Raw genomic sequence first — 43,137 nt, 5'->3', positions numbered from 1 at the left:
TTCGTATATTAATCGGTATTTTGCCTACAATTCTTCATCTATGATTATTTGCCGAAATCTTTGAGTTTCTACACGATTATATGGTCCCACATGTCCATGAATGTAGGTTTCGTATGGGAATTGATCAACTGTTTTCACATAGTGATAGAAGCGGTCTGAATCATAACCGCCATCTAATTTATAATACTCACCACTGTCTGCATCACCAGCAAATAGTACTTTTTCTTCCTCTATAAACACGATGACACCATCATCTGAATGGGGATTATCTATAGGTGCAACGTGCACAGTCAGGTTTCCTAAGTCTAGAGATAGCGTGTTGTCATAAACGATATCAGCAGTTACAACTTTAATTTTTGAGATATCATCATATTCGATGAGGATATGGTCATGACAAAACTGACATTCTTCACCCGTTCTAAGTCGTTCCATCATAGCGTCATTTGTCCACTCCCAAGTGCTTATCTGAGACAAGATATCATTTGTCTTTTTATGAGCGACTGTTTTACCTTTAAAAGCATGCATAGCAAAAGTATGATCCCAGTGCCAATGGGTGATGAGGGCAAGTGTTGGTTTTGGTAAATTATTTTCTTTAATTTCGTTTAGTACTTCACTGAGATGTTCAGGTGAATTACCAACATCAACTAAAACACTAAATTGTTCACCTTGAATATACCCAATGTGTGGCCGGTCCCGCTCGCTATCGAATGGCATAACATAGACGTGATTTGAAATTTGTTTAATCATAGGCCTCCTCTCTACAGTAAAATCCACTTAACGATTGTTAGGTGGATTTTAAAAGTTGAACTTTATTTTCTTTTACTTTTCTTATTTGAATCAGTGCCTGAATTTGAGTCAGTATCTTTACTGCCTTTATTCATGAATTTTTCAACGATTTTATTAATGATGATTGGTGCAGCAAAGATTGCTACACGTTTTAACAAGCGCTTCATAAGGTTTCCTCCTAAAATCTAGATAATTATATATAACCCATTTTAAAGAGGATAAAACAGAGGGCTACTTAAAATATCTATTACTTAAAGTACGCTTCTAATCCATCACGTTCAATAATACTGCCGACATAGAAGTCACCAAAGACACCATAACGAGCACTCGCTTCATCAAAGCGCATTTCATAGATGATTTTCTTAAACTCAAGCATGTCATCTGATAATAGCGTGACGCCCCATTCGTATTTGTCTAGACCTTGAGATCCAGAAATGAACTGTTTGATTTTACCTGCATATTGGCGACCAATCATACCATGATCACGCATCAACTGCTTGCGTTCATCCATCGGTAACATATACCAGTTATCGTCTAGGTCACGTTTTTTATCCATTGGATAGAAACAAATATATTTAGACTTATCTAGGCTAGGGAAGAGTCTATTTTGAATGTGAGGAATGGCAAGCATTTCCTCAGCAGTCTTATTACCACCTAGATAGCTACTCATTTCAATAATTGAAACATAAGAGTATGTTGGAACTAAGAAATCTCCAATACCAAGTTTATTGATTTGAAGCTCAAGTTTAGTTAATTCTTCTGGTGTGTTTCTTAGGAACCAGAAAATTAAATCTGCCTTGTGCCCCATAACATTGTAGAAAGCATAGTCACCTTCTTTATTGTTATGAACAGCTTCTTGTTCATCCAAGAATGTCCGGAGTTCTTCTAACAAGGCATCTTTCTCTTCATCATCCAAAACTTTAAATGCAGCCCAATCCACGCTATAAAGTAAATGTAAGCTATAATAACCTTCTATTGTACTGACCGGTTCGCTCATTCTATTCTCTCCTTTTGATATATATAACTCTATTTTAGTTAGTAGAAAACGTTTTAACAACAGATTATGTTTAAAAGATATGACAGAACCAGTATAATAATATATAAAGTAATTCACCGAGGAGGCCATAATGAGTAACTTTATTACGAATCTTAAAAACAACTTACATGGTGAAAAAATTAAGATAGTGTTCCCAGAAGGTATTGATAAGCGTATATTAACTGCCGCTTCACAACATTCAAAGGATAGCTATGTCCATCCAATTGTTCTTGGGGATACTGACGAAATAATAAGAATAGCAAAAGAAGAAAATATAGACATAGATAACTTAGAAATTATAAACCCAGCAACTTCTGAATTAGGCCAGAAACTTGCAGATGAATTTCAAACAGTAAGAAATGGCAAGGTAACTGCAGATCAGGCAGTCGAAATTATCGGTACAAACGTAAACTATTTTGGCACAATGCTGGTACATACAAACTATGCACAAGGTCTTGTATCAGGCGCCATGCACTCTACACCAGACACTGTTCGTCCGGCGCTTCAAATCATTAAAACTAAAGAAGGTGTCTCTAAGACAAGCGGTATCTTCTTCATGCGACGTGATAATGAATTATATGTCATGGGTGACTGTGCCATTAACCCGACATTGACTGCTGATGAATTGGCTGAGGTTGCAGTGGAAACAGCGAAGACAACAGCAAGTTTTGGTGTTGAACCAAGGCTTGCCTTATTGAGCTTCTCTTCTAAAGGCTCTGCGAAAACTGAAGAAGCAGAACGTGTGCGTCTCGCAACAGAATATGCACAAAACAAATTACCTGATGCGATTATTGATGGCGAGTTACAGTTCGATGCGGCCTTTGTACCAAGTGTAGCGGAGAAAAAATCACCAAACTCACCTTTAAAAGGAAACGCTAACGTATTCATCTTCCCATCACTAGAAGCGGGAAATATCGGTTACAAAATTGCACAAAGACTCGGTGGCTTTGAGGCATATGGGCCAATTCTTCAAGGTTTAAGAAAGCCTGTTAATGATCTGTCTCGTGGGACGACAACAGAAGAGGTTTATAACCTAGCTCTATTTACTGCAACACAAGTTGTTGCTAATCGTGATGGCGATAGTAATGAGTGAGACTTACTTCACAGGTAAAACTGTTGAAGTGATTCACAAGTATCATACAACACACCCTTTTGAATCCTTTGCTTTCGATGACTTTTTACAACATCAAGTATCAGAAGATAACACGCCAAAGATTCGTTTTTGGCAGCACAGTCCATTTATCATCTTAGGACTACAAGATGCACGTCTGCCTATGTTGAATTATGGCTTAGATTTTTTAAATGATGCAGGTTTTGAATTTATCGTTCGAAATAGTGGGGGTCTTGGTGTCGTACTTGATGACGGTGTGTTGAACATTTCACTTGTCTTACCCAAGGCTGACTTCCAGTATATAGAAGATGGATATGATATGATGGTAGAGTTGGTTCAAACTATGTTTAAGGCCCAAGGTATTGAAGCATATGAAATTCATGATAGTTATTGCCCGGGTACATATGATTTAAGCATTGATGGTAAAAAATTTGCTGGTATTTCACAACGCCGAATCAAGGACGGCGTGGCAGTACAAATTTATTTATCTGTTACGGGCAGTGGTAGTGAACGTGCTAAATTAATGAAGGATTTTTATAAGTATGCACGTGCAGTAGAAAGTGAGAAATTTACTTATCCCTTGATTAATCCAGAACATATGGCTTCTCTAAATGAGCTCTTAAAAACAAACTTTAGCGTTCAAGAAGTTGAGGCGCTCACCTTAAAAGCACTTGAGAAAATGGGTGCGAATATTGTGGATTTCAGAGAGTTATCAGAAACGGATAAGACAGTCTATGAACGTTTTAAAGATAATATCAAAAACCGCAATAGTAAATATATGAACGCTAACTAACCAGTATTTTTAATACTGGTTTTAATTTGTCAGAAAGAAGGAATTTAATGTCAAACAGTGTCTACGCACCAAAAATATGGACCAAGGAATTTATAGCGATCTTTGCCTTTCACTTTATTCTGATGGGTGCGATGTATTCAACTTTAGTAACGGTGGGAAACTACACCATTGAAAAATATGATATCAATCCAAGTATTGCTGGCTTTACGGCGAGTATTTTTATTGTCGGTGTTCTAATTGGTCGCGCAATGACAGGGTATCAAATTAACCATCTTGGTGCGCGAAAAATTATGATTATCGGGACCATCCTGTATTTTTTAACTTACATTTTATATTTCTTTGATTTTGGCCTAACATTCCTCTTGGCGACACGACTTTTAAATGGTCTCGCAACAGGCATTATCTCGACGGCACTCAATACACTCGCAACAATTTCTGTCCCTGAAGAACGAAGAGGTGAAGGAATCAGTTACTTTAGTTTAAGTATGGTGGTTGCGAGTGCAGTTGGTCCCTTTATTGCTTTCTTATTACTTGAAGTAATTACTTTTGAAATGATGTTAGTGTACGTTGGCATACTCATGGTTTTAGTTGTGTTGATGATCCCAATTATAAAAATTAATAACATAACAAAAGAGACAGCGGTTAAGCCGACTAAATTTATTCTGATAGAGAAAAACTCTTTACGAATGTTGATGCCTATATTCCTAATGGGACTTGCATATTCCAGTGTATTATCATTTTTAAATACTTATGCAATTGAAATTGATGTTGTGACTGCTGCGAGTTTCTTCTTTATTGTTTATGCAGTAGCGGTCTTATCGACCCGACCATTTACGGGGCGCTTAATTGACCAAAAGGGACCTAATATGGTCATTTACCCGACATTTATTCTAATGGCGATAGGTTTTTTAATTCTTGGAAATACGACTTCCGGACTGCTTGTACTAGTCGCAGGTTTCATTATTGGTCTAGGTTTTGGTAACTTCCAATCTGCTGCCCAGATTATCTGTGTGAAAGTGGCACCGAAAGAAAATGTAGGTCTCGCCACATCAACTTACTTTATTATTTTAGAAATCGGCTTAGGTTTTGGTCCAGTTATACTCGGTCTTTTGATACCATTTGTCGGATATGACGGTATGTATCTATGGCTAATTCTCCCAATTCTCATAGCTGGTTTATGTTACATGCTTTTTGTTGGAAAAAGAGCCAACCGATCTCAAAGTTAATGTGAGCGATTGGTTGTTAATCGTTAATTTATGATATTATTGGATTGAAAAAAGGAGGCGTCACCCATTGGTAATGAGTGAATACAGTCACAAGCAACTGCAAGAAGAAAAAGTATTTAAAGATCCAGTTCACCGATATATTCATGTCAGAGACCAGGTGATTTGGGACCTTATTAAAACTAAAGAGTTTCAACGCCTGCGTAGAATAAAACAACTCGGGACTCTGTATCTTGCTTTTCATTCAGCAGAACATTCTCGCTTCAACCATTCGCTTGGCGTCTATGAAATTGTGCGACGTATGATTGATAACTTTGAAGAATATCCTGAGTGGAACAAGGATGATAAGTTGCTCGCACTTACTGCAGCACTCCTACATGATTTAGGTCATGGACCGTTCTCTCATAGCTTTGAAGATATTTTTTATACTGACCATGAGGAATTTACAAAGAAAATTATCTTAGGTTCGACAGAAGTCAATGAAGTACTATCAAGAGTCTCTAAGGACTTTCCAGAACAAGTGGCAGCAGTTATAAATAAGACACATCCAAATAAATTAGTTATTAGCATGATTTCAAGCCAAATTGATGCTGACCGTATGGACTACCTGCAGAGAGATTCTTATTATACGGGAGTCAGTTATGGTAATTTTGATATGGAACGTATATTAAGAGTGATGCGACCTTCAAAAAATGAAGTGTTGATCAAAGAAAGTGGGATGCACGCTGTTGAAGACTACCTGATGAGTCGTTATCAGATGTATTGGCAGGTGTATTTCCACCCTGTGTCACGTGGTGGGGAAGTACTTTTAAATCTTATTTTAAGACGTGCGAAGCATCTCTATCAGTCCAGCTATAATTTTAAACAAGCACCAACATATTTCATTCCTTTCTTTAATGAGAATGTAACTGTTGAAGATTATTTACGACTTGATGAAATGGTTGTGAACTTTTACTTACAAGAGTGGATTCGTGAAGACGATGAAATTCTCAGCGATTTAGCGAGCCGATTTGTAAACAGGGATTTATTTAAATACTTGCCGTTTGATGGCTCTATAATTACAATTTCTGAACTCAATGATTTGTATAGACGAGCTGGCCTAGACCCTAACTATTATGTATTTAGTGATAGTTATTCTGATTTACCATATGATTACGACCGCCCTGGTCAAAAAACAAATCGTCAGCCGATTCATCTATTGAGATCGAATGGTGATATTAGAGAGATTAGTTCACAGTCTGCCATCATTAATTCAATTACAGGCTTGCATCGTTTAGGGTCTCGTCTGTATTATCCGAAAGAGAAAATTTTAGCCATCGAAGATTTGAGTGTAAAGGCGGAAATTATTAATTTACTAAACGAACTTGATTAGGAGGGTTCAATTTGGCAGATGAAAAACCAAAGAAAAAGCCAGGATTTCAATTTAACATTATAAAAAATGACCCACTTGATGGTCATAGAGGACAAAACTTTGGCTCAATTAGTCTAGAAAACATTGCGCCAATATATATTAATATTGAAACGAAAGAAGCTGTGTTAGATATAGGCGGCTTACATGGTAAAGCTGAAGTTGAAAAACGAGTGAAGTGGATTACGGATAAGACTGAAGCCGAAGGTGAAGATGCTAAAGAGTATTATCTTGTTTGGATAGCAGTCGAACGTAAGGAAGTTGGTCCTGTCTATAACGGCGCAGGCGCTTGTTATTTAATGGTTAACAAGGAAAAACGTCGCGGCTATAAAATGATGCATGAGCACGTAAATAGCTTAGATGACGCAATGAAAGGTCGCATTAAGCTAGAGCTTCTGGATCAGGGCTCAAAAGATGCATTAATCGACTTTTTACAACACCATAACGAAGAAATGTGGGACAACTCAGACCGCATGCAGGAAGCACTCGGTGTTCAGTCCTAGCAAATATGTCTTTTTTATGACTTTCTAAAATTACGTTGCACATTCCTAAATCTATGGATAAAATATATTATAGTTATAGTGATATAACTAGGACACTTAGGTGGGGCGAAAGCCCTGCCTTTTTTATGTTTTAGGCGTCAATTTACATGCATTATGCTATAATTTGTAATATTGAAGGTGATAAAATGAACGCTCCAAATCAAGGTATATATAAGCTATCTCAAGTCGTTGATATGCATGGTGAAAAAAATGAATATGAACAAGATTTAAACGTCTCGGTCATAGATAAAGGCGATCGTTATTTACGTTATACAGAATCGTTGGATGAACATGAGCTAAAAGTCACTGTTAGGTTAAGCGATAGTAATATAAAATTACAGAGACGTGGAATTATCAATATGAATTTTCACTTTGAAAAAGGTATTAGAACATCAACATTTTATGATTCCCCAGCTGGCCGACATCAGTTTGAAATATTGACGCTCGAACTGGATGTTAAAGACACAGGCTTGTATATTGAATATGATTTATTTGAATCGGGGTCACTACTTGGTCACTACAAATATAAGTTAGAGAGGGCTTAAATATGGATTTAAAACAACAACTTAAAGAAGCGATTGAAAATGCAATCAAAAATGCAAACTTAGTCGAAGAATCAGATATGCCTAGTGTAAAAGTCGAAGTTCCAAAAGATAAGAATAACGGAGACTTTTCTACTAATGCAGCAATGGTATTGACTAAACTTGCGCGTAGAAACCCTCGAGAAATTGCTGAATTAATTATTGAAAACCTGGACAAAGAAAAAGCAAGTGTAAGTGAAGTCAGCATTGCTGGACCTGGTTTTATCAATTTTAAAATGGAAAGTAAAGAACTTTTAAACGTTATATTTAAGGTTCTAAACCAGAAAGAAAACTATGGTCGTTCAGAACGTGAAACGAAAGAAAAAGTGTTAATTGAGTATGTTTCTGCAAATCCTACAGGGGATCTTCACATTGGTCATGCGAGAAATGGTGCAGTTGGTGCAACACTTTCTAATATCATGGATTTTGCTGGCTATGATGTCACACGTGAATACTATATCAATGATGCCGGTAATCAAATTAACAACTTAGCTCGTTCCATAGAAGCACGTTATTTTGAGGCTTTAGGTCAAGGATTGAACATGCCGGAAGACGGTTATAACGGTAAAGATATTAAGGTGATTGGTGAAGAGTTAGCCGAGGCTCACCCTGAGTATAAAGATTTAGATGAAACTGCACGTATTAGTAAATTTAGAGACCTTGGTGTCGAATATGAAATGCGTAAACTAAAAGAAGATTTAAGCGATTTTCGTATTCACTTTGACAACTGGTTTAGTGAAACTTCACTATACGAAACTGGCGAAATAGATGAAGCGATGACCAAGATGAAAGACAATGGTTTCATCTATGAAAGTGATGATGCGACATGGCTACGCACGACGGACTTTAAGGATGACAAAGACCGCGTTATCGTGAAAAAAGACGGAACCTTCACATATCTGATGCCAGATATTGCTTATCACTATGACAAAGTGGAGCGTGGATATGATAAGTTAATTAACCTCTTTGGTGCAGACCACCATGGTTATATCAACCGTCTGAAAGCATCACTCGGTGCTTTAGGTGAGAACCCGGATAAATTAGAAATTGAAATTATGCAAATTGTTCGCTTAATTGAAAATGGTCAAGAAGTGAAGATGAGTAAACGTACTGGTAAGGCAGTAACGATGAGAGATTTAATCGATATGATTGGTGTTGATGCGGCACGTTACTTCATGGTGATGCGCTCAACTGATACTCATTTTGACTTTGATTTAGACTTAGCACGTAGTGAATCCTCTGATAATCCGGTTTACTATGCACAATACGCCCACGCTAGAATATGCAGTATTTTACGTCAAGCGAAGGAAAATGGTTTTGATTTAGACCAAACAGTGCCAGTGGACGTAATCACCAACGAGCAAGCGCTTGAATTACTGAAGAAAATATTAGAATTCCCTAATATTGTACGCGGCGCAGCAGAAGCTCGTGCGACGCAAAGAATTCCAAATTACATCCATGACTTGGCTGCGAGCTTCCATAAATTCTATAATGCTGAAAAAGTACTAGGAGAAAATGACGATAAGACACGTGCTTATATTTTAATGATTGAAGCGGTTCGTCAAACTTTAGAGAATGCCCTAAGATTAATAGATGTGAATGCACCTGAAAGAATGTAAGTGACTAAAAAGGGGCTGGGAATATTTTTGCCCAGCCCCTTTTTTGTAAGTCTTTTTATAAATAAATCACCCTATATTAGATAAAGTAACTCTATTATAATGATGCTAGAGGAGATGGTAATCATCAAAAAATTACCTACGCACACAAAATTATTTTTCTTAACCTTAATTACGATAGTTATGGCAGCCTGTTCTAATGAATCCGCTGTTGATCAGAGCTCTAATGACGATATGAATATTATTTCTTTGATACCAAGTAATACGGAAATCATCGCAGCGCTCGGTTCAACAGAAGACTTGGTGGGCATTACAACAGTAGATACATATCCTGAGGATCTGTCTGAAGATTTAACAAGGCTGGATACTTTTGATTTAGATGAAGAGGCTATGATAGCACTAGAACCAACACATATTATTTCTCATGTTTCAAACCATGACGCGAACAAGGATATTATTGACCGTGTGGCTGATAATACAGGTGCTGAGGTCTTAGTAGTAGACGATGCGCAATCAATTGATGCAATTTACAATACAATTACACAAGTTGGTGATTTTATTGATAAGTCTAGTGAAGCTGAAAATTTAAATACTGAACTTCAAAAAGAACTTACAGATCTTAAAGCCACTTATGAAGATCAACAAACAGATGATAGTGTGCTTCTTCTAGTATCAGTGTCACCAGATATTTATGTTGCAGGTGATGATACTTTTATTGATGACTTTTTGGAAACTTTAGAAGTAGAGAACGCTTTTAATGATGTCGAAGGTTATCCATCTGTTACATCTGAAGAGTTAATTGCACGTGAACCATCGAAGGTTATTTCAACATCTGGACAAGATAATGATACATTAGCCGAAGAAATTTCTAGTATATCTGGGTTAAGCACTACTGAGATTGCTGATGAACGTAATCAATGCATACCAAATCCAGATACGATTTCAAGACCAGGTCCTAGGTTCGTTGAAGGCTTAGAAGAAGTGGCACAGTGTATATATGAATAAGACGAATGTTGTTTTATCAATCATCTTAATGCTCTGTCTGGTTGTTAGTGTGTTTGTTGGATCTGTTAGTTTCTCTGATGTGTCTACAATGCAGTCATATACAATCATGCTAGATGTGAGATTGCCGAGAGTATTGATGGCAATTTTCCTTGGAGCAAGCTTAAGTATGAGTGGGGCAGTATTTCAAATTATCTTGAAAAATCCGATGGCGGATAGCTTTACTTTAGGTATGGCTAATGGGGCGGTTCTCGGCTCAGCTTTGACAGTGATTACAGTCATCCCTGTTATCTTCGCACCGATTATGAGCATCATTTGTGGTCTTTTGACCATGGTACTCGTGCTAATAATTGCACGGCGTTTAGATTTGTCTTACCGTCCAGAAACATTAATTATAACCGGCGTTCTACTGGGTTCTTTACTCTCGGGTATTTTGTACTTGATTATCTTAGTTAATCCAGAAGATACACAGAACATCTCAAGGTACATGTTTGGCTCCTTGAGTGGTATAAATTACTACCAAGTTGCCGTCGTTATGGTGTTGTCATTTATTGCATTTATCTTGTTAATAAGACATGGCAGACAGTTAGATTTGTTAAAGCTTGGAGATATTCGGGCACATGCCTTAGGCGTCAATGTGAGCAAAATACGCCCACTGCTATTAATGATAGCTGCTGTTCCGCCACTTGTTGCCTTAGGTTACACGGGTATTATTGCACTTGTAGGCATTATCGTTCCCCAGGTGATTATGTACCTTAAGCCGATGGCATTTATTCCGTTGTTAAAACGTTCGATTCTTGTCGGTGCAATCTATGTTCTAAACGTAGATACTTTAGGGCGTACTCTTTTTGCACCAGTTAGCATTCCTACGGGTGTTATGGTCATGCTATCGGCTGTTCCTATATTTATATATCTCTTATATCAACGATCATTAAGTACTAAAAAATGAAGCGATTTCATTCATTCGTTAGTAGGGTGAACTAAAGAGTGTTATATTAATTAAAAAGGGGGATTTTTAATGACAAAAGTTTCAATCGAAGATATTTTTGATATACAATCCGTTTCTGCACCAAAAGTCGTCCCAAATAGCTCGAGCGTGACGTATTTAACGAGTCGTACTGATAAGGACGAGGATACGTACTATGCCTACCTTCATTCTCACAATGACCAAGGCAACATTCAACTTACATATAAAGATGAAGTAATCGGTATTGTGTGTCATGCCAATAATGGAAATATGACAACCTTCACAGCACCTGATAAAGACAAAAAACCACAGGTCTTCATACTCCGTCACACAGGTGGGGAACGCGAACAAATTACCTTTGAAAAAGATGGTGCATCTAACCCAGTCTTTAGTTCAGATGATGAGACAATCTATTATTCTGTCAGAGTAGGAAAGGACACAAAAGAGACTGAAGAAGAAAAAGATAGTAAAACACCGAAACCTACGATTATAAATAAAATGAAGTATAAGTCTGATGGTGGGCCGTCACCTTATGGTGTATTTCCCGAGAAATATTCACAGATTAAAAAAGTGAACATTCATACCAAAGAAACAGAAGTGGTCTTAAAAGGTGAAGCGAACTACCAACTTCATGACTTAACAGATACTGGTTTTATTTACTCAACTGACCAAAGTGATAATCCAGATTTCAATTTTTCTTCTAAACTGTATTTACGTAAAAATGGTACGGATCAATTGTTACGCTCTGACATGAATGTCTTTAAAGCGGAATTATCACCAGATGGGGAACATCTTTTAATGACAGTGATGACACGTCAATATAAGAATGCCACACACCCACACATCGAAGTTTTGAATCTTACTACAGGCGATATTATCGATGTCACTACAGCACTCGATAAACCAATCGGTGGTCTAGTCGCACAAGATACCCAGCAAAATATTGACGGTAATCCGACAAAGTGGATTTCAAATAGTGAGTATGTTTTTATCGTGTCGGAATTTGGTAGTGTGAACTTATACCAAGGAGACATTAATGGGCATATTAAGCCACTTTACCGAGGCGACCATAATATTTTTGGTATGGATGCGGATGAGTCTGGTGCCTACTTAACAATTTCAACACATGTGTCACCGAGTGAACTATATAAATTTGATTTTGAGACAGAAGAACTAATTCAATTAACCGAAGTCAATAAGGATTACGTATCGAAAACAACGTTGGTTGATCCTGAAAAAATTGAGTTTTCTAGTTTTGATGAGACGACGGTTCACGGTTGGTTTATGAAACCAGCTGGTTATCAGGCTGGTCAAAGTTATCCGATGGTAACTAATATACACGGTGGACCACATGCCTTATATGCCAATACGTTCTTCCATGAGATGCAAGTGTTAGCAGCGAAAGGCTATGCCGTATTATTTATTAATCCTAGAGGGTCACATAGTTATTCTCAGGAGTTCGTTGATGCTGTAAGAGGGGATTACGGCAATGGTGACTATAAAGATATTATGGCTGCAGTGGACTATATTACTAATAAGTATGATTGGATTGATCAAGATAATTTAGGTGTAACAGGCGGATCCTATGGTGGCTTTATGACCAACTGGATTGTTGGGCATACGAACCGTTTTAAAGCAGCTGTGACCCAGCGCTCAATTTCGAATTGGATTAGCTTTAGAGGGGTCTCAGATATCGGTTATTACTTTACAGACTGGCAAATTTTAGCTGGCCTTGATGATCTTGAGAAATTGTGGCATCACTCACCCCTGAAATATGCGAAACAAGTTGAAACACCTTTACTTATTTTACATGGTGAAGAAGATATTAGATGTCCAATCGAACAAGCAGAGCAGTTCTTTATAGAGTTGAAATATCACGGTAAGGAAACTGAGTTTGTCCGTTTCCCATCTTCTTCTCATGAGCTTTCACGTTCAGGAAAACCGAGTTTACGTCTCGCAAGATTAGAACAAATCACAGGCTGGTTTGATAAGTACATTTCATCTTCTGAGGAGGAAAAATAAATGGCGAGTAAAATCGATGAATTAGCAGCAAGTGTCGAAGCGGATTATTCAATAATATCTAATCCTTTAAACATTTTTTACTTTACGGGTGTACGCTTAGACCCACATGAACGATTGTTACTCTTGTTAATCGATAATCAGTCAAAAGAAACAACGATGATTTACCCAGCACTAGATGGTGAAACAGTGAAAAACAATACGGATCTAGATCATTACTCCCCCCACGACGATAAGGAAGATGCATTTTCATATGTCTTTAAGACAATCCCAAGTGATAAGACGATCGCGGTCGAAGGTAGTCATCTGATCTATGATCGTTACCTTAGGTTGACTGAACAATATCGAGCTGACAATATTCAAACTCTTGATAATCACGTCAATTACTTACGTGGAATCAAAGATGACCATGACAAAAGTGAATTACAACGAGCGGTCGATATGACAGAAAGGGCACTACAGGATCTTAAATCATTTACTGTTGAAGGTAAGACAGAAATGGAAGTGTCAGACTTCCTAGTCAAACAATTTAAATCTTATGGTGCAGTAGGACCAAGCTTTGGGCCGAGTGTATTAACAGGAAAAAAATCTGCCTTACCACATGGTGACACGGGTAATGACGTCATTCAAAAAGGAGATTTCTTGTTAATTGATTTCGGAGTTGTATCGGATACAGGTTATGTTTCAGATATGACACGAACTTTTATTGTTGGAGAAGCGACTGAAAAGCAAGAAGAAATCTATAAAACAGTGTTAAATGCAAACCTTGCAGGTATTAAAGCGAGTCAAGAAGGAACAGAACTCTCAAATATCGATAAAAGTGCGAGACAGGTTATCGAAGATGCAGGTTACGGTGAGTATTTCATGCACCGTATTGGCCACGGTCTTGGCTTAGATATCCACGAGGCACCTTCTGTTCATGGTGAAAATAAAGATAAGTTAGAAGCGGGAAATGTGATCACCATAGAACCAGGAATATACATCCCTGATTTTGGCGGTGTCAGAATCGAAGATATGTTGTATATTGAAGATGATAATACAATTAATCTCAACGCATTTCCAAAAGATTTTGAATCGATGATTATACAATAAACCCTAGGAGCTGTATGAAGACATGACGAAAGATACAAGAATTGAAGCAGACTTTCTTGGAGAAAAAGAAATTAATAATGATGCCTATTATGGTGTTCAAAGCCTAAGAGCTTTAGAGAATTTCCCAATTACAGGATATCGTTTAAACACGGACTTAATCAGAGCCCTTGGTATGGTCAAAAAGGCAGCCGCTATTGGAAACCATGCGAATGGCGTTTTAGATGAGGAAAGAAAAAATGCCATTGTCCAAGCGAGTGAAGAAATTATAGACGGTCAGTGGCACAGTCATTTTATCGTGGATCCAATTCAAGGTGGTGCTGGGACTTCGACAAACATGAACGCAAATGAAGTCATTGCAAACCGTGCACTTGATATCTTAGGAAGAGAAAAAGGTGACTATGAGTTTGTGAGTCCGAACAACCATGTCAATATGTCACAATCAACAAATGACGCCTTCCCAACTTCACTCCATATTGCATTTTTAATACGTGCAGAAAGCTTGTTAGAAACTATGAACACGATGAAACAAGCATTTGAAGCGAAGGCAACGGAGTTTGATCACGTCATTAAAATGGGACGTACGCATCTTCAAGATGCCGTGCCAATTCGCCTAGGTCAAGAATTTAGTGCCTACGCTAAGGTCTTATCAAGAGACATTCGCCGTGTATCAAACGCTTTAGAAAATCTTTATGAAATCAACATCGGTGCAACTGCAGTTGGTACTGGTTTAAATGCTGACCAAAAATACATTGATACGGTTGTTGAAGAACTTAGAAATCTTACAGGCTATCCATTTAAATCTGCAGAAAATCTTGTTGATGGAACTCAGAATACAGATGCCTATACTGAAATTTCTGCAGCACTTAAAGTATGTATGATGAACATGTCTAAGGTTGCAAATGACTTAAGAATGATGGCTTCAGGACCAAAAGCGGGTCTGAATGAAATCAATCTTCCTGCACGTCAGCCAGGTTCTTCCATTATGCCTGGTAAGGTTAATCCGGTTATGGCTGAAGTGATTAATCAAATTGCCTTCCAAGTCATCGGTAACGACAATACCATTTGTCTCGCATCAGAAGCTGGACAGTTTGAATTAAATGTTATGGAACCCGTGCTTGCATATAACCTACTACAATCCATAGACATTATGAACAATGGCTTTAGAGTCTTTACAGAAAAATGTATTGCAGGTATTACAGCTAATGAAAGACAGATGTCGGAATACGTGGATAAGAGTATCGGTGTAATCACAGCGCTTGTGCCTCATATTGGCTATAAGAAAGCATCATCAATTGCACGTGAAGCGATGGCAAGCGGGGAACCAGTAAGAGACATATGTAAGAAATATGATGTCCTCTCAGAAGAACAGTTAAATCATGTGTTAAATGCTTTTGAAATGACAAACATTGGTGTATCTAAACTGCCAGAATAAGAAGTAAAATCTCATAATTTTCAACACTGGTGTTTTATCACTAGTGTTTTTTTGTGATTAAACGGTCTCAACAGATTTTTATGATTAATAAGTGTAAAATAGTAATTATAAAAGCAGTCAAAGAGCTGGGGGATTCTGTCTATGGATATTCAAACTTTCTATCAGACTTATTTAGGAGAACATGAACTGGTCAGGGCCAGTTTGTTTAACTCTGTAAATTTTACGAGTATGGATGAGTTGATTGACTATAAATTAAAAGAACTTAGTAATGCGGCTTTACAAGCTGAAATTTTTGAACATCTATCAATGGCAGAAGCCAAACTCATCAGGCGTTTAGCAGCAGAAGAAAGCCATGATGAAGTCCACAGGGTTTCATACAATCAAAACAAATACTCTACCTTAATCGACTACCAGTACATTTTAGAAGATAATGTCAATCAAGGTGTGATTCATGAGGATATCATCAATCACTTGAATTACGGTCTGAGAAAAACAGGTATTTTCCCATTTGAACCGATGTACATTCCAGACTCACAAGAGATTAAGCCTAGTGAACTGTCAAGGTTCGAACCTATTTTTAAGGGTCCAATCTACTGGCTCTATAATAATCTGACCTTCATTGAATTACGAAAAGTAATGTCGAAATTAAATATTAAATCTATCGGACAATATAAGGACGATTATTTATCCGAAGTCACTGCTCATATTGTGACTAAAGAATCATTGGAACTTGCAATTTCCCTCTTAGATCGGCAGTTAGCCAATGAAGTGGCGCATAAAGTTAAAGAGAGTGATTACCTTTATGCCAATCAACCACGCTGGCAAGATGCTGTAGAAATGGGCCTATTAGTTAAGGTTCATAAAGATTACCTGATCATGCATGAAGATGTATTGACGACCTTAAAACAAATAGACTTTAAAACTATCAACCATATGACGACAGCGCGTGTCAGTGAAAACTACAACGCTTACCGTATTATGTTGTCTATTAATGGAATGGATGAAATCTATAGAGAAATTCAATTACCAACACGTTTAAATCTCTTAGAATTAGAAATCGTCATTTCTGAAGCATTTGGTTGGCAGAATATCGGGAGCGGAGATTTTGTCACAGACGATGAGGTTCTAACAGATCTTGAATCCACACCGAAAAATGTCCGTATGGCAGATGTGTATTTACAAGGCGGGCCAGTTCAATACTTGGCCTCATCAGATGATTATTATGTCGTCGATATTGAAGTTGAGGACTATATAAATATAGAAAAGCCACTACCTAAAGTCCTGTCCTACGGTGGTCCAATCCCAATTGAGGGCGTTGGTGGCATCGACCAACTTCAGGATATTCTCACTATACTACAAGATAAAAACCATCCGGACTATGTGAGTACTTATGCCAAGGTTAGAAACAAAAACTTTAGGGAGCGCTATCCTGTCAGTGCTGTCAACAAGCAGCTTTTAAAACTATTTAATAGAGGTAGCCCAATTACTTAAGGAGAATCGAGATGGAGTTAGCGACATTTTATAAGACGTATTTAACATATTTACATCTAGATAAAGTAGGAGAGTCTTTATCACAATTAGATAAAATCGTGGAAGAAAAAATAGAAGAGGCAAAGTCGGATGACTATCTCACATTACTTGGAGATAGCTTGAAAATGGAAGAAATAGAGTTAATCAAGCGTTATTCCAACGCCTTAACAGGTGACAATATCATTACCTTGCCTTTCAATCCCGATGATAATCCATTTTTAATCTATAATCATCACCTCTTATACATTGGTGACGGTGAGGGTGTGATGCATGAAGAAGTCATCGATGGTATTTTAAGAAACTTTGGTTCAACGATCCATTTAGCACCCTTACCAGAAGGTATTAATGTATCAAATGTAACGTTGAATAATGCAGAATATACCACAACCGTAAATTTACTAGACTATCCAATTATCGAATATTACGACTTATTATTAACAGAAGAGCACATGAATCTTGTGGCAGAAAACCTAGACTTAGACCTTGAAGAGTACAAGACAAGACCACAAATTATTAATGCAATTTCTAAGCGATTAGTCCATAAAGAATATATGGAAGAAAAATTAAAGCTCTTTGATGAAGATGAATTAGAGAGATTTAAAGAGAAAGTACAAGCTGGACAAGTTTTATTTACAGAAGAAGAGGGTAATTGGGATACGTTCCTTGCTACTGGCATCATTATGCCTTACCTTCCTAATGTTGCAATCTTGCCTTTAGTTCTGTTCCATTTCTTTAAAGAAGAAATTTTCGATTAAATCAAGAAAAGGGGTTATGAACAATGTCATTAAAAGAAAAGATTTTTAAACAAATAGAAGAAAATGAAGAACGAATGATTGAAATTAGACGTCATTTACATGAAAATCCAGAGTTATCATTTGAAGAAGAGAAAACAGCACAGTTTATCGAAGAATTTTATAAAGACAAAGATGTGACCCTGACAACAAATGTGGGTAATGGCTATGGCATTATCGTGGAAATAGAAGGTGGAGCTGGTGAAGGACCGACACTCGGACTGCGTGCGGACTTTGATGCTCTACCAATTAAAGAAGAAGCAGATGTTGAATTTAAATCTAAAAATGAAGGTGTCATGCATGCCTGTGGACATGATGGTCATACGGCTTACATGTTAATTTTAGGTGAAGCTTTAATAGACTTAAAAGATGAGTGGAAAGGTAGAATTAAGCTCATTCACCAACATGCTGAGGAAATTCCACCAGGTGGTGCGAAAAGTATTGTAGAATCAGGTATCTTAGATGATTTAGATGAAGTCTATGGTATTCACCTTTTCCCAACGATTGATGTAGGTGATATTACAGTTTGTGCAGAAGAAGCAATGACAGGTCGTTCAAACTTTGACCTTAAGATCCAAGGCTCAGGTGGTCACGGTGCAATGCCACACACTACTAATGATGCACTCGTTGCAGGCGGTTACTTTGTAACATCAGCACAAACAATCGTCTCTCGTCGTATGGATCCAAATGACTCAGTCGTTGTATCAATTACAGCCTTTGATGCACCAGGTGGTTACAACGTCATTCAAGACAGTGTGACACTTCGTGGTACAGTACGTTATCTATCTATGGATAATATGGAGCCAGTTTATGAAGAAATGAAAAATCTGGTTGAAGGACTAGAAAGAAGCTACGGCGTAGATTGCACATTAGACTATGTCTATGACTACCCAGTTCTATATAACACACCAGAAATTATAGATGAAATTGAAGCGACATTAGAAGAGAGTGCAGGCACATACTTCGATAAAGTATACCGTGCCAAACCACAAGCTGCTTCCGAAGACTTTGCGTATTACTTAGAGAAAAAACCAGGCGCATTCATCTTTGTCGGTGCTAAACCAGAAGGCGTAGAAAATGCCTATCCGAACCATCACCCTAAATTCGAAGTCAATGAAAAATCATTGTTGATTTCAGCCAAAGCATTAGCTGATATTGTCCTGAATAAGATTCAATAGTTATGCTTTAGGTGTTGCTAGTTCGTTGAAAGCGGATAGCGTGAACTCGAAAATAAAACGAGTTCGCTCTATCAAAATATAAGTCGGTGTGAAGGAGATAACTATGAAACCAATTCATACACAGTACTCAAAAAACAATCCTGGACACTATGTGCCTGCCATGGAGCATAATGGCACACTCTATATTTCAGGACAGCTGTCTATAGATAATGAAACTGGGGAAATTCCGAGTGGTGGAGTTAAAGTTGAAGCGGAACAAGCGTTAAAAAATTTAGATCTTGTTCTAGAGTCAGCAGGTATTACAAGAAATGATATTATTATGTGTCGTATCTATACGCCAGATGTTAAATACTGGGATGATATCAACGAGGTTTATAGTGATTATTTTAAAAATCACAAACCGGCACGTGCTATCGTTCCAACTACACCATTGCACCACAACTGCCTAATTGAAATTGAAGCAGTTGCTAATATAGAGCAATAAGTAGTTTGAAATAATAAAGCCGTAAACATTAAATTAAAAAAATGGAGTGTTAACATGTCTAATGTCAATCTTCCTGAATATACTTTACTTAGTAAATGTGAGTTACCTGCAGAAGTTGAAGAAATTATGATTGATGATGAAAGATTTGTCACTGCTTTTAAAACTTACAGAGATAGTGTGACATTCACGAACAAAAGAATTGTTTTCAGAGATTCACAAGGACTATCAGGTAAAAAAGTAGAGGTCTATTCAATCCCTTATAGCACAATCAATGCTTGGTCAAGTGAGAATGCTAAAGGTATTTTTGATGTAAATGCTGAGGTTGAGCTGTGGACTAGAGCGGGCCATTTAAAACTTAAACTTGGTAAAGGCATAGATATAAGAGAAATAGATAGACTATTAGCTAACGCTATTTTGTAATTTAATTCTGTAAGAGGCTGCTTAGGAATCCTTGATAGGGTTTACTAAGCAGCTTTTATTTATTTCCATTTTCATTTATCAAAGTTCAACAGTATTCGTGGGAAATCGATATTATTTTGAAGAAATTATGTGTTAGTATGTCGGTATATAGCAAATGGGTAATCTATTTGTTATATAAATTTAATATTGTAAGTAGTGCAGTAGCGAGTATCGAATTAAATACAGTCTGAAAGGAGATTGTTTAATTATGAAAAAGTTAACAACGATTACAGCATTATTTGTTGCGGGGTCACTTGCATTTTCTACTACTAATAATGTAGATGCAGAAGAAGCAGATGGTCTAGGTTCTGGCGGTGGTCCAGAAAACGCAGCAGAGGTTGATCAAGAAGCAGATCAAGGCACAGGCGGCGGTCCTGGTGAAGATCAAGGTTCAGGTGGTGGACCTGAAAGTGAAGGACCAACATCAATTGCTGATCAATCATTAGAAGAAGAGCAAGATGGTATCAACCATGCAGAATTACAAAATTTAGCTAACAATAACCCTGAACGCCTTAATGAGGCGCCAGTATATAATGGAAAATATGATATAACATCTCAAGATGCGAAAAATGTTTATCATTTCTATTCTGATGGTGAAAATTGGGATTGGTCTGTAGAAGCACTTGATTCTAAAGATGTGAGTTATGAAGAGACAATTGCAGAAGGACCAGGTCAAAATTTCTCTGATGAAGAATTACAAAACTTAGTAAATGAGCATCCGGAAAAATTAGATGAATCACCAATTTATGAAGGTGCTTATGAGTTCACTAACCATGATGGTAAGTATGCTTATCACTTTTATTCTGATGGTGAATTTTGGACATGGAGTAAGACGCCATTAAGTGAGAATTCTTATGAAACGACTATCGCTCAGGACAATGCAACAGAAGGTTTAACAAATGAAAAACTTCACTACATTGCAAATGTAGACCCAGAGAAATTAAATGAACAACCAGTTTATAAAGGTAGTTATGATTTCACAACTCAAGATGAGAATTATGTCTATCACTTCTACTCAAATGGTGAAAGTTGGACATGGAACAAGACATCTTTAGATAAGTAGAGAGTATGAAGATAGTATAGCTACAACTTAATATATAATAACCTCCTAAGTTTACAGTAAAGAAACTGTATTCTTAGGAGGTTTGTTTTTTAATTATCTATTCACTAGTTCTTTAAAAGCATCATCATATTCTACACTTACCTCTTCTGCCAAGTTTAATATGTCATCTTTATCAGAAACATCACTGCTAAGTTTTAATAAATGTGAATCTTTATTAGTCATAGTAACACTCCTCATGTTCACATAATTTAAATTAACTTATTCATTCTCCAACTCTTTAATATACTTTTTCAGCTTATCCTTATCCTCACCTGAAATTTCAGGGAACTTAGGGTCAATTTTCTCTAACACATGGATCATAACCTCTGTAATGATTCGACGACTATGCCATTCATCATCTGCAGGTAAAATATACCAAGGGCTATGCTGTGTGGAGGTATTATTAAGCATATCTTCAAAAGCCTTCTGATATTGATTCCATTTCTTACGTTCCTCAACATCAGAGAATGAGAATTCCCACTGTTTGTCAGGGTGCTTCATTCTTTCTAACAATCGATCTTTTTGTTCCTTTTTAGACATATTGAAGAAAAATTTTATAACAGTAAAGCCATTTTCACAAAGATATCTTTCATAGTCGTTAATCTGTCGATAACGTTGCTCAAATATATTATCGTCTTCATCTTCTAGTAGATTATGAACCTTTGTCGCAATAATTTCTTCATAGTGAGAACGATTTAAAATCGCAATTTCCCCACGATCTGGTTCTCCTGCATGAATTCTACGTAAATAATCTTTTTTCTTATCCTCTTCTGATGGTTTGCCAAAAGATGTGACTTTAAGGCCTTGAGCATTGAGATTAGAGAAAATATAAGAAATTGCTTCATCCTTACCTGCTGCATCTATGGCTTGTAAGACGACCATGATACCATTTTCTTCTTCTGCATTTAATTTCAAATGTAAATTTTTTAGTTTTTCAACGAGTGGTGGAATGATAGTTTCTTTAATTTCAAGATTATCTTTTTTCATTCCCTCACTTGTTTTATAATCTTTCAACTTTATATCTTTAGTACTTGGTACTTTATAATTAGATAAATTCATTCTATCACCTCTGTTATCAGATATTTACCCTCCTTAATACATCGAAAACACGATAAATTCCATTCATTATGGGTATGTAACAAGTATGATTTTAAGGCAAAACAGAGGAGATATAAAATGGACAAAAGAAGAATAATTTTAGATTGTGATCCTGGTCACGATGATGCTGTCGCAATGTTAATGGCATATGCCCATCCTGCTATTGATTTACTTGGAATTACTATTGTGTCAGGGAATCAAACTTTAGATAATACCGTTAGAAATGGCTTAAGTGTTGCTCAATTACTAGATATGGATGTGGACATTTATGGTGGGATGTCTGAACCGATTGTGCGTGAACAGTTAGTCGCAGGCAATGTTCATGGTGAATCAGGAATCGATGGTCCAGTGTTCGATGAACTAGGGCGTTCAGCTAAAGCACAGCATGGCGTGCAATATATTATTGATACACTGATGAATAGCGATGGGGATATTACACTTGTACCAACTGGCCCTTTATCGAATATTACGATGGCTATGAAATTAGAGCCAGCAATTTTGCCGAAAATTAAAGAGATTGTATTGATGGGCGGGGCTTATGGTAATGGGAACTTCACGCCATCAGCAGAATTTAATATATTAGCGGATCCTGAAGCGGCTCATGTAGTCTTTAAATCAGGCGCACCCATTGTCATGATGGGTCTTGACGTGACGAATCAGACCCTTTGTACTCCAACAGTAATAGAGAGAATGGAGGCGGTAGGGAATAAGGCAGGGAAACTATTTGGTGATCTTTTAAGATTTACGCTTAAAACACAATATGAAGAATTTGGTTTAGAAGCGGGACCAATTCATGATGCGACAACAATAGCGTATCTAATTGATCCGAGTTTATTTGAAGTTAAAGAGATGTTTGTAGAAGTGGATATTAATAGAGGACCATCATACGGTAGAACTGTGTGTGATGAATCGAATGTGTTAAAACAACCAGCTAATGCAAAAGTTGGTACTGGTATCGATAATGACAGATTCTTCGATTTAGTTGAAGAATGTATAAGGATGTATTAAGAAAGAGTCACTTAGGCAATCATTGCCTAAGTGACTGCTTAATTATTCGGTTTACCATAATAAAAACCTGATTTTCATTCTTCCGTTTCATTGACTTGTTTTTCTCTAGTTTCTTGAATCAACCAAGGACTATTTTTCTCCGCTGCGACTTTTCTATTATCTTCCTTAATTCGATCAAGGACCTTTTGCATTTCTTCATTCTCTAATAGATAATTCTCTTGTTTCAATCTCTCTAATTCTATTTCTTTATCTATATGTTTTAAACGGATTTTCTCCATGTCCTGTTTATGAGATAAGAATGTGCTGAGTGCTCCAACACCTATTGCCAGAATGACAATTATAGCAAACCACATTCTGCATCAGCTCCTTTATTCTAGATTGTTTGGATAGACGATGGTACTTATCTTAATATATCCAAATATTTTTTAATATCTTCTTAACCGTTTTCCGTGATGCACAATCATACCTATAAATATTAATACCCAAGTTATTAAGGCAATCACAAAAGTGATGTCAGGGATAATCATAAGAAATGATAGTTCTAGTGCTTGAGATAAATTAATGGTACCGACTGTATACATAGCGAGAGGGAAGGCCATTCCCCATAGTTCTGGGTTATAGTTAAGTGGGACTTTCTTGATGACATGACGCCATATGCCCAGCACTATCAGTAGTGGAATCCACCAAGTGCCAAATGCCCAGAAGAAGAGGGTAGTGGCTTTGATGAACGTTTCAAACTCTAAGATGATTCCTGAACCATTCAAAATGAAAATGGCTCCAGCTAAAGTGGTAATTGCTAAGGCGCCCATACTAATCCAGTAGGGTGGTGTGAGCGACATAGCTTCCATTTCAAAAAACATTAATCTATAAAAAATCAAAACAATGATTGCTAGGTACAACATGCATGCTAAAAAGAAGAGGCAGAGTGATGTAAACATAATCACTTCTTCATAGTTTGATGGTGTCTGCATAAGTACACCAAGTATGGCTAAAGACTGGGTGGAGACAATAAGTAACAGCCAACCGCCATTGATTGATTCGTTTATTAAGGGTTTTGATTTTTTAATAATTAAGATAGTGAAAAAACTATATATTAAAACGATCCATAAAATAAGTATGAGAATCCATATGTAAAAACCTAAAATTGGCATATTAGAAATTATGCTTAACTGACTACCAATCACAGAACTTGCCGCAATAAAAGTGAAAAAACCAGGACCTTTTATTTCGTTTGTAAAATCTAACCAGACAGCCTTTGTATTAACTAAAAGTCTGATGATGTTTAATACGATTAAGGTAAAGTAGACCGCGATATTTAAGTAGAGTAAAATCTCCGCAAATAAATGATAGCCTAAATACCAGGCAGACAAAGAGACTGCACCGGTTGCCATGACCATGGCAAAATAGCCCGGGTAAAAGTGTTCAGTTTGTCGTTTTAAAAAATCAATCATGTATATCACACTTTCTAAAGTCTACGGTAAAGCGCGTACCGCATTTACGGTACGCGCTTTATATTATATCTCATTAAGCAAACATCTTCATTACACCGTTAGCAACTGCAAGATCGAAGTACCCTGCTCCAACGCATTTGTAAAGTGTGATTTCTTCATCGTTTTGGCGAAGGTAGTCACCATCAAAAATATCTGCTAAGGTCCCTTTGATGTCATCCCAGCTTATGATGTCTTTATCAACAGCATCAATAAGTTCCCCGGCTTCTTCTTTGGCACCATGCATGTCGTCTACATAAATCTGATTAGCTCTTTCGATGATTGTATGATCCATTTCTCTCATTTCAGGTGTGAATGAGCCGACACCATTAATGTGTGTACCTGGTTTTACAAGTGAACCGTTATAAACTGGTGTTTTACTTTGTGTTGCGCAGTTGATGATGTCACTCATTTCGACGAGTGCATCGACATCGGATACGACTTCTATATCAGACCAAATTCCGAAGTCTTCTAAGCGTTTTTTAAAGTCCTCCGCCTTACTTTCTGTACGATTATACAAGTAAATTCTTTGGATGTCTCTGACTTGAATAACGCCGAGAACTTGTTCAAATGCCATGTTTCCTGTACCGATAACACCAAGTGATCTAGCATCTTCTGTGGCAAGCTTATCTGTTGCAATAGCGGTCATCGCACCTGTACGTAGGCGTGTTAGGTAAGATGCATCCATCGAGGCCTTATGTTCACCATCTGTTAAGTCAGTGACTAAGATATTACCTTGGGTCGTTGGCATATTTTTATTACTTGGAAAAATAGATACTGTTTTAATAATCGAAACTTGACTACTGATACTAATACAAGGCATATACAACATAGAATTATCTTCACCAGCCGGTAGCACTGTGCGAATAGATTCTACGATCTGATCATTCTTATAGTCATCAAGGATATTTTTAACATCTTCAATGGCGTGCGTAATTTTATACTTTTCTTCAATTTCTTTGTCTGTCAATGTAATCAAAGTATTCACTCCTATTAAGCTTCAATATTTTTAAGTCGATCTTCACGGTCTTGTGCATTTTCACCACGTATCGCCATGACGGCTACAATCGAAACGATTGCAGTCATAATAATGTAAAGTGATACGGGAATACTTGAACCGTTAAATTGATTCATTAAGAATTCAGCAATCAATGGTGCAGATCCCCCAGCGACTGCGGCACCAATTTGATAACCGAGTGTGACTCCAGTATAACGTACTTCTTTACTAAAGGACTCAGAGAACATCGTACCGAGAATCGCCGTAATCGGCGGCCAAATCACTACAAGGCCTAAGAAGGTCGCAAGTATAACTAGAGCTGGCTCATGTGTATTGACAATGTAGAAATATGGGAAGCCGTAGATTAACATTGCCACAGCACCGATTAAGAACATCTTCCTTCTACCAATTTTGTCGGATAAACTCCCCATAATCGGAATCATAATCGTTGTTCCGACTGAAACTGCCATGATGGATAACATCATAAATTCGAAAGATACATCAAGTGTCGCAACACCATAACCAACAATGAAAGTGGTAAATATATAGAATGGCCCTGTTTCTACGAATTTAGCCCCTGATGTAATCAGTACTTCTTTTGGGTGTTTCTTAAAGATCTCTACGATTGGTAACTGACGGACCTCATTCTTTTTAGCAGCTTCTCTTTGCATTTCTTGGAAGGCAGGTGTTTCATCTAACCCTTTACGAATTAAAAGGCCGACAATCACAAGTAGTAAACTAAAGATAAACGGAATTCTCCATCCCCAAGCTAGAAAAGTTTCTTCAGGCATAGCCCAAGTTAATAAGAAGAAAAAGCCGTAAGCTAAGACTAAGCCAATCGGAATACCCATCTGTGGGAAACTACCGAAGAGTCCACGTTGCTTCTTTGGTGCATATTCTGTTGCGAGTAGTAAAGCGCCGCCCCATTCTCCACCAATACCTAAACCTTGAATTAAACGGAAAAGAAGTAGTAAAAGAGGTGCCGCGACCCCAATTGAAGCGTATGTAGGTAAAAGACCAATCCCTGCAGTCGCTAAGCCCATCATGCTTAAAGTAATAATTAATGTTTTTTTACGGCCGACACGGTCTCCGATATGGGCAAAAATAACCCCGCCCAGTGGACGAATGAAGAATGATAGTGCCAAACCAAAATAAGCTAATATTGTTGATAAAAATTGATCATCAGTGACGAAGAACTGAGTGTTAAAAATAATGCTAGCAACAGCAGCATATAAGAAAAAGTCAAACCACTCAATCGACGAACCAATTAAACTTGCAGATAAAACTTTTGCACGTAGTTTTTTATCCATAGTAAACCTCCCCTTTGTATACGATTACATTATCATGATTTCGGGACATTATAAAGCTGTATTGTCATTGAGTTGATAGAATTTTTAGATTATACTCAAGTGAAGGGGGATGACGATGTTAGAAGAGAAATTGAATGCATTAGTCTCAAAGCAAGCAACTGATAATATAGCCTATCAAATTGAATATCAAGGGAATGTATATAACTATAGAAATGAACATATCTTTCGCTCAGCAAGCATAACGAAGATCCCTCTATGTTTATCCGCCTTAAAAAAAGGTGAATTACTAGATGAAAACCCGACGCTTGATGTGAGTAGAAAGGTGATGGGGTCTGGTGTCCTACATTCGATGGAGGATACAATAACAATGACGCTATATGACCTGGTGACCATTGCCCTTATCGTGTCTGACAACACTGCCTCAAATGTACTGATGGATTATGTCGGTTTTGACCAGATGAGTAAAGACTTTAAGGAGTGGGGTCTAAAGGATACCGAATTAAAAAGTCATTATATGAATATGAACGCAGATCCTAATAAAATGTATAATATTGCGACAGCATCAGGTATGATGACAGCACTTAATTTAATATATGAAGATAATGAGTATATATCACAACCCATTAGAGATAGAATGAAACGCTTATTAAGACAACAACAATTTAACGACCGAGTTGGTGGTACTTTGGATGATGGTGGACAAGAAAATCATATCACTGTGTCATCAAAAAGTGGTACAATCGATAAGCTAGAACATGATGTCGGCATCTTTAAGATGGATAAGACAATATTAAAATTTGCCGTCCTCAGTCAAGGTTGGCCGACAAACTTAGATGGACGTCAATTTCTTATTGAAGTCGGGCATTTATTGAAAGCTGAAATGGAGCAGTAATTTCCGGTTATAGAGTTGCTTTATATATCGTTCTATCTTAAAGTAGATGATATGCTGACTCGTGATTCCGTAGCTCAGCGGGAGAGCACTTCGTTGACATCGAAGGGGTCGGTGGTTCAATCCCACTCGGAATCATACATGACCGGAACGCTTTAGACGTTCCGGTCTTTTTCGTTAAATACAGGTAGATTAAAAGGTAGTGACATAAATGGCTGAAAAAATTGCATCACTAATTAATGGTGATAAGTTTTTCTTCTTTAAGCAAGTTTTAAATAATATCAATCTTGATATATATGACGGGGAAATACTCGGTATAATTGGGCCGAGTGGATCCGGTAAAACGACATGTATTCGAACACTTCTAGGCATGGAAGAACTAACCAAAGGTGAGGCGTATTTCATGAATAAAAAGATGCCGAACCGAAAAATGATGAACAAAATTGGTTACATGGGGCAAGAAACGGCACTTTATGAGACCTTGACGGCACATGAAAATATGGCCTTTTTTGGTAAGTTAAAAAAACTTAAAGGTGATGTGCTCAATCACGAAATTGATAAGAATCTTGAACTAGTTGACTTGAGTAGTTCAAGAAATAAAGTTGTTTCTCAATTTTCAGGTGGTATGAAAAGACGATTATCTTTGGCAATCTCCTTAATTGGTTCACCAGATTTACTCGTCTTAGATGAACCGACTGTTGGTATTGATCCTAAATTGAGAAAAACGATATGGGAACAGCTAAGAGTTTTAAGAGATGAAGGTAAAGGCATAGTTGTCACGACACATGTCATGAGTGAAGCGGAACGCTGTGATAAGGTCGCGCTCATTGTGAATGGAGAAATATACGCTTACGGTACGCCAAAAGAACTGATGACACAATTTGAAGTAAAATCCATTGAGGATGTGTTCTTGAAACTGGAGGTGACGACATGATCAGGTTGACAGCAATTGCTAAAAAAGTGGCCTTAGAATTATATAGGGATCAGAGAACTTTAGCCTTAATGTTGTTAGCACCACTTCTTGTAATTACATTGATGTATTTTGTCTTTGATGTGAATAATGACTTGAATGTACGCATTGGTGTTCCAGATACAATTGATGAACGATTTATAGAAAATATGCCCGAGGAAGTAGAAGTAATCCCTTACGCCTTACAACCTACCTTGGATACGTTGTTAGATAATGATAATTTAGATGCCTACATGGACATCAACGATGATCAAATTACAGTGACATATCATAATGAAGATCCATCTCAAACCAACGCAGCGAAACAAGTCATTCAAACTGCTGTTCAGGCTACAACAAGAGAAACTGCACAGGAAATGTTTAATAACATGCCTGGTGATGAAACGATGCCTGCAATGGATGTTGAGGAAAGCTATTTGTATGGTGATGAGGATTCAACTTTCTTTGACAAGATGTTTCCAATTCTCATGGGCTTCTTTGTTTTCTTCTTTGTCTTTCTAATTTCAGGTATGTCGATGCTGAAAGAAAGAACGATGGGCACCATGGAAAGAATGCTAGCAACATCCGTTAAAAGACGAGATGTTGTGCTTGGTTATATGGGCGGTTATGGTGGTTATGCAATCTTACAGACGATCATAATTGTATTGTACTCTATCTATCTATTAAGTATGACGATTGCAGGTAATATCATATGGGTATTTGTAATAACAATACTCTTAGCAATGGCTGCGCTCGTCATTGGGATGTTCATTTCCACCTTTGCAAACACAGAATTTCAGATGGTTCAGTTCATACCATTAGTGATTGTGCCCCAAGTATTTTTCTCAGGTATCATACCTTTAGAAAATATTTCAGATTGGATATCAGTAATTGGTTACATCTTTCCACTAACTTATGCAGGAGAAGCATTGACTGAAGTAATGACAAAAGGGAACGGCTTTATGGCAATATGGCAGGAATTATTGATTCTTGTAGGGTTTATTGTGTTATTCACTTTACTAGATATCTTCGGTTTAAGAAAATATCGTAAAGTATAAAATAGGAGGCTGACATGTTTAAGAACCTTCAGAGTGTGATGGTGTATGTAGAAGATGTTGAAGCGGCGAAAGAATTTTGGACGACGAAGTTTGATTTTGTTGTAAAAGAAACAATTGAACTGCCGGAAGACTTTAAGGGCTATGACCTTGCACCGAATGATGATGCAGAAACAAGCATGACGCTGTTTTCAAAGGACTTCATAAGAAAATATAGTCCGGAAGTGAGCCTAGACACACCGTCCTTGATGTTTGAAGTAGAATACATTGAGTCCCTCTATGAGAAAAGTAAAACTAGAGGCGTAGAAGTTGGAGAACTAGTAGAAATTCCAGGTACGAAAACGTTCAACTTCCAAGACGGTCAAGGTAATTATTTTGCAGTAGGAGAACCAGTTGAGTAAGTATGATGACCTCGCCAATGAGAATACATTGGTGGGGTTTTAGTTTAAGGGGATGGATATTAAATGGTAGAGTTTAAAGAAATAACAGAAGATAATTTTGAAAAAGTGTTGAAACTTAAGATTAGTGATGAACAGGATAAAAAACGATTTGTTGCACCAAATGAGAGATCGTTGGCAGATGCGTATCTTTATAGAAATGATGGAGATGTATTTCCCTTTGCTGTGGAGGATGAAGGAGAAGTAGTTGGATTTATCTTGTTAGATGAAGATGTAGAAGAAAAAGAATATATGATTTGGCGAATGATGGTGGATGAAAGATTCCAAGGTAGAGGATATGGGAAGGCAATTGTAAAGAAAGTGATAGAACAATTTGAAGCGGATGAAAGATTTGATGTATTGATTGCGGATTATGTTGTGGGAAATGAGCCGATGAAGCAGTTGTTGGAGTCGTTAGGGTTTAAAGAAAGAGAATTTGATGAGAGTATTAATGAGTTTGTGATGGAGTATAAATGAAGAAATTATAGCCAAAATCTTATTAGTTAGTAATTTTTAAATAAATTGGGAAAGAGCTGAACAATTTTATGAATAAGAAAAGAGTTGAGCATCTAAGAAGGTTAATGAAAGAAAAAGAAGTGGATACGGTACTAATATCTAACTTTGAAAATCAATATTACTTCAGTGGTTTAAAGGCAATCACTTATTCTAGACCGATTCTTTTAAAAGTATCACAGAGTGACATGGCTATAGTAATCCCGACGTTAGAAGAAAACCATGCAAAACATATAACAGCAGCCGATCAGTTATATGTTTACCATGAAGTTGAAGGTAAAGAAGGAGAGTATTCGTACTTAGCTCAAGTTGATGCTTTGATGAATACAATACCTGCTGGTTCTAAAGTAGGTATTGAGTTTGGGTCACTGCCGACGAGGCTTGCTTTCATGTTAAAAGAAAAGCGTTTTGAAGTTGAAAATATAGAGTCAGATATAGTCAATATGAGAGCGGTAAAATCTGCTGCTGAAATTTCGATGATTAAAGAATCAGGGAAATTAGTAAGCGAAGCGGTGAAGTTATCATTAGAAAATGTAAAAGCTGGACTAAGTGAATTGGAAATGGACTACTTTGGAACAGAGTACTTGTTTAAAGAAGTATCGAATTCCTATCCGAATTCAACATTAGATTATTTTGTGATGTCACCTTCAGGTGTGGATAGAACGAATATGCCACATGTATTCTCTAACTCTAGAAAAATAGAAGAAGGGGATATCATTATTCACAGTAGACAAGTCGGCTTGAATGGATATAGAGCAGAATGCGAACGAACGATATTTATTGGAGAACCGACAGAAGAACAAAGAAAAGCGTTTGAAGTGATGGTAGAAGCACAACAAAAAGCATTGGACTTTATAAAAGTAGGTGTGACAGCAAAAGAAGTGAATCAAGTTGCTTTAGATGTGTTTAAAGAAGCGGGATTAGAAGAACATGTTGTGCATCGAACAGGGCATGGTATAGGGATAGGTTTGCATGAAGAGCCGAGTTTAAGATTCGATAACGATTTAGTGTTAGAAGCGGGCATGGTGTTTTGTGTAGAGCCAGGGATTTATATACCAGGTGTAGGTGGATTCAGACATTCAGATACTGTTGTTTTAGAAGAAGATAAGACAGTGTTGATCACGGAGTATCCGAGGGATATTGGGAGTTTAATAATTAAATAACTCATTTACTAGTTCTTAAAGTGTTTCGATTGCTTTAAGGGCTTTTCTATTTATATCTTTATATAACAAGATATGATGTATATAATAATAGCAATATTGTTAAACAGGAGGAGGATATTTTTGAAAGAAGAATTGTTAAATGCATATGAAAGAGGGTTTATTGACAGATTTACTAACAAAACCTCTCATTATCCTCCAGAATTAATCATAAATACTAAAGGTAAAAGCTTACTATCACCTTTGTTAGATGCATTAGAGACATGTGATAATTTTTCTATTTCAGTAGCTTTTATTACTGAAGGTGGTCTAGCTACTTTAAAAACTGCTCTATATGAATTATCTGAAAGAGGAGTAAAAGGAAGAATTATCACATCTACATATCTAAATTTTAATAAGCCAAAAGTATTTAAAGAATTATTAAAGATCCCTAATATAGAAGTTCGAATTACTAATCAAGTTGGATTTCATGCGAAAGGATATATTTTTGATAATAAGTCGTACTCAACAATGTTTATTGGTAGTTCAAATCTGACAGACACTGCCCTTAAGAAAAATTATGAGTATAATTTGAAATTAACATCTTTAGATAATGGTGAAGTTATTAAACATTTTAAGGACCAATTCGATGTGTTATGGGAATCCTCTGAAATACTTAATGATACATGGATTAATAACTATGAAGTTATTTACAAAGAAAATTATAATGACAGTAAAATTTTAGAGATAATTGAAACACAACAACCATACTATTACAAGAACGTTGATACAAAAGAAGTCAAACCGAATATAATGCAAGAAGAAGCTTTATATTCATTGAAAAATTTAAGGATGTCAGGCGAACAAAAAGGTCTGATTGTATCAGCAACTGGAACTGGTAAAACATTCTTATCTGCGTTTGATGTGCGAAGATTTAATCCCAAGCGTGTGTTGTTTATTGCTCATAGAGAACAGATACTAAAAAAGACGCTAAATGACTATCGTGATTTACTAGGTGGGGATCCTGATGAGTATGGAATATATAGTGGTACTTCTAAGTCTTTAAATAAAAAGTTTGTTTTTGCTACTATACAAACATTTAGCAGAGATAATCACTTGAATCAATTTGCTAAAGAAGCGTTTGATTACATAGTGATTGATGAGGCACATAGGAGTAGTGCTGATTCATATAAGAAAGTAATAGATTATTTCAATCCAAAATTTTTGCTTGGTATGACTGCAACTCCCGAGAGAACAGATGGTAATGAGATTTTTGGTCTCTTTGATTTTAATATTGCATATGAGATTCGGTTGCAAAAAGCTTTGGAAGCAGAGATACTTTCACCATTTCACTATTTTGGAGTAACTGATCATATCGTTGATGGTGAAGTTATTAATGAGAATAGCTCTTTATATCAATTGGTTGATGAAAAAAGAATTAATCATATTATTGAAAAATTGAATTATTATTCTCATGAAGGTGAAGAAGTAAGAGGTCTCATGTTTGTTTCTAACCGAGAAGAGGCGATTAATTTATCTAGATCTTTGAATGCAAGAGGTTTTAAAACTAAAGCTTTAACAGGTCTGAATTCTCAAGAAGAAAGGGATAACGCTGTCATTAAATTAGAAAGTAATGATTTAGATTACCTTATAACAGTCGATATATTTAATGAGGGTGTTGATATACCAAGTGTTAATCAAGTAGTAATGCTTAGGCAGACAGAGTCTAGTATAATATTCATCCAACAATTAGGGAGAGGATTACGCAAACATAAAGACAAAAGATTTCTAACTGTAATAGATTTTATTGGGAATTATAAAAATAACTATTTAATACCGGTTGCTCTGACAGGTGATAATTCATTTAATAAAGACTCACTTAGAAAAGATGTAGTAGAAGGAAATTTAATCACAGGAGAATCTACGATTAACTTTGAACAAATTGCGAAAGAACGTATTTTTAGAGCAATATCTAAAGCGAAGGTAGATTCATTAGTTAATCTAAAGAAGATGTATCTGTATACAAAAAATAAGGTAGGAAGAATACCAACATTAGTTGATTTATATAATGATAAGGACTCAATGGATCCTATGATTGTATTAAATAAGTACGATAATTATGTAGATTTCTTAATGAAAGTAAAAGAACAAATTCAACCCTTAGATAAGGAACAGTATAAATATTTGACATTCATTTCAAAAGAACTGACTGATGGTAAAAGAATTACCGAGATTATACTTTTAGAAAATTTATTAGAAGGTCAAGTAAATAAATTTGAATTTCAGAAGAAGATAAGTGAATTGGGTTATTATATGGATGATGCTACACTAAAATCTCTCATTAGAATACTTAATCTAGAGTATTTTGCAAAACAAAAAAAAGAAAAGTATGAGTTTTCACTTATAAGTGAAAAAGATAATATAATAAAATTAACAGATAAATTCAGGGCATCTTTAAATGATCAAAACTTCAAAAATCAGGTTTTAGATTTATTTAACTTAGCTCATAAGAAATCAATACTATACGACCAGAAAGCCCCATTTACCTTGTACGAAAAATACAGTAGAGCAGATGTATGTCGTTTATTAAACTGGGAAAAAGATGAATCAAGTACCATGTATGGCTATAAAACAAAATACAATTCTTCGCCTATATTTGTAAACTACCATAAAACTGACGATGTTGATGAATCAGTGCGTTATGAGGATAAGTTTTTAGATACACATGTATTTCAGTGGTTTACAAGAAAGGGGACAGATTTAAATTCTAAAATTAACAAAGATTTATTAGTTAATTATAGAGAAAATGATTCAAAGGTTTACCTTTTTGTTAAAAGAGATGACGATGAAGGTGCTTATCATTATTACGTAGGTGAAGTGAAAATTGACTTTGAATCAATGAAAAATACGCTCATTGGAGAACCAGGTAAAAAATTCAAAGTAGCTAAGATGAATTTTACATTGAAGAAACCAGTGGATTACAATATGTATAGATTTATTACTGGTAGTAAATAAAATTAAAAAGAAGAAGTTCTTATAAAGGACTTCTTCTTTTTATATTGACGAAATTATCAGACAATGGTTTAATGTATTTTGTAAGCGTTTTATATATTTTTATGAGGTGAGAAATGGTTTCTTCAAAAGACGTTGCGAAAAAGGCTGGTGTTTCTCAGTCAACAGTTTCACGTGTTATAAACACACCTGAGTCAGTTTCAAAGGATAAAGTTGAACGTGTTAACAGGGTAATGAAAGAACTCAATTATATTCCTAATTCAATTGCTAGGTCTCTAATCAACAACAAGACGAATCAAATTTCTTTAATTTCAGGTACACTGACTAACCCTTTTTTTGTAGAAGCTACAAGAACAATTATTAATTTTGCTTATAAAAGAGGATATACAGTGAGTGTGTTTTTCGAAGAAGATATTCAAAAAGATAACTTATACAAAACTGTTTTTGGTCAAAAATCGGAAGGTATTATTCTCTCATCGATGTATTATGAAAGTGAGTATCTTAAAGAACTAAAAAAACTTGGTATACCATATATTATGTTCAACAGGAAACATATCGATGGTGGTAATTTTGTTGAAATTGATAATTATCAAGCGGGTTATATAGGCGGAGAATATCTAATTTCAAAAGGTCATAAAAATATACATTTCTTTTCAGGTGAATTAGAGAAATCAACTTTTAAAGGGCGTTATGATGGTATTTGTCAGATCATGAAAGATTCTAATATCATTTTTGATGAATCTAATGTATCTATTACAAAGCAACAGCCCGAACTCATCGCCCAAGAACTTATAAAAGTAATGTCGAAAAAAAAGCGACCTACTGCTATATTCGCAGCTACTGATATGATTGCCTATACTCTAATAGATGAACTTCAAACCATAGGATATAAAATCCCAGATGATGTTGCTATTATTGGAATTGATAATACCGAGGCGCTTAAGCACAGTTCTTTTAAACTAACTTCTATTGGACCAATAGAAGGTAAACATCTTAGCTCAATTGCAATTGAACAATTAATAACTATGATTGAAACTGGCCATGATAATGGTTTTCAACAGACTTTGCCTTGTAAATTATATGAGCGAGGAACTGTTTAAATCAATTTTTGAATACGTATTCAAAAGGATTGAATGAATAAAGGGGTGGAGAAATGGATTATAAAAACATTTTAATAGGTGAGTTGAAGAAAGCGGATAACTATAAATTGAATACGTACCCATACAGCTATCATGAAACATTAAATGATTTAAATATTTATGATTTTGATGAGGTTGCACTTGGTGATGTAGTTACAAGATCACAAAAAGCTTTTGAAAAGTATAAAGAGGCTACCTTATATGATCGCTCAGAAATTCTATTAGAAGCTTCAAGATTGTTAAAAGACTATAGAAATGAAATGGCTGAAATTATATGTTTTGAAGCAAAAAAGCCTATAAAATTCGCAGAGCAGGAAGTAGACCGTTCTATTCAAACTCTTAAATTATCAGGTATAGAAGCATCGAAGCTAGAAGGTGAATTGATCAACCTAGATGTAGCTGCTAACGGAAGTGGGAGAGAAGCATTTACAAAACTTGAACCTCTTGGTGTAGTTTATGCAATGACACCATTTAATTTTCCACTAAACCTTGTCATTCATAAGGTAGGTCCAGCACTAGCTGCTGGAAACTCTATAATAGTCAAACCTTCGGAGAAGACACCATTTTCAGCATACTTTTTGAAATTCCTGTTAGAAAAAGCAGGGCTACCTGAGGATCTTGTTCAGGTTGTGACCGGTGATGGAGCAAATGTAACAGATATTTTACTCACTTTTGACCAGGTGAAGAAACTTTCATTCACAGGTAGTGTAAGAGTTGGGAAATTAATTAAAAATAAGGTTGGTCTTAGGAAATTAACATTAGAACTAGGTAGTACTTCTCCAGTATATGTTTCAAAGAATAATGATCCAGAAAAACTAAACGAAATTGCAGAGCAGATTGTCAACGGAGCATTTAGCTATAATGGACAAGTTTGTATTAGTACTCAAAAAGTATACGTAGAAGCTAACATTTATGAAAGTCTCCTAGAGAAAATAGTAGATAAGACGAAGTTATTGAAATTTGGAGCTATTACTAAATATGATACTGATTATTCAAATTTAATTGATCAACAATCCCAAGAAAGAATCTTAAGTTGGATCAACGAGGCGAAAGAAGCTGGGGCAAATGTTTTGACAGGTGGTAAACCAATAGAAGGATCAATTGAGCCGACAGTTATTACGAATACTTCTGATGAAATGAAAATATGCAGTCAGGAAATATTTGGACCTGTAGTTGTAATTGAAAAAGTGGATCGAAAAAATATTACTGATATCTTGAATGGTAGTCAATTTGGGCTGAACGTAGGTGTTTACACTTCCGATTTATCCGAAGCACTTAGACTGTCTAACAACCTTGATTACGGTCAAGTTTTAGTAAACGATGTTCCGACCTTGAGATATGATCACATGCCTTATAACGGCAGGAGAGACTCAGGATATGGTACAGAGGGCATAAAATACGCTATTAAAGAAATGTCTCAATTGAAAATGGTGAGTCTGAAGTATGAATAGTAAAAAATTTAATTTACCTATATTGGTTTCTGAGTGGAGAGTGAAATATCAACCTCTACCACTAATGAAGAAAAAGGGATTAACGCATTTCTTAGCCACAGATTTAATTGAAAGCTCTACCTCATTTAGTGATGAAAATTTGAGGGAGTATATTTACGAGAAATACGATATCACATTACCTGTTCAATTAGACTACAACATTGATAATTATGGCTGGAATATGTTGAAAAACTATTATATGCATCAAAAGAAAAGTTGGAGTTATCCAGAAGTGGAAAAAGTAACTGAGTATATTGTGTATTTGCCTTACATTATTGAGGAATCTGATAAAAAAATATACTTAGTGGAAGAAAAAACAGGGATGAAAAAGAAAATATCAAGAAAGAATAAAATATATGAACTTTTAAAAAGGGGATAGATTCATATGACATTTCTATACATTATTTTGGCCGTAAATGTAGTTACTTGGATAACTATGTATCTCATTATTTTTAAGACACCATTACTTGATGTGAAAGAGGGGGATGAGTAGATGGGTAGCGTAGTATTTTGGTCATGGGTATTTCTGGTTGTATTTGTAGGAATGATGGTGTATTTCGGGATAATGGGGATGAGAAAAACTCATAATAATGATGATTTTGCAACTGCTCGATCAAGTTATGGTCCGATCACAATTGCACTTGTAATTGCAGCTGGGATATCAAGTGGATCTACATTCATGGGTATGCCTGGATTAGCTTTTGACCTTGGAGCACCATCATTATGGTATCCATTACTTTATCCAGTAGCGACTGTTTTTGGAATGTTATTTTTTGCAAAAGCTATTAAAAAATTTGGAGACAAATTAGGAACCAGAACAATACCAGAATTTATAGGGAATCGTTACAATAGTAATTTCCTCAGAATTACTTTAGCAGTTATCTCTGCTCTTTTGATATTTTATGTGATTTCACAATTGGTAGCGGCTGCAACGATGTTCCAAATTATGATGGGGGTAGACTACAGAGTAGGACTTTTAATAACTATAGTTGTTATTGGGGCTTATGTATTTATGGGAGGTTCTCACTCTGATATTTTAACTGATGCTGTACAGGGGCTATTAATGGTAATAATTGCGGTCGTTGTTGTTGTCTGTTTCGTAACTGCTTTTGGTACCGGTGGTGGATTTGGTGAAATGATAGAGACAATTAAAGAAAGAAGGCCTGAAGGGCACTTTGGTAAATTGTTTATACCTGGTGATGAGACATATGGCTCTCTTTGGTTAGTACTATTGCTTTTCATTGCTCATCTACCATTTGCTATACAACCTCATTTAGGTAATAAGTTTATGGCTGTTAAATCAAGTCGTGATTTGAAGAAACTATTAATGTGGACTACAGTATTTGCAACAATACTACCGTTAATGGGGGTAGGTGGTATGTTAGCGATTGCAGTGTTGCCTGGGGATATCGATATTAGACCAGATGCAGTAATACCGACATTATTCACAGAATTATTCCCACCATTTATCGCAGCATTCCTAGCGATTGCAGTTTTATCAGCAGTGATGTCAACTTCAGATGGATTGGTTGTTTCCCTGACTCAATTAGTTGCAAATGACTTATTCAGACTTTCTATAGTGCCAAAACTAAAAATGTCTGAAGAAAAAGCAGAAAAAATTGAATTAAATATTAGTCGTATTGGAACTCCAATAGTATTGATTATTGCAGCAGTTGTTGCAATAAATCCACCTCAATACTTATCAATATTCATGTGGATTGGTATAGGAGGTATTGTTTCTTCTACAGCAGGTCCATTGGTAATTGGGTCATTGTGGAAGAGAGCGAATAAAGCTTCTGCAATCATTTCACTTATTGTTGGTACCGTAGCTTATTGGGTATTATACCTACCGTTTGGTTTTGATATCTCAAACCCTTTTGCAGCAGCTGGATTAGGTGTCATTATTTCAATGGTAACTATGGTAATTTCAGTGTTAGTTACAACTAAGAAAAATGAAGATAATCTAACGGAAATAATTGAGAATAAATAGGAGATGTTGAAATGAAATTGATTTCGCCAAAATATATATATCATGGTTATGGATCAACAAATGAGATAAGTAATATTCTAGAAGAAAATGATATCAAGAAAGTATTTTTATTATGTGATCCAATATTAGAAGAAATAAAGGCTATAGACGAAGTAACTTCTATAATCAAAAGATGTAATATAGAATTTGTAATTTCGACAAATGTAATGGCTGAACCCACAGTAGAAAAAGGGAACGAAGTTATTCAAGAAGTAAGAGATGCAGACCCGGATCTAATTATTGGACTAGGGGGAGGTAGCACAATTGACTTAGCAAAAGCAGCTTCATTAGTTGCACCTCAGTCCGGTAATATAGAAAATTACTTAAATTTGACAGGGGATATGATATTAGAATCAAATAAAATTACAAATATTCTTATGCCCTCGACTTCTGGAACAGGTGCAGAAGTGACAGATATAGCTGTATTCTCAACCGGTGATAGTAAAGATGCAATAACTAATCCTTTGATGATTGCAGATTATGCTATAGTTGATTCATTTTACACGTACTCATTGCCGCCAAAAGTTGCTGCGGCAAGTGGTATTGATGCATTGACTCATGCTATAGAAGCTTATACTTCAGTCGATTCTACACCACTCACTGACAATCTAGCATTTGGTGCGATAGAAAAAATATACGGAAATGTACGAGAAGCAGTGTGGGATAAAACTAATTATGATGCTAAAGATGAATTGTCTTTAGGTAGTTTAATGGCTGGTATGAGTTTCTACAATGCAGGGGTGGCAGGAGTACATGCTTTAGCCTATCCATTAGGTGGAAACTTCAAAATTCCACATGGTGAATCGAATGCTGTCTTATTACCATATGTTTACGATGAAATTATCAAGGCATGTAGTAATAAACTAGCAAACTTAGCTTCAATATTTTCTATTAAAACTTCTGGTAAAAACAACATGGAAATTTCAAAAGAGATTACGGACAAAATTTTTGATCTTGTAGGTGAAGTTGGTCTTCCTAAAAATCTACAATTCTATGATATTTCTAATGATGATATTGATTTACTCACAGAAAATGCATTAAAACAGACTCGACTTTTAGTGCGTAGCCCACTTGAACTAAAAGAGAATGAGATTCGAACTATATATGAAAATGCACTTAATGGAAGAAGTAAATAACATATAAAGGGGAAATTAAAATGGAAATATTAAAACAAGGAAAATCAGCTGCGGACATAAAAAGTGCAGATGAGAAAGTATCTGCTATTGTTAGTGAAACACTGAAAAATATCGAAAAAGAAGGGGATAAAGCAGTAAGGGAACTCTCTGAGAAATTCGATAAATGGTCACCTGAAAATTTCAAATTAAGTGATGAACAAATACAGGAAGTCATAGATCAAATTGATGAACAAACAAAATCTGATATTGCATTTGCTCAAGCAAATATTAAAAAGTTTGCTAAGGCACAAAAGGATTCTTTAAGTGACATTGAAGTAGAGATGGAACCCGGTATCATACTGGGACATAAAAATATCCCGGTCAATAGTGTGGGTTGCTATATTCCAGGTGGTCGATACCCAATGGTTGCTAGTGCGCATATGAGTGTGTTAACAGCAAAAGTTGCTGGAGTAGAACGAGTAATAGCATGTACGCCACCAATTAATGGAGAGATTCCAAAAGAAACAGTTTATGCTATGCATCAGGCAGGAGCAGATGAGATATATATTCTAGGTGGCATTCAAGCAATGGGTGCAATGGCTATTGGTACAGATACAATAGAAAGTGTAGATATGATAGTTGGACCTGGTAATGCTTTTGTTGCTGAAGCAAAAAGACAATTATTTGGTAAAGTAGGAATAGATTTGTTAGCCGGTCCAACTGAAGTAATGGTAATTGCCGATGAAACAAGTGATCCTGAGATGATCGCAACAGACTTAATTGGTCAAATGGAGCATGGACCAACTTCACCAGGAGTACTCATTACAACATCCAAGAAAATTGCTGATTTAACTGTTGAAGAAATTGTTAGACAACTTGATATTTTACCTACTGGAGAAATTGCTAGACAATCTTGGGAAGAATACGGACAAATCATCTTAGTAGAAAACAATGAGGAAGCATTAGCAGTAGCTGATGATTTAGCTTATGAACATGTAGAAATTTTAACCAAAGATGAGGACTTCTTCTTAGAAAACATGACCAATTATGGAGCATTATTTGTTGGTCCAAGAACAAATGTCGCATATGGAGATAAAGCAATTGGAACTAATCACACTCTACCAACAAAACAAGCTGCTAAATACACTGGTGGATTATGGGTAGGTAAATTTATTAAGAATGTTACTTATCAAAGAATAACTTCTGATGAGAAGAGCGTTAAAATAGGAGAGTATGCTGCACGACTTTGTCAGTTAGAAAACTTTGCAGGTCATGCAGAGCAAGGTCTATTACGCGTAAGGAAATATGGAAATAAATAATATTAACTAGGCTATTGAAATACTGTATTTCAATAGCCTGTATTTTTATATTTTAAAGTGAGGAGATAAATGTGTATTTCTCGGAAATGGAAGGGAAAGTTGTTGTTGTTACTGGTGGTAATAGTGGTATTGGTAGGGAAATAGCATTGGAATTCTCAAAGTTGGGTTCTAAAGTGATCGCAATAGGTAGAAATATGGACAGTTTAGAAAAAACAAAATCACTGTTAGATAAAAACGGTGAAGAAAGTTCAATTATCCAATTAGATATTAGTAATATAGAAGAAATGAGAAATAAAGTTGAAAATATTTATACTAAATATAACAAAATAGATGTATTAATAAATAGTGCTGGAATCAATATTACCAAAGATGCTTTTGATGTGACTGAGGAAGATTGGGATAAAGTATTAGACACTAACTTGAAAGCGATGTTCTTCATGTCTCAAGCAGTAGGCGAAATAATGAAAGAAAACGGCGGAGGGAAAATCATAAATTTGGCTTCTCAGATGTCCTTTATAGGATATGTTAAACGAGCTGCATACGGATCAAGTAAAGGTGGAGTCTTACAGCTAACAAAGGCATTAGCAGTAGAATGGGCTAAGTATAATATTAATGTAAATGCAATTGCTCCAACTTTTGTAGAAACAAAACTTACTGAAAATATGTTTGAAGACGAAGCGTTTAAGAAAGATGTTTACCGTAGAATATTGTTTGATGATTTACCTAAACCATCAGACATAGTAGGTGGAGTCTTATATTTGTCTTCAGATCTATCTAAGTATGTGACAGGCGAAACAATTAAAATTGATGCGGGTTGGACTGTTATGTAAACCAACAATTTAACTGAGAGTTTAAAATCACAATATTTTCTTCAATTGTTATGCTACGATATCTTTATATCATAATTTTCAGAAAATGGAGGGTGAATATGGGAGAAGGTAAAAAGAAACAACGATTTGGTGTACCTGATGCGTTTGTCATCATTTTCGGGATTTTAAT

At 36.0% G+C, this 43,137-nt stretch carries 43 protein-coding genes and 1 tRNA gene (1 of these 44 cut by a window edge); 35 read left to right on the top strand and 9 right to left on the bottom strand.

Annotated elements, in window-relative coordinates:
- Positions 1-24 precede the first annotated feature (24 nt).
- The 3 genes from V6E76_RS02760 to hemQ form a co-directional block, all read right to left on the bottom strand.
- Positions 25-747 (bottom strand): MBL fold metallo-hydrolase, encoded by a 723-nt coding sequence (locus V6E76_RS02760; protein WP_247348726.1) that lies wholly within the window; start codon positions 745-747, stop codon positions 25-27.
- A gap of 62 nt (positions 748-809) precedes the next feature.
- A complete protein-coding gene (locus tag V6E76_RS02755) occupies positions 810-953 on the bottom strand; it encodes a hypothetical protein (protein WP_247348724.1) in 144 nt (47 codons plus the stop codon).
- Positions 954-1,033: 80 nt separating this feature from the next.
- Positions 1,034-1,783 carry a hydrogen peroxide-dependent heme synthase gene (gene hemQ, locus V6E76_RS02750; protein ID WP_166627007.1) on the bottom strand — a complete coding sequence of 250 codons (750 nt, stop codon included), beginning with the start codon at positions 1,781-1,783 and terminating at the stop codon, positions 1,034-1,036.
- A 130-nt stretch (positions 1,784-1,913) separates the two neighbouring features.
- On the opposite strand from hemQ, the gene pta reads away from it, so the two are divergent.
- From pta to V6E76_RS02660, 18 genes are all read left to right on the top strand, one after another.
- Entirely contained in the window at positions 1,914-2,915 is a 1,002-nt protein-coding gene (pta, locus tag V6E76_RS02745) for a phosphate acetyltransferase (protein WP_247348722.1), read from the top strand.
- A complete protein-coding gene (locus tag V6E76_RS02740; protein WP_247348720.1) occupies positions 2,908-3,726 on the top strand; it encodes a lipoate--protein ligase family protein in 819 nt (272 codons plus the stop codon). The genes pta and V6E76_RS02740 overlap by 8 nt, the downstream gene beginning before the upstream one ends.
- 47 nt (positions 3,727-3,773) lie before the next feature.
- Complete coding sequence (locus tag V6E76_RS02735) at positions 3,774-4,952, top strand: MFS transporter (RefSeq protein ID WP_247348718.1); 1,179 nt, start codon at positions 3,774-3,776, stop codon at positions 4,950-4,952.
- 73 nt (positions 4,953-5,025) lie between these two features.
- Positions 5,026-6,321 carry an HD domain-containing protein gene (locus tag V6E76_RS02730; protein WP_247348716.1) on the top strand — a complete coding sequence of 432 codons (1,296 nt, stop codon included), beginning with the start codon at positions 5,026-5,028 and terminating at the stop codon, positions 6,319-6,321.
- An 11-nt stretch (positions 6,322-6,332) separates the two neighbouring features.
- The gene (locus V6E76_RS02725) at positions 6,333-6,860 is read left to right on the top strand and encodes a YwhD family protein (protein ID WP_247348706.1); all 528 of its coding nucleotides are present in this window, start codon (positions 6,333-6,335) and stop codon (positions 6,858-6,860) included.
- A gap of 185 nt (positions 6,861-7,045) precedes the next feature.
- A complete protein-coding gene (locus V6E76_RS02720; protein WP_247348703.1) occupies positions 7,046-7,444 on the top strand; it encodes a YwiB family protein in 399 nt (132 codons plus the stop codon).
- Positions 7,445-7,446: 2 nt separating this feature from the next.
- Positions 7,447-9,099, top strand: a complete 1,653-nt coding sequence (gene argS / locus V6E76_RS02715) for an arginine--tRNA ligase (RefSeq protein ID WP_247348701.1) — start codon at positions 7,447-7,449, stop codon at positions 9,097-9,099.
- 180 nt (positions 9,100-9,279) lie between these two features.
- Entirely contained in the window at positions 9,280-10,101 is an 822-nt protein-coding gene (locus V6E76_RS02710) for an ABC transporter substrate-binding protein (protein WP_499797698.1), read from the top strand.
- A complete protein-coding gene (locus tag V6E76_RS02705) occupies positions 10,094-11,047 on the top strand; it encodes an iron ABC transporter permease (protein WP_247348697.1) in 954 nt (317 codons plus the stop codon). Before V6E76_RS02710 ends, V6E76_RS02705 begins: the two co-directional genes overlap by 8 nt.
- A 69-nt stretch (positions 11,048-11,116) precedes the next feature.
- Positions 11,117-13,087 carry an alpha/beta hydrolase family protein gene (locus V6E76_RS02700; RefSeq protein WP_247348695.1) on the top strand — a complete coding sequence of 657 codons (1,971 nt, stop codon included), beginning with the start codon at positions 11,117-11,119 and terminating at the stop codon, positions 13,085-13,087.
- Entirely contained in the window at positions 13,088-14,176 is a 1,089-nt protein-coding gene (locus V6E76_RS02695; RefSeq protein ID WP_247348693.1) for an aminopeptidase P family protein, read from the top strand.
- Positions 14,177-14,198: 22 nt separating this feature from the next.
- Positions 14,199-15,608 (top strand): aspartate ammonia-lyase, encoded by a 1,410-nt coding sequence (gene aspA, locus V6E76_RS02690; RefSeq protein ID WP_247348691.1) that lies wholly within the window; start codon positions 14,199-14,201, stop codon positions 15,606-15,608.
- A 141-nt stretch (positions 15,609-15,749) separates the two neighbouring features.
- Entirely contained in the window at positions 15,750-17,099 is a 1,350-nt protein-coding gene (locus V6E76_RS02685; RefSeq protein WP_247348689.1) for an IS1096 element passenger TnpR family protein, read from the top strand.
- 11 nt (positions 17,100-17,110) lie between these two features.
- Entirely contained in the window at positions 17,111-17,893 is a 783-nt protein-coding gene (locus tag V6E76_RS02680; RefSeq protein ID WP_026866103.1) for a hypothetical protein, read from the top strand.
- Between the two features lie 23 nt (positions 17,894-17,916).
- Positions 17,917-19,107 (top strand): amidohydrolase, encoded by a 1,191-nt coding sequence (locus V6E76_RS02675; RefSeq protein ID WP_247348686.1) that lies wholly within the window; start codon positions 17,917-17,919, stop codon positions 19,105-19,107.
- Positions 19,108-19,210: 103 nt separating this feature from the next.
- On the top strand, positions 19,211-19,591 hold the full coding sequence (locus tag V6E76_RS02670) for a RidA family protein (protein ID WP_247348684.1): 381 nt from the start codon (positions 19,211-19,213) through the stop codon (positions 19,589-19,591).
- 54 nt (positions 19,592-19,645) lie between these two features.
- A complete protein-coding gene (locus tag V6E76_RS02665) occupies positions 19,646-20,011 on the top strand; it encodes a PH domain-containing protein (RefSeq protein ID WP_247348682.1) in 366 nt (121 codons plus the stop codon).
- Positions 20,012-20,258: 247 nt separating this feature from the next.
- Entirely contained in the window at positions 20,259-21,113 is an 855-nt protein-coding gene (locus tag V6E76_RS02660) for a hypothetical protein (protein ID WP_247348680.1), read from the top strand.
- Between the two features lie 93 nt (positions 21,114-21,206).
- Here the strand turns inward: V6E76_RS02660 and V6E76_RS02655 are convergent, their stop codons facing one another.
- Together V6E76_RS02655 and V6E76_RS02650 are read right to left on the bottom strand one after the other, a co-directional pair.
- Complete coding sequence (locus V6E76_RS02655) at positions 21,207-21,335, bottom strand: hypothetical protein (RefSeq protein ID WP_499797697.1); 129 nt, start codon at positions 21,333-21,335, stop codon at positions 21,207-21,209.
- A 36-nt stretch (positions 21,336-21,371) separates the two neighbouring features.
- A complete protein-coding gene (locus V6E76_RS02650) occupies positions 21,372-22,211 on the bottom strand; it encodes a PPK2 family polyphosphate kinase (protein ID WP_247348678.1) in 840 nt (279 codons plus the stop codon).
- A 117-nt stretch (positions 22,212-22,328) separates the two neighbouring features.
- Here V6E76_RS02650 and rihB point away from each other — a divergent pair, with 117 nt between their 5' ends.
- A complete protein-coding gene (gene rihB, locus V6E76_RS02645; RefSeq protein ID WP_247348677.1) occupies positions 22,329-23,258 on the top strand; it encodes a ribosylpyrimidine nucleosidase in 930 nt (309 codons plus the stop codon).
- Positions 23,259-23,332: 74 nt separating this feature from the next.
- Here the strand turns inward: rihB and V6E76_RS02640 are convergent, their stop codons facing one another.
- The 4 genes from V6E76_RS02640 to V6E76_RS02625 form a co-directional block, all read right to left on the bottom strand.
- The gene (locus tag V6E76_RS02640; protein ID WP_247348675.1) at positions 23,333-23,611 is read right to left on the bottom strand and encodes a hypothetical protein; all 279 of its coding nucleotides are present in this window, start codon (positions 23,609-23,611) and stop codon (positions 23,333-23,335) included.
- A gap of 72 nt (positions 23,612-23,683) precedes the next feature.
- A complete protein-coding gene (locus V6E76_RS02635) occupies positions 23,684-24,709 on the bottom strand; it encodes a tellurite resistance/C4-dicarboxylate transporter family protein (protein WP_247348673.1) in 1,026 nt (341 codons plus the stop codon).
- Between the two features lie 73 nt (positions 24,710-24,782).
- Positions 24,783-25,724 (bottom strand): ornithine cyclodeaminase family protein, encoded by a 942-nt coding sequence (locus tag V6E76_RS02630; protein WP_247348671.1) that lies wholly within the window; start codon positions 25,722-25,724, stop codon positions 24,783-24,785.
- 14 nt (positions 25,725-25,738) lie between these two features.
- Positions 25,739-27,052 (bottom strand): MFS transporter, encoded by a 1,314-nt coding sequence (locus tag V6E76_RS02625; protein WP_247348669.1) that lies wholly within the window; start codon positions 27,050-27,052, stop codon positions 25,739-25,741.
- A gap of 115 nt (positions 27,053-27,167) precedes the next feature.
- Between V6E76_RS02625 and V6E76_RS02620 the strand changes: the two genes are divergently transcribed.
- The 16 genes from V6E76_RS02620 to V6E76_RS02545 form a co-directional block, all read left to right on the top strand.
- Positions 27,168-27,944, top strand: a complete 777-nt coding sequence (locus tag V6E76_RS02620) for a serine hydrolase (protein ID WP_247348666.1) — start codon at positions 27,168-27,170, stop codon at positions 27,942-27,944.
- Between the two features lie 63 nt (positions 27,945-28,007).
- A tRNA-Val gene (locus V6E76_RS02615) sits at positions 28,008-28,079 on the top strand.
- 73 nt (positions 28,080-28,152) lie between these two features.
- Positions 28,153-28,875, top strand: a complete 723-nt coding sequence (locus tag V6E76_RS02610; RefSeq protein WP_247348665.1) for an ABC transporter ATP-binding protein — start codon at positions 28,153-28,155, stop codon at positions 28,873-28,875.
- On the top strand, positions 28,875-29,948 hold the full coding sequence (locus V6E76_RS02605) for an ABC transporter permease (protein WP_247348730.1): 1,074 nt from the start codon (positions 28,875-28,877) through the stop codon (positions 29,946-29,948). The genes V6E76_RS02610 and V6E76_RS02605 overlap by 1 nt, the downstream gene beginning before the upstream one ends.
- A gap of 14 nt (positions 29,949-29,962) precedes the next feature.
- Positions 29,963-30,346: a VOC family protein gene (locus V6E76_RS02600; protein WP_247348663.1), complete on the top strand. Its 384-nt coding sequence runs from the start codon at positions 29,963-29,965 to the stop codon at positions 30,344-30,346.
- A 63-nt stretch (positions 30,347-30,409) separates the two neighbouring features.
- Positions 30,410-30,859, top strand: a complete 450-nt coding sequence (locus tag V6E76_RS02595) for a GNAT family N-acetyltransferase (RefSeq protein WP_247348660.1) — start codon at positions 30,410-30,412, stop codon at positions 30,857-30,859.
- A 68-nt stretch (positions 30,860-30,927) separates the two neighbouring features.
- Positions 30,928-32,058, top strand: coding sequence for a M24 family metallopeptidase (locus V6E76_RS02590; protein WP_247348658.1), 1,131 nt, complete (start codon positions 30,928-30,930; stop codon positions 32,056-32,058).
- A gap of 75 nt (positions 32,059-32,133) precedes the next feature.
- Positions 32,134-35,049 carry a DEAD/DEAH box helicase gene (locus tag V6E76_RS02585; protein ID WP_247348656.1) on the top strand — a complete coding sequence of 972 codons (2,916 nt, stop codon included), beginning with the start codon at positions 32,134-32,136 and terminating at the stop codon, positions 35,047-35,049.
- Between the two features lie 113 nt (positions 35,050-35,162).
- The gene (locus tag V6E76_RS02580; protein ID WP_247348655.1) at positions 35,163-36,146 is read left to right on the top strand and encodes a LacI family DNA-binding transcriptional regulator; all 984 of its coding nucleotides are present in this window, start codon (positions 35,163-35,165) and stop codon (positions 36,144-36,146) included.
- Between the two features lie 53 nt (positions 36,147-36,199).
- The gene (locus V6E76_RS02575; RefSeq protein WP_247348653.1) at positions 36,200-37,636 is read left to right on the top strand and encodes an aldehyde dehydrogenase family protein; all 1,437 of its coding nucleotides are present in this window, start codon (positions 36,200-36,202) and stop codon (positions 37,634-37,636) included.
- Positions 37,629-38,054, top strand: coding sequence for a hypothetical protein (locus V6E76_RS02570; protein WP_247348651.1), 426 nt, complete (start codon positions 37,629-37,631; stop codon positions 38,052-38,054). The genes V6E76_RS02575 and V6E76_RS02570 overlap by 8 nt, the downstream gene beginning before the upstream one ends.
- A gap of 114 nt (positions 38,055-38,168) precedes the next feature.
- Complete coding sequence (locus V6E76_RS02565) at positions 38,169-39,665, top strand: sodium:solute symporter family protein (RefSeq protein ID WP_247348648.1); 1,497 nt, start codon at positions 38,169-38,171, stop codon at positions 39,663-39,665.
- Positions 39,666-39,676: 11 nt separating this feature from the next.
- Complete coding sequence (locus V6E76_RS02560) at positions 39,677-40,840, top strand: iron-containing alcohol dehydrogenase (protein WP_247348646.1); 1,164 nt, start codon at positions 39,677-39,679, stop codon at positions 40,838-40,840.
- A 20-nt stretch (positions 40,841-40,860) separates the two neighbouring features.
- Positions 40,861-42,138 (top strand): histidinol dehydrogenase, encoded by a 1,278-nt coding sequence (hisD, locus tag V6E76_RS02555; RefSeq protein WP_247348644.1) that lies wholly within the window; start codon positions 40,861-40,863, stop codon positions 42,136-42,138.
- A gap of 71 nt (positions 42,139-42,209) precedes the next feature.
- Entirely contained in the window at positions 42,210-42,968 is a 759-nt protein-coding gene (locus tag V6E76_RS02550; RefSeq protein WP_247348642.1) for an SDR family oxidoreductase, read from the top strand.
- Positions 42,969-43,066: 98 nt separating this feature from the next.
- Positions 43,067-43,137 carry the 5' end (the start) of an AbgT family transporter gene (locus V6E76_RS02545; RefSeq protein WP_247348641.1) on the top strand. It continues 1,327 nt past the right edge of the window, so only the first 71 of its 1,398 coding nucleotides appear in the window; its start codon is at positions 43,067-43,069; its stop codon lies beyond the right edge, outside the window.

It is taken from the genome of Jeotgalicoccus huakuii, from assembly GCF_036665975.1.
In the GTDB taxonomy this organism is placed as follows: Bacteria; Bacillota; Bacilli; order Staphylococcales; family Salinicoccaceae; genus Jeotgalicoccus; species Jeotgalicoccus marinus.
Note: the sequence above shows the minus strand (reverse complement) of the source record. Positions and strands in the feature narration are given on the sequence as shown.

Coding starts and splice junctions, on each gene's coding strand:
- V6E76_RS02735 (WP_247348718.1), top strand. CDS start 3,774: ATGTCAAACAGTGTCTACGCACCAAAAATATGGACCAAGGAATTTATA.
- argS (WP_247348701.1), top strand. CDS start 7,447: ATGGATTTAAAACAACAACTTAAAGAAGCGATTGAAAATGCAATCAAA.
- V6E76_RS02635 (WP_247348673.1), bottom strand. CDS start 24,709: ATGATTGATTTTTTAAAACGACAAACTGAACACTTTTACCCGGGCTAT.
- V6E76_RS02650 (WP_247348678.1), bottom strand. CDS start 22,211: ATGAATTTATCTAATTATAAAGTACCAAGTACTAAAGATATAAAGTTG.
- V6E76_RS02585 (WP_247348656.1), top strand. CDS start 32,134: ATGTATATAATAATAGCAATATTGTTAAACAGGAGGAGGATATTTTTG.
- V6E76_RS02590 (WP_247348658.1), top strand. CDS start 30,928: ATGAATAAGAAAAGAGTTGAGCATCTAAGAAGGTTAATGAAAGAAAAA.
- V6E76_RS02640 (WP_247348675.1), bottom strand. CDS start 23,611: ATGTGGTTTGCTATAATTGTCATTCTGGCAATAGGTGTTGGAGCACTC.
- hemQ (WP_166627007.1), bottom strand. CDS start 1,783: ATGAGCGAACCGGTCAGTACAATAGAAGGTTATTATAGCTTACATTTA.
- V6E76_RS02575 (WP_247348653.1), top strand. CDS start 36,200: ATGGATTATAAAAACATTTTAATAGGTGAGTTGAAGAAAGCGGATAAC.
- V6E76_RS02620 (WP_247348666.1), top strand. CDS start 27,168: ATGTTAGAAGAGAAATTGAATGCATTAGTCTCAAAGCAAGCAACTGAT.
- V6E76_RS02730 (WP_247348716.1), top strand. CDS start 5,026: ATGAGTGAATACAGTCACAAGCAACTGCAAGAAGAAAAAGTATTTAAA.
- V6E76_RS02570 (WP_247348651.1), top strand. CDS start 37,629: ATGAATAGTAAAAAATTTAATTTACCTATATTGGTTTCTGAGTGGAGA.
- V6E76_RS02670 (WP_247348684.1), top strand. CDS start 19,211: ATGAAACCAATTCATACACAGTACTCAAAAAACAATCCTGGACACTAT.
- V6E76_RS02665 (WP_247348682.1), top strand. CDS start 19,646: ATGTCTAATGTCAATCTTCCTGAATATACTTTACTTAGTAAATGTGAG.
- V6E76_RS02560 (WP_247348646.1), top strand. CDS start 39,677: ATGAAATTGATTTCGCCAAAATATATATATCATGGTTATGGATCAACA.
- V6E76_RS02760 (WP_247348726.1), bottom strand. CDS start 747: ATGATTAAACAAATTTCAAATCACGTCTATGTTATGCCATTCGATAGC.
- pta (WP_247348722.1), top strand. CDS start 1,914: ATGAGTAACTTTATTACGAATCTTAAAAACAACTTACATGGTGAAAAA.
- V6E76_RS02610 (WP_247348665.1), top strand. CDS start 28,153: ATGGCTGAAAAAATTGCATCACTAATTAATGGTGATAAGTTTTTCTTC.
- V6E76_RS02625 (WP_247348669.1), bottom strand. CDS start 27,052: ATGGATAAAAAACTACGTGCAAAAGTTTTATCTGCAAGTTTAATTGGT.
- aspA (WP_247348691.1), top strand. CDS start 14,199: ATGACGAAAGATACAAGAATTGAAGCAGACTTTCTTGGAGAAAAAGAA.
- V6E76_RS02565 (WP_247348648.1), top strand. CDS start 38,169: ATGGGTAGCGTAGTATTTTGGTCATGGGTATTTCTGGTTGTATTTGTA.
- V6E76_RS02655 (WP_499797697.1), bottom strand. CDS start 21,335: ATGACTAATAAAGATTCACATTTATTAAAACTTAGCAGTGATGTTTCT.
- V6E76_RS02720 (WP_247348703.1), top strand. CDS start 7,046: ATGAACGCTCCAAATCAAGGTATATATAAGCTATCTCAAGTCGTTGAT.
- rihB (WP_247348677.1), top strand. CDS start 22,329: ATGGACAAAAGAAGAATAATTTTAGATTGTGATCCTGGTCACGATGAT.
- V6E76_RS02660 (WP_247348680.1), top strand. CDS start 20,259: ATGAAAAAGTTAACAACGATTACAGCATTATTTGTTGCGGGGTCACTT.
- V6E76_RS02685 (WP_247348689.1), top strand. CDS start 15,750: ATGGATATTCAAACTTTCTATCAGACTTATTTAGGAGAACATGAACTG.
- V6E76_RS02680 (WP_026866103.1), top strand. CDS start 17,111: ATGGAGTTAGCGACATTTTATAAGACGTATTTAACATATTTACATCTA.
- V6E76_RS02595 (WP_247348660.1), top strand. CDS start 30,410: ATGGTAGAGTTTAAAGAAATAACAGAAGATAATTTTGAAAAAGTGTTG.
- V6E76_RS02705 (WP_247348697.1), top strand. CDS start 10,094: ATGAATAAGACGAATGTTGTTTTATCAATCATCTTAATGCTCTGTCTG.
- V6E76_RS02755 (WP_247348724.1), bottom strand. CDS start 953: ATGAAGCGCTTGTTAAAACGTGTAGCAATCTTTGCTGCACCAATCATC.
- V6E76_RS02740 (WP_247348720.1), top strand. CDS start 2,908: ATGAGTGAGACTTACTTCACAGGTAAAACTGTTGAAGTGATTCACAAG.
- hisD (WP_247348644.1), top strand. CDS start 40,861: ATGGAAATATTAAAACAAGGAAAATCAGCTGCGGACATAAAAAGTGCA.
- V6E76_RS02710 (WP_499797698.1), top strand. CDS start 9,280: ATGGCAGCCTGTTCTAATGAATCCGCTGTTGATCAGAGCTCTAATGAC.
- V6E76_RS02695 (WP_247348693.1), top strand. CDS start 13,088: ATGGCGAGTAAAATCGATGAATTAGCAGCAAGTGTCGAAGCGGATTAT.
- V6E76_RS02700 (WP_247348695.1), top strand. CDS start 11,117: ATGACAAAAGTTTCAATCGAAGATATTTTTGATATACAATCCGTTTCT.
- V6E76_RS02675 (WP_247348686.1), top strand. CDS start 17,917: ATGTCATTAAAAGAAAAGATTTTTAAACAAATAGAAGAAAATGAAGAA.
- V6E76_RS02580 (WP_247348655.1), top strand. CDS start 35,163: ATGGTTTCTTCAAAAGACGTTGCGAAAAAGGCTGGTGTTTCTCAGTCA.
- V6E76_RS02600 (WP_247348663.1), top strand. CDS start 29,963: ATGTTTAAGAACCTTCAGAGTGTGATGGTGTATGTAGAAGATGTTGAA.